General features: G+C 70.6%; 44 protein-coding genes and 1 pseudogene (1 of these 45 running past the window's edge). 25 read left to right on the top strand and 20 right to left on the bottom strand.

Annotated elements, in window-relative coordinates:
- Positions 1–165: 165 nt before the first annotated feature.
- From ACWCWD_RS21290 to mmsB, 4 genes are all read left to right on the top strand, one after another.
- Complete coding sequence (locus ACWCWD_RS21290) at positions 166–339, top strand: hypothetical protein (protein ID WP_450774509.1); 174 nt, start codon at positions 166–168, stop codon at positions 337–339.
- A 660-nt stretch (positions 340–999) separates the two neighbouring features.
- Positions 1000–2109 carry a multiple monosaccharide ABC transporter substrate-binding protein gene (gene chvE / locus ACWCWD_RS21285; protein ID WP_450774507.1) on the top strand — a complete coding sequence of 370 codons (1110 nt, stop codon included), beginning with the start codon at positions 1000–1002 and terminating at the stop codon, positions 2107–2109.
- Between the two features lie 68 nt (positions 2110–2177).
- On the top strand, positions 2178–3749 hold the full coding sequence (mmsA, locus tag ACWCWD_RS21280; protein WP_450774532.1) for a multiple monosaccharide ABC transporter ATP-binding protein: 1572 nt from the start codon (positions 2178–2180) through the stop codon (positions 3747–3749).
- Positions 3746–4990: a multiple monosaccharide ABC transporter permease gene (gene mmsB, locus ACWCWD_RS21275; protein WP_450774505.1), complete on the top strand. Its 1245-nt coding sequence runs from the start codon at positions 3746–3748 to the stop codon at positions 4988–4990. The genes mmsA and mmsB overlap by 4 nt, the downstream gene beginning before the upstream one ends.
- A 135-nt stretch (positions 4991–5125) precedes the next feature.
- On the opposite strand, the gene ACWCWD_RS21270 is transcribed toward mmsB, so the two are convergent.
- Together ACWCWD_RS21270 and ACWCWD_RS21265 are read right to left on the bottom strand one after the other, a co-directional pair.
- Positions 5126–6208, bottom strand: coding sequence for a response regulator (locus tag ACWCWD_RS21270; protein ID WP_450774503.1), 1083 nt, complete (start codon positions 6206–6208; stop codon positions 5126–5128).
- A complete protein-coding gene (locus ACWCWD_RS21265) occupies positions 6201–6422 on the bottom strand; it encodes a hypothetical protein (protein WP_450774501.1) in 222 nt (73 codons plus the stop codon). The genes ACWCWD_RS21270 and ACWCWD_RS21265 overlap by 8 nt, the downstream gene beginning before the upstream one ends.
- A gap of 605 nt (positions 6423–7027) precedes the next feature.
- On the opposite strand from ACWCWD_RS21265, the gene ACWCWD_RS21260 reads away from it, so the two are divergent.
- Positions 7028–8245: an oxygenase MpaB family protein gene (locus ACWCWD_RS21260; protein WP_450774499.1), complete on the top strand. Its 1218-nt coding sequence runs from the start codon at positions 7028–7030 to the stop codon at positions 8243–8245.
- A gap of 55 nt (positions 8246–8300) precedes the next feature.
- Here the strand turns inward: ACWCWD_RS21260 and ACWCWD_RS21255 are convergent, their stop codons facing one another.
- From ACWCWD_RS21255 to ACWCWD_RS21240, 4 genes and pseudogenes are all read right to left on the bottom strand, one after another.
- Positions 8301–9500 (bottom strand): TetR/AcrR family transcriptional regulator, encoded by a 1200-nt coding sequence (locus ACWCWD_RS21255; RefSeq protein ID WP_450774497.1) that lies wholly within the window; start codon positions 9498–9500, stop codon positions 8301–8303.
- Positions 9501–9622: 122 nt separating this feature from the next.
- Positions 9623–10714: an NAD(P)-dependent alcohol dehydrogenase gene (locus tag ACWCWD_RS21250; protein WP_450774495.1), complete on the bottom strand. Its 1092-nt coding sequence runs from the start codon at positions 10712–10714 to the stop codon at positions 9623–9625.
- A 137-nt stretch (positions 10715–10851) separates the two neighbouring features.
- Positions 10852–11316 (bottom strand): annotated as a pseudogene (locus ACWCWD_RS21245) (DUF4334 domain-containing protein); the annotation flags it as partial.
- A 67-nt stretch (positions 11317–11383) separates the two neighbouring features.
- Positions 11384–12121: a TetR/AcrR family transcriptional regulator gene (locus ACWCWD_RS21240; protein WP_450774493.1), complete on the bottom strand. Its 738-nt coding sequence runs from the start codon at positions 12119–12121 to the stop codon at positions 11384–11386.
- A 417-nt stretch (positions 12122–12538) separates the two neighbouring features.
- On the opposite strand from ACWCWD_RS21240, the gene ACWCWD_RS21235 reads away from it, so the two are divergent.
- The 6 genes from ACWCWD_RS21235 to ACWCWD_RS21210 all read left to right on the top strand — a co-directional run bounded on the left by ACWCWD_RS21235 (position 12539) and on the right by ACWCWD_RS21210 (position 21419).
- Positions 12539–13693: a CaiB/BaiF CoA transferase family protein gene (locus tag ACWCWD_RS21235; RefSeq protein WP_450774491.1), complete on the top strand. Its 1155-nt coding sequence runs from the start codon at positions 12539–12541 to the stop codon at positions 13691–13693.
- A complete protein-coding gene (locus ACWCWD_RS21230; protein WP_450774489.1) occupies positions 13693–14718 on the top strand; it encodes an LLM class F420-dependent oxidoreductase in 1026 nt (341 codons plus the stop codon). The genes ACWCWD_RS21235 and ACWCWD_RS21230 overlap by 1 nt, the downstream gene beginning before the upstream one ends.
- Positions 14715–15863 (top strand): acyl-CoA dehydrogenase family protein, encoded by a 1149-nt coding sequence (locus tag ACWCWD_RS21225; protein ID WP_450774487.1) that lies wholly within the window; start codon positions 14715–14717, stop codon positions 15861–15863. The genes ACWCWD_RS21230 and ACWCWD_RS21225 overlap by 4 nt, the downstream gene beginning before the upstream one ends.
- Before the next feature lie 165 nt (positions 15864–16028).
- Positions 16029–17243 carry an acetyl-CoA C-acetyltransferase gene (locus ACWCWD_RS21220; RefSeq protein ID WP_450774485.1) on the top strand — a complete coding sequence of 405 codons (1215 nt, stop codon included), beginning with the start codon at positions 16029–16031 and terminating at the stop codon, positions 17241–17243.
- Between the two features lie 45 nt (positions 17244–17288).
- Positions 17289–19463: a 3-hydroxyacyl-CoA dehydrogenase NAD-binding domain-containing protein gene (locus tag ACWCWD_RS21215; protein ID WP_450774483.1), complete on the top strand. Its 2175-nt coding sequence runs from the start codon at positions 17289–17291 to the stop codon at positions 19461–19463.
- A gap of 111 nt (positions 19464–19574) precedes the next feature.
- The gene (locus ACWCWD_RS21210) at positions 19575–21419 is read left to right on the top strand and encodes an AMP-dependent synthetase/ligase (protein ID WP_450774481.1); all 1845 of its coding nucleotides are present in this window, start codon (positions 19575–19577) and stop codon (positions 21417–21419) included.
- Positions 21420–21501: 82 nt separating this feature from the next.
- On the opposite strand, the gene ACWCWD_RS21205 is transcribed toward ACWCWD_RS21210, so the two are convergent.
- Positions 21502–22641, bottom strand: coding sequence for an acyl-CoA dehydrogenase family protein (locus ACWCWD_RS21205; RefSeq protein ID WP_450774480.1), 1140 nt, complete (start codon positions 22639–22641; stop codon positions 21502–21504).
- 87 nt (positions 22642–22728) lie between these two features.
- Between ACWCWD_RS21205 and ACWCWD_RS21200 the strand changes: the two genes are divergently transcribed.
- Positions 22729–23355: a TetR/AcrR family transcriptional regulator gene (locus tag ACWCWD_RS21200; RefSeq protein ID WP_450774478.1), complete on the top strand. Its 627-nt coding sequence runs from the start codon at positions 22729–22731 to the stop codon at positions 23353–23355.
- Between the two features lie 60 nt (positions 23356–23415).
- On the opposite strand, the gene ACWCWD_RS21195 is transcribed toward ACWCWD_RS21200, so the two are convergent.
- Complete coding sequence (locus tag ACWCWD_RS21195) at positions 23416–24921, bottom strand: aldehyde dehydrogenase family protein (protein WP_450774476.1); 1506 nt, start codon at positions 24919–24921, stop codon at positions 23416–23418.
- Positions 24922–25342: 421 nt separating this feature from the next.
- Here ACWCWD_RS21195 and ACWCWD_RS21190 point away from each other — a divergent pair, with 421 nt between their 5' ends.
- Positions 25343–26587: an MFS transporter gene (locus ACWCWD_RS21190; protein WP_450774474.1), complete on the top strand. Its 1245-nt coding sequence runs from the start codon at positions 25343–25345 to the stop codon at positions 26585–26587.
- 6 nt (positions 26588–26593) lie between these two features.
- Here ACWCWD_RS21190 and ACWCWD_RS21185 read toward each other — a convergent pair whose 3' ends face one another.
- The 4 genes from ACWCWD_RS21185 to ACWCWD_RS21170 all read right to left on the bottom strand — a co-directional run bounded on the left by ACWCWD_RS21185 (position 26594) and on the right by ACWCWD_RS21170 (position 30802).
- Entirely contained in the window at positions 26594–27487 is an 894-nt protein-coding gene (locus ACWCWD_RS21185) for an ABC transporter ATP-binding protein (RefSeq protein WP_450774472.1), read from the bottom strand.
- Positions 27484–28605, bottom strand: a complete 1122-nt coding sequence (locus tag ACWCWD_RS21180) for a FecCD family ABC transporter permease (protein ID WP_450774470.1) — start codon at positions 28603–28605, stop codon at positions 27484–27486. The genes ACWCWD_RS21185 and ACWCWD_RS21180 overlap by 4 nt, the downstream gene beginning before the upstream one ends.
- A gap of 14 nt (positions 28606–28619) precedes the next feature.
- Complete coding sequence (locus tag ACWCWD_RS21175; RefSeq protein ID WP_450774468.1) at positions 28620–29624, bottom strand: FecCD family ABC transporter permease; 1005 nt, start codon at positions 29622–29624, stop codon at positions 28620–28622.
- A 119-nt stretch (positions 29625–29743) separates the two neighbouring features.
- Positions 29744–30802: an iron-siderophore ABC transporter substrate-binding protein gene (locus ACWCWD_RS21170; protein WP_450774466.1), complete on the bottom strand. Its 1059-nt coding sequence runs from the start codon at positions 30800–30802 to the stop codon at positions 29744–29746.
- Between the two features lie 400 nt (positions 30803–31202).
- On the opposite strand from ACWCWD_RS21170, the gene ACWCWD_RS21165 reads away from it, so the two are divergent.
- Both ACWCWD_RS21165 and ACWCWD_RS21160 read left to right on the top strand, forming a co-directional pair.
- Positions 31203–33962 (top strand): exo-rhamnogalacturonan lyase family protein, encoded by a 2760-nt coding sequence (locus ACWCWD_RS21165; RefSeq protein WP_450774464.1) that lies wholly within the window; start codon positions 31203–31205, stop codon positions 33960–33962.
- Positions 33963–33997: 35 nt separating this feature from the next.
- Complete coding sequence (locus ACWCWD_RS21160; RefSeq protein ID WP_450774462.1) at positions 33998–34732, top strand: DUF6250 domain-containing protein; 735 nt, start codon at positions 33998–34000, stop codon at positions 34730–34732.
- Positions 34733–34802: 70 nt separating this feature from the next.
- Here ACWCWD_RS21160 and ACWCWD_RS21155 read toward each other — a convergent pair whose 3' ends face one another.
- On the bottom strand, positions 34803–35735 hold the full coding sequence (locus tag ACWCWD_RS21155; protein WP_450774460.1) for a discoidin domain-containing protein: 933 nt from the start codon (positions 35733–35735) through the stop codon (positions 34803–34805).
- A gap of 10 nt (positions 35736–35745) precedes the next feature.
- The gene (locus tag ACWCWD_RS21150) at positions 35746–37341 is read right to left on the bottom strand and encodes an alkaline phosphatase D family protein (RefSeq protein WP_450774458.1); all 1596 of its coding nucleotides are present in this window, start codon (positions 37339–37341) and stop codon (positions 35746–35748) included.
- Positions 37342–37815: 474 nt separating this feature from the next.
- Here ACWCWD_RS21150 and ACWCWD_RS21145 point away from each other — a divergent pair, with 474 nt between their 5' ends.
- Genes ACWCWD_RS21145 through ACWCWD_RS21125 form a run of 5 tightly spaced genes read left to right on the top strand, consistent with a single transcriptional unit; the run spans position 37816 to position 43415 of the window.
- Positions 37816–39108 (top strand): helix-turn-helix domain-containing protein, encoded by a 1293-nt coding sequence (locus tag ACWCWD_RS21145; protein ID WP_450774456.1) that lies wholly within the window; start codon positions 37816–37818, stop codon positions 39106–39108.
- Between the two features lie 16 nt (positions 39109–39124).
- Positions 39125–39880 carry a toll/interleukin-1 receptor domain-containing protein gene (locus tag ACWCWD_RS21140; RefSeq protein WP_450774454.1) on the top strand — a complete coding sequence of 252 codons (756 nt, stop codon included), beginning with the start codon at positions 39125–39127 and terminating at the stop codon, positions 39878–39880.
- Positions 39877–41844, top strand: coding sequence for a hypothetical protein (locus ACWCWD_RS21135; protein WP_450774452.1), 1968 nt, complete (start codon positions 39877–39879; stop codon positions 41842–41844). Before ACWCWD_RS21140 ends, ACWCWD_RS21135 begins: the two co-directional genes overlap by 4 nt.
- Positions 41845–41867: 23 nt before the next feature.
- Positions 41868–42935: a hypothetical protein gene (locus ACWCWD_RS21130; protein ID WP_450774450.1), complete on the top strand. Its 1068-nt coding sequence runs from the start codon at positions 41868–41870 to the stop codon at positions 42933–42935.
- 15 nt (positions 42936–42950) lie between these two features.
- On the top strand, positions 42951–43415 hold the full coding sequence (locus tag ACWCWD_RS21125) for a hypothetical protein (RefSeq protein ID WP_450774448.1): 465 nt from the start codon (positions 42951–42953) through the stop codon (positions 43413–43415).
- 129 nt (positions 43416–43544) lie between these two features.
- On the opposite strand, the gene ACWCWD_RS21120 is transcribed toward ACWCWD_RS21125, so the two are convergent.
- Positions 43545–44288, bottom strand: a complete 744-nt coding sequence (locus tag ACWCWD_RS21120; RefSeq protein WP_450774446.1) for an esterase/lipase family protein — start codon at positions 44286–44288, stop codon at positions 43545–43547.
- A 265-nt stretch (positions 44289–44553) separates the two neighbouring features.
- Between ACWCWD_RS21120 and ACWCWD_RS21115 the strand changes: the two genes are divergently transcribed.
- Together ACWCWD_RS21115 and ACWCWD_RS21110 are read left to right on the top strand one after the other, a co-directional pair.
- The gene (locus ACWCWD_RS21115) at positions 44554–45000 is read left to right on the top strand and encodes a MarR family winged helix-turn-helix transcriptional regulator (protein WP_450774444.1); all 447 of its coding nucleotides are present in this window, start codon (positions 44554–44556) and stop codon (positions 44998–45000) included.
- Positions 44993–46441: an MFS transporter gene (locus ACWCWD_RS21110; RefSeq protein ID WP_450774442.1), complete on the top strand. Its 1449-nt coding sequence runs from the start codon at positions 44993–44995 to the stop codon at positions 46439–46441. Before ACWCWD_RS21115 ends, ACWCWD_RS21110 begins: the two co-directional genes overlap by 8 nt.
- Positions 46442–46490: 49 nt before the next feature.
- Here ACWCWD_RS21110 and ACWCWD_RS21105 read toward each other — a convergent pair whose 3' ends face one another.
- Positions 46491–47498, bottom strand: coding sequence for a LuxR family transcriptional regulator (locus ACWCWD_RS21105; protein WP_450774440.1), 1008 nt, complete (start codon positions 47496–47498; stop codon positions 46491–46493).
- Between the two features lie 402 nt (positions 47499–47900).
- Here ACWCWD_RS21105 and ACWCWD_RS21100 point away from each other — a divergent pair, with 402 nt between their 5' ends.
- Positions 47901–50768 carry a M4 family metallopeptidase gene (locus ACWCWD_RS21100; protein ID WP_450774438.1) on the top strand — a complete coding sequence of 956 codons (2868 nt, stop codon included), beginning with the start codon at positions 47901–47903 and terminating at the stop codon, positions 50766–50768.
- A gap of 102 nt (positions 50769–50870) precedes the next feature.
- On the opposite strand, the gene ACWCWD_RS21095 is transcribed toward ACWCWD_RS21100, so the two are convergent.
- Together ACWCWD_RS21095 and ACWCWD_RS21090 are read right to left on the bottom strand one after the other, a co-directional pair.
- Complete coding sequence (locus ACWCWD_RS21095; protein ID WP_450774436.1) at positions 50871–51935, bottom strand: S-methyl thiohydantoin desulfurase domain-containing protein; 1065 nt, start codon at positions 51933–51935, stop codon at positions 50871–50873.
- 56 nt (positions 51936–51991) lie between these two features.
- On the bottom strand, positions 51992–53668 hold the full coding sequence (locus ACWCWD_RS21090; protein ID WP_450774434.1) for an OPT/YSL family transporter: 1677 nt from the start codon (positions 53666–53668) through the stop codon (positions 51992–51994).
- Positions 53669–53918: 250 nt separating this feature from the next.
- Here ACWCWD_RS21090 and ACWCWD_RS21085 point away from each other — a divergent pair, with 250 nt between their 5' ends.
- Positions 53919–54701, top strand: coding sequence for an IclR family transcriptional regulator (locus ACWCWD_RS21085; RefSeq protein ID WP_450774432.1), 783 nt, complete (start codon positions 53919–53921; stop codon positions 54699–54701).
- A gap of 14 nt (positions 54702–54715) precedes the next feature.
- On the opposite strand, the gene ACWCWD_RS21080 is transcribed toward ACWCWD_RS21085, so the two are convergent.
- The gene (locus ACWCWD_RS21080; RefSeq protein ID WP_450774430.1) at positions 54716–55396 is read right to left on the bottom strand and encodes an AroM family protein; all 681 of its coding nucleotides are present in this window, start codon (positions 55394–55396) and stop codon (positions 54716–54718) included.
- A 279-nt stretch (positions 55397–55675) separates the two neighbouring features.
- Here ACWCWD_RS21080 and ACWCWD_RS21075 point away from each other — a divergent pair, with 279 nt between their 5' ends.
- Positions 55676–56302 (top strand): class I SAM-dependent methyltransferase, encoded by a 627-nt coding sequence (locus ACWCWD_RS21075; RefSeq protein WP_450774428.1) that lies wholly within the window; start codon positions 55676–55678, stop codon positions 56300–56302.
- A gap of 79 nt (positions 56303–56381) precedes the next feature.
- Here the strand turns inward: ACWCWD_RS21075 and ACWCWD_RS21070 are convergent, their stop codons facing one another.
- Positions 56382–56495, bottom strand: partial view of a ScbR family autoregulator-binding transcription factor gene (locus ACWCWD_RS21070; RefSeq protein ID WP_450774426.1) — the end only. Its footprint extends 573 nt past the window's final position; 114 of the gene's 687 nt are visible here — the last part of the coding sequence; the start codon falls outside the window, past its right edge — the gene reads right to left on this strand; it ends in the stop codon at positions 56382–56384.

Here is a 56495-nt window from a genome sequence, read left to right as displayed (position 1 = left end):
GGCGCCCGCGGTCACCGCGGGCGCCGCCCGGAGCCGTTTCACGCCTGTTCCCACGGGTACTGCCGTCCGACCTGCTCGGCACCCGACCCCTGGTCCGGCCTCCTCCGTGCGCGCTCCCCGATGCTGGGGGAGGATGGAAGGGAGCCGAGCCAAGGAGGAAGGACCGTGGGAAACACAGAAAAGGGAATGAGCGATCAGCACGGTCTCTACGAAGACACCCCTTCCCAGGCGGAGGGGGAGCGCGACGAGTCCGCGGACGTGGCCCGTTCCGGTGACGCCGTTCACCCGATGGCGGCCAGGACCGAACCTTCGCAGGCCGAGGGTGAGCGTACGGACTGATCGCGGACTGATCGCCGTCGGCGCGGCAGGAGAGACGGGCGAGGCCAGGGGGCCGGGCGAGGTCAGGAGGGCCGGGTTCCCGGCGGGCCGGGGTGCAGGCCGCTCGTCGAGTCCCACTGCGGAAATCGTCGGCTACGGAGCGGCCGATGACACACACGCTCCCGCATACGCTCGCGCGCGGCTGATCCTGGACCACGGCTGCGAACACGCCTCCGGGTATGCCTGCTTGGTCTTCGGCCCCCCGGATGGCCACCGTGACATGCGAAGTCGCCCCTGCGGACCAGGTGTTCGTGGGGTTGTCGTTCATCTCCCGGGTTTCTGAGTCTACTTCGCGGCGCAGCTGCCTGTTCGCCGGCGGTCCACCCGAGGTGTGCCGCCACCCCGTGCGCCCGTCGACCGTCGTCGACGGGCGCACGCTTTCTGCGGGATGCGCCGGTTTGCCTCCCCACTCCCTGCTTACGGCTGTGTATCGACGCGAGAAAAACTCCAACGCCTCTTGTACGACCCTGTTGTGAGCGCTAACAATCGAGCTCTGCCGGGGACTTCTGGACCTCGGCCGCCAAGCCGGGACGACGCCGTCCAGTGGCGCGAGCACGCTTGCTGTCGCCGAGGCCGTTCCGGACCGAGCCGCCTCGACGACGGGAATGCCAGGTAACGCCCATGACGAAACTCCGATCCGCATACGCCCTGCTGGCCGTGACCACCGGTTGTGCCCTGCTCCTGACCGCTTGCGGGCAGAGCAGCGAGGGAGGCAGCGAGGAGTCGAAGGACAAGAAGGAACTGACCATCGGCATCGCCATGCCCACCAAGTCCTCCGAGAGGTGGATCGCCGATGGCAAGAACATGACCACGAGTCTGAAGAAGGCCGGCTTCGCCACGACGCTGCAGTACGGCGAGGACGACCCCGACCAGCAGGTCGCCCAGATCGAGAACATGATCACCCAGGGCGTCGACGCCCTCGTCGTGGCCGCCATCAACGGCGAGGCGCTCTCCAACGTCCTGCAGCAGGCGGCCGACGCCGATATTCCGGTCATCTCCTACGACCGGCTCATCCTGGGCTCCGACCACGTCGACTACTACGCCTCCTTCGACAACGAGAAGGTCGGCGAGCTCCAGGCCACGTACATCGTCGACAAGCTGGGTCTGAAGGACGGCGCGAAGAAGGGCCCCTTCAACATCGAGCTGTTCGCCGGGTCCAACGACGACAACAACACCAAGTACTTCTTCAACGGCGCCATGAAGGTGCTCAAGCCCTACTTCGACAAGAAGCAGTTGGTCGTCCGTTCCAAGCAGACGCAGCTCAACCAGGTCACCACCCTGCGCTGGGACGGAGGAACGGCGCAGAAGCGCATGGACGACCTGCTGACCTCCGCCTACTCCACCGCCCGGGTGGACGCCGTGCTCTCCCCGTACGACGGCATCTCCATCGGCATCCTGTCCGCCCTGAAGTCCGACGACTACGGAAGCACCGCCAAGCCGCTGCCGATCGTCACCGGCCAGGACGCGGAGGTCGCCTCCGTGAAGTCGATCATCGCGGGCGAGCAGACCCAGACCGTCTACAAGGACACCCGCGCCCTCGCCAAGGTCGCCGCGGACATGGTGTCCGCCGTCCTCGACGGGAAGAAGCCCGAGACCAACGACGACACCACGTACGACAACGGCAAGAAGGTCGTCCCGGCCTACCTGCTCGACCCGATCAGCGTCGACAAGTCGAACTACCAGAAGGTCCTGGTCGACTCCGGCTACATCGACGCCAAGGAGCTGGGGTGACCCCCGCCGCTGCCCACCCCTCCGAGGTGCCCGCCCCGGCCCCGCCCCCGGGCGGACCCGTCCTGGAGATGCGGTCCATCGTCAAGACCTTCCCCGGGGTCAGAGCACTGTCGGAGGTGACCCTCTCCGTGGCGCACGGAGAGGTGCACGCCCTGTGCGGCGAGAACGGCGCCGGCAAGTCGACGCTCATGAAGGTGCTGTCCGGTGTCCACCCGCACGGCACCTACGAGGGCGAGATCGTCTTCGACGGCGAGCCGTGCCGCTTCAAGGACATCCGGGCCAGCGAACGGCGCGGCATCGTCATCATCCACCAGGAACTCGCCCTGGTTCCCCACCTGTCGATCGCCGAGAACATCTTCCTCGGCAACGAACCGTCCCGGCGGGGCATCATCGACTGGCGTGAGGCGCTGCGCCGTGCCTCCGCCCTGCTCAAGCGGGTCGGACTCGACGAACACCCCGAGACCCGGGTCGCCGACATCGGGGTCGGCAAGCAGCAGCTCGTGGAGATCGCGAAGGCCCTGGCGAAGGACGTACGGCTGCTCATCCTCGACGAGCCCACCGCCGCGCTCAACGACGAGGACAGCGCCAAACTGCTGCGACTGATGGGGGAGTTGAAGGGGCAGGGCATCACCTCGATCATCATTTCGCACAAGCTGAACGAGATCGCCAGGATCGCCGACTCCGTCACCATCCTGCGCGACGGGCGCTCCATCGAGACCCTGGACGTCAGGGACCCGGCCACCACCGAGGAACGCATCATCCGCGGCATGGTGGGACGGGACCTCGACAGCCGTTTCCCCGACCGCACGCCGTACGAGGGTGCGGCCGACACGGAACCGGCCCTGGAGATCCGCGACTGGACCGTGCGTCACCCCCTCGACCGCAGCCGCAAGGTGGTCGACGGGGTCTCCCTCAAGGTCCGCCGCGGGGAGATCGTCGGCATCGCCGGGCTCATGGGCGCGGGCCGGACCGAGCTCGCGATGAGCGTGTTCGGCCGCTCCTACGGCCACTACGAGCACGGCTCCGTCCTGAGGGACGGCCGCGAGGTGCGGACGCGGACGGTTCCCGAGGCGGTCGCGGGCGGCATCGCGTACGTCACCGAGGACCGCAAGCACTACGGCCTCGACCTCGGGGACACGGTGAGCCGGAACATCTCGCTCGCCTCCCTCGGCTCCCTCGCCCGGCGGGGCGTCGTGGACGCCCACGAGGAGCGCAAGGTCGCCGAGCGCTACCGGCGGACCATGAACATCAAGGCCCCGAACGTCCTCGAACCGGTCGGGCGGCTCTCCGGCGGCAACCAGCAGAAGGTCGTCCTGAGCAAGTGGATCCTTGCCGGGCCGGACGTGCTGATCCTCGACGAGCCCACCCGAGGGGTCGACGTCGGAGCCAAGTTCGAGATCTACACCGTGATCAACCGGCTCGCCGCCGAGGGCAAGGCGATCCTCTTCATCTCCTCCGAGCTGCCCGAACTGCTCGGCATGTGCGACCGCATCTACACCATGGCCGCCGGGCGGCTCACCGGCGAGGTGTCCCGCGAGGACGCCACCCAGGAAGTGCTGATGCGGCACATGACCCGGGACACCCCCGCACCACCGGCAGTCACCGCAGGTGCCACCCCCAGCGAAGGACACCAGGCATGAGCACCGACGTCAGCACGAACACGACCACGCAGGCGCCACCGGGCGGCGGCAACGGGTCCACCGCGGGATCGACGGGCCGGGTCCTCCTGGACGGCGTACGGCGCAACATGCGCCAGTACGGGATGCTCTTCGCCCTCGGCCTGATCGTGCTCCTGTTCGAGATCTGGACGGGCGGCGACCTCCTGCTGCCGCGCAACGTCTCCAACCTGGTGCTGCAGAACAGCTACATCCTCATCCTGGCCATCGGCATGATGATCGTCATCATCGCCGGGCACATCGACCTGTCGGTGGGCTCCCTGATGGCCCTGGTGGGCGGCATAGGGGCCGTGCTCATGGTCGAGCACCACGTCTCCTGGCCCGTCGCGGTGGTGCTCACCCTGCTGCTGGGGGCCGCCGCCGGCGCGCTCCAGGGCTTCTTCATCGCCTACGTCGGCATCCCGTCGTTCATCGTGACCCTCGCGGGCATGCTGCTGTTCCGCGGACTCACGGAGATCTTCCTCAAGGGACAGACGCTCGGCCCGTTCCCCGAGGGGCTGCAGAAGGCCGCCAACGGGTTCCTGCCCGAGGTGGGCCCGGAGACCAACTACCACAACATCACCCTGCTGCTGGGGCTGGGACTGGCCGCGTACGTGGTGCTCCAGGAGGTACGCGACCGCCGGCGCCAGCGCGAGTTCACCCTGGAGACGCTCCCCACGGGCCTGTTCGTGCTGAAGACGACGGCGCTGGTCGCCGCGGTCCTGGTCACGACCCTGCTGCTCGCCAGCTACAAGGGCGCGCCCGTGGTGCTGCTGATCCTGGCCGTGCTGCTGGTCGGCTTCGGATACGTGATGCGCAACGCCGTGATCGGACGCCATGTGTACGCGATCGGCGGGAACCTGCCGGCCGCGAAGCTGTCCGGAGTGAGGGACAAGAAGGTGACCTTCGCGGTCTTCCTCAACATGGGGATGCTCGCGGCGCTCGCCGGCCTCGTCTTCGCGGCGCGCTTCAACGCGGCCTCGCCGAAGGCGGGCGTGAACTTCGAACTCGAGGCCATCGCGGCCGCGTTCATCGGTGGTGCGTCGATGAGCGGTGGTGTCGGAACCGTACTGGGAGCCATCATCGGCGGCCTGGTCCTCGGCGTGCTCAACAACGGCATGAACCTGGTCGGAGTGGGGACCGACTGGCAGCAGGTCATCAAGGGCCTCGTGCTGCTGGCGGCGGTCGGCTTCGACGTGTGGAACAAGCGGAGGGCGGGAGCCTGATCCCGCCGTGACACGGCTGTGCCCGCCGGTTCGTCCACCGGCGGGCACAGCCGTGTAGTCCCCCTTCGACGCGTCGGTCGTTCTCGGCCGTGATGCGCCGGGTACCGGACCCGGAGAGCCCGGTACCCGTACGCGTCAGGCGGGGTGCCCCACCCTCCGTTCGAGGTGGATCTCGGTGAAGACGGCGACCTTGGCGCGCAGGGCCCACGGATCGAAGGGCTTGCTGATGTAGTCGACCGCACCGGCCGCGTACCCACGTGCGGTGTGCTCGGGATCAATGCCCATCGCGGTGAGGAAGATGATCGGCACGTCCCTGTTCCGCGGCCGGCGCTTGATGTGGGCGGCGGTCTCGTAACCGTCCATCTCGGGCATCTGGACGTCCATGATGATGACCGCGAAATCGTCGTGGTGGAGCAGCGCCTTGAGCGCCTCCCGCCCCGAGGAGACGGTGACGAGCTCCTGGTCCAGCGTCTCCAGCACCGCCGTCATGGCCATCAGATTGTCGGGCTGGTCGTCCACCACGAGAACCTTCGGCAGGGGCTTGGGCTGCGCCTTGGCCAGAGCCGCTGGGCGCTCGACTGCCTCCAACTGGCGCTCCAGCAGGTCACAACGGGCATCCGCCGCGGCCTGCTGCTCCTGCGCCGCGTGGAGCTGGGACCGGAGCCGTGCCACCTCCTTCCGCAGGGCGTCCCGTTCCTCCAGCAACTCCGAGGCGTGGGAGTGCGCGGAGAGCAACTGACCCGCGCGCTCGCGCTCGGCGACGAGAGTCGCCTCCATCTGGTTCAGCCGCACCTCCAGGTCGGCGATGCGTGTCACGCGGTCCAGCAGCGCGTCCTCGATCACGTCGCCGCGCACGCTGGAGCGCCGGGAATCCCGGTCGGCATCGGCCAGCTGCTGCTCGATGATCTCCGCCGCGTGTTTGGGGGAGGGCCCCGCATCGACCGCCGACCCGTAGAGGTCGCGTACGAGGTCGATGGTCGCCGCGGTGGCGGTGGTTCCGCGGTGCTCGGCGAGGTCGGTGAACAGATCCATGATCACCACCCAGGGGGGTAAGCGGGTTCCGTTGAGGTAACGGGAGAACGTTCCCGGATCGCGTTGGCGCCTCGCCGCGTATCTGCGTACCGAGACCTCCAGCCCTTGGAAGAGCTCTCTCAGGGCCTCGGCGAGTGCCCGCGACTCCTGCGTCAGGTCCTGGCCGAGAGGCCGCAGTTCACCCATGGTTGTGGTCCTCCGTACGAGCGTCGGTGGATTCGGCGGATGCGATCAGCCGGTCGAAGAAGGGGATGGCGAGCCCGGCGACGCCGAGACCGGCCAGCACGCTGCGCGGGGAGCCTTCCCCCGCCAGCCAGGAGAGCGTCCCGGCCACCAGGCCGCTGAGCGCGGCCAGGAGAAAGATCAGTGCCGTTCTGAGCGGCAACAGTGAGCGATTCACACGAACCTCCATGGTTTGCCCCGCCGTTGCGGGGTGTCCATCCCACTCCAACTCGCGTCGGGGGGTGACGAACAGAATGGAGTGTCGCCGAACTGTTGCGTTACCTGATCAAGTTGAGGGCAACGGGAAGGGCTGTTGCACAGCAGGTGGATTCCTGAGCGACCGGCGGTTCTCGCAGCTCAGGGCATGGGCCATGACCGGTGTTGCCAGTTGTGAGCCGCGCAACGTTGGCGACCGCGTGCCGCGAGCGGCCAGGCCCCCCGAACGCCGCCCGGCGTACCCGCGCGCCGGGACGGACAGGGCGAGGAGGAGCGCCACCGCGCCGAGGCCCACGGCCCGCTCTCGGAGGCCCCCGCCGTCCGCAACGTCCCGTCGACGCCGGGAAAGCAGCGCTTCCCGAGTCGCTGCGAAGGCCAACCGGCCCACTGCGGAACGACATTGGCGAAGAGCCCCTCCGTCACCACCATTGCCGACGGCAACGCACCTCGCTATGTTAATCGGAAATCACATCGGTGTGACACGGTCCATCAGGTGTTGACCACTCAACTTGCAAGTCTGCGAAGCGACTCGAAGCCAACTGACCCATCAGGGGAGCAGGTAAGTCAATGGATAATCTCAGCAGGCGAAAGATGCTGTCGCTCGGCGTGGCCCTAGGTCTCGTGGGGGTGGCCAACCCCGCCCAGGCGTGGGCGGCGGCGGGCTCGACGACCGGAACCGCGGGGACGACCGGAACCGCGGCGGGTACCGGTCCGGCGTGGATCTGGGACGACCTGGCGGATCCGCTGATAGCCTCGATGGTCGACAACGGCCATGTGCCGGCGATCAACAGCGCGTGGGCGTCCTGGGTGAACAACGGCGACCCGCTGCCCACCGGCGTGCCGGCCGAGTTCACCTCGTACCTGCAGCAGGTCAACCGGCTGCCCTCCTGGGCCGACCCCGTCAAACTGGCCCGCGCCGCCGACTTCAACCGGCGCAGGGACACGTACCTCTTCATGCTGTACGGACTGGGCGGCGGGATCATGAGTACGGTGATCCCGCGCGAGGCCAAGAGCGTCTACTGGTCCGCCGGCGGCGCCAACATGCAGGACAGGGCGGCCAAGACGTTCACCTTCGGCTACGACCTCTCCCAGCTGGGGGCCTTCGAGCCGACGGGACAGTTCGTCGTCACCGCCAACAAGACACGCGTGGTGCACGCCGCGGTACGCCACCTGCTGCCGCAGTCACCGCACTGGCGGGCGGTCTCCGACGAGACCGTACCGATCAGCGCTGCCGACATCCTGGTGACCTTCCACAGTCTCGGCACCTACGTGCACCGGAAGTTGCTGGAGTGGAAGGTCCCGTTCCCGGCCGCGGACCAGGAGGCGTTCCTGCACTCGTGGCAGGTCGCCGTCCACCTGCTCGGCGTGCCGGACGAGTACATTCCGCAGACCTGGGCGGCCGCCGAGGCCCAGTCGGCACAGGTACTCACCCCGATCCTCACCCCGTCGACCGAAGGCATCGCCCTGGCCGAGGAGTTGCTCGGTCTGACCGCACAGATCGACCTCGGCGTCACACGCGGATTCCTGAACGAGTTCGTGCGCTACGTTCTCAGCGACCAGGTCGGCGACTGGCTGGGGCTGAAACGCGACTACGTGTCGGCGGCCCTCGTCCGCACCGCGTGGCCGGCGTACATCCTCTTCCGTGAGGGGCTGTCGCCCATCATGCCCGGCAGTTTCTACGTGTTCGACCAGTTCGTACGCGCCCTGGCCATGCTCTTCCTCAACAAGGGCACCTCAGGCAACACCACGCCCATCACGATCCCCACCGGAAACAGGCCGGGCTGAGCCGTCTCTCGCACCACGCTGCCGCTGGGTCTGTGAACTCGCTGGGTCCGTGAGCTCACAGGCCCAGGGCGCTCACGACCAGGGTGGTCACGGCCTCACGGTGGTCGGGGGTGTCCTGCCAGCGGAACTTCCGTCCGGCCTCCACCGCCACACCGAATCCGGCGTGCACCAGCACCCGCGCCTGACGCGGGTCCAACTCCGGCCGGGCCAGCCGCAACTGCTGCTCCCAGACGGCGATGTGTTCCCGCTGCGCGAGGACCAGAGGCCGCCGAAGTCCCGTCGGCAGGCCGGCGACTTCGGCCTCCGCGACGCTGTTGAGCTCGGTGTACTCGAAGCTGTAGGCCACGTACGTCGCCGCCAGCGCGACGATGGCATCGAACGGGCCCGCCACCTCGCGCAGGCTCCGCTCCACTCCCTGGGCCAGCAGCCCCGCCGCCTGGAGGCAGGCCGCCGCCAGGATGTCGATCTTGCCCGGGTAGTGGCGGTAGAGCGCGGACGGGGTCAGCCCCACCGCCTCCGCGATCTGCCCGTTCGTGACGCTGACGAACCCGTCCCGGGCGAACAGCGGGATGGCGGCCGCGAGGATCTCCGCGCGCCGGGTGCGCGGCACCGGCTGGGCGGGCAGCTCCACCACGAGGTGCGCACCCGGCGGCCCCGCCGCCGGACCGCTCGCCGCCACCCGCAGCGCGGACGTCAACAGGAGCTCCTCCGCCCGGCGTTGGGCGATGGACGTGTGATGCATCGTGATGGACCCGATCGCACCGAGAGCCGCCATGGCCCGCAGCCGCTCGTCGGGCCGCGGATGCTCGCGCTGCACCGCTTCGTCCACCCGCTCGGCGAGACGGTCGAACTTCGCCGCGAGTCGCCGACGGTCCTCGCGGCTGAGGTAGCGGGCCTCCCACCGGTAGACGCCGCCCGACGCGCGATGGGCGACGGTGACCCGGGTGACGGCGGCGAGCACATCCGCCAACGCCGCCCCCGGCGGCACCGCGTCGAGTGCGGTGACCAGCCCGTCCACCATGACGTCGGCGCACGCCGCGAACAGCGCGTACTTGTTCGGAAAATGCCGGTACAGGGCAGCCGCGGTGATACCCACGCCGGCCGCGACCTCCTCCATGGACGCCGCGTGGTAGCCGCGCTCGCTGAAGACCCGCCCGGCCGCCTCGACGATGAGCTGCCGGCGGTTGCGGGGCCGGGTGGCCCCGGTCGGATCGGTGGTCGCGGCCGAACGGGCGGACGGGGAGGCGGAGGCCATGCGGAGCAGTCAATCACACGCCGTCAGCGGGCCGGACCCCCCGAGGCGGTGTCCGCGGGGGGTGACTTCCGGATCACTTCCGGCGGTGGTCCACGTTCCGCCGGGGGCATTCGTAACGGCCGTCAGGCGAAGGTGAGGACCGGCTTGACCACGCTGCCGTCCCGCATGGCGGCCACCGCCGCCTCGATCTCCTCGAACGGGAACGTGGTGACCAGCCGGTCGATCGGGAACAGGCCGCGCCGGTACAGGCCGATCAGCTCGGGGACGAAGCGACCGGGGTCGGAGTCGCCCTCGATCACCCCGTGGACGCGGACGCCCTTGGCGAGCAGGCCCATCACGTCGAACGTCACCTCGCCGCCGAGGCCGAGGAGGGCGAGTTCACCGCGCGGGCGCAGTGCGCCGACGGCCAGGCGGGCCATCTCCGGACGGCCGGTGGTCTCCACGACGTAGTGCGCACCGCCGCCGGTGAGTTCGCGCAACGCAGCCACCAGGCCGCCCCCGGGCGCCACGGCTGCCTTCGCGCCGAGCTCCACCGCGAGGGCGCGCCGGGAGGCGACCGGGTCGACGGCCACCACCGGATCGCAGCCCACGGCCACCGCCGCCATCAGCGCGCTCATGCCGACCCCGCCTGCGCCCAGGACGACCAGCGAGGAGCCCGGTCCGGGGCGCAGCCGGTTGAGCACGGTGCCCGCGCCCGTCTGGCCGCCGCAGCCCAGCGGCGCGGCGACCTCGGCCGGCAGATCGGGGGGAACCCCGACCATGCCGCGCTCGTGGACGACGGCGTACGTCGCGAAGCTGGACTGGCCGAAGAAGCCCGCCCGGAGCGGCCGGCCGTCGAGGGTGAGCGGAGTGGTGCCGTTGGCGCGTCCGCCGGAGAAGTTCAGGGCACGCGCGGCGTGGCAGTACGCCGGGTGGCCCGCCGCGCACTCCCCGCAGGCTCCGCAGCTGGCGAAGGTGAGGCAGACGCGGTCGCCCGGCGCGACGCCGGTCACCTCCCCGCCGACCGCCTCGACCAGCCCGGTGCCCTCGTGGCCGAAGACCATCGGGGTGAGCTGCCGGGGCCAGGCGTCCCGCATCCCCAGGTCGGTGTGGCACACGCCCACCGCGGTCATCCTCACCAGCGCCTCACGCGGCCCGGGGCCCCCGAGCTCCGCGTCCCGGACGACGAACGGTGCGCCCGGCGCCTCCACGACCGCGGCACGGACGCGCCTCACGATCCCTCGGCGGTGAGCGGGACCTCGGCGTTACGCGGTGCGTCCGCGACGAGCGGGACCTCGGCGTCACGCGGTGCGTCCGGGGCGAGCGGGACCTCGGGAGCGAGCGGGGGGTCCGCGACGAGCCGCACCTCGGGGGCGCGCTCCAGGTAGAAGTAGTAGAAGGGGCCCTCGGCCGGGACGCCCTTGGCGTTCATGATCCCCATCAGAGTGGTGTCGTCCACCTGCTTGAAGTGGTCGAAGACCGGCCGGCCGTCGTAGACCATGGTGGCCGTCGCCTCACCCCGGAACTCGACGGTCCACAAGCTGGCCTCGCCCTGGCCGAGTTCGAGGTTGGAGTACAGCTCGCCCGCCGCGTTGCGGCAGACCAGCGGCTTGGCGTCGTGCACGGAGACGAACGACTTGCCGTACCAGCCGGCCTTGGCCAGCATGCCGTCGAGGTGGTGGCCGGTGCGGAACTCGCCGCCCTTCCAGCCGCCGAGGATCTCCTCGGGGCGGACGGTGTCCAGCACCGCCCAGACGGAGTCGAGTTCGAGCGGGTCGACCAGACCGTCCCGCTCCCGGAGTTCCTGGAAACGGGCGCGGGCTTCGAGCGTGTTCATGCGGGTGTCCTCTCGTCGGTACCGGGCCGTGGAGGTGCGGCCATGGTGTCGGGCGGGTGCCACCGGATCATCGGGAAGAGCGCGGAGACGAGCCCCCGGCTCCGGCGGCCCGCGCGGGGGAAGGGGGCCGGATCGCAGTACGCCGGGGGAACGCGAGCGAGGGGTCGCCGGTGACGGCCCCGGGGTGGCCCAGGGTGCCGAGGCACAGCAGTACGTGGCGCTCGGCGACCTCTTCCGCGGTGAGCGGGCCGTCCTCGCGGAACCAGTTGGCGACCCCCTGGCACATGACGAGGACCGAACGCACCGCGTCGGCCGGGAACGGCGTGGTGAACACGCCCTTCGCCCGGCCCGTCTCGACCGTGTCCAGCAGCATGTGCTCCAGGTAGTCGCGCAGGGCCACGTAACGGGCCCTGTTCTCCGGCTCCAGGCTGCGTATCTCGGTGTCCAGGAAGGCCAGCCGCCGGCGGTGGGCCATGGAGAGCACGATCGACTCCACCATGCCGCAGATGCGCGCCAGCGGATCGTCCCCGGCCTCCCCGGCGGCGGCCCGGCAGCGGTCCAGGACGTCCTTGATGGACGCCTCCAGGAGGGTGGTCAGCAGGGCCTGCTTGTTCGCGTAGTGGTAGTAGAGCGCGGGCACGGTGACACCGACCCGGCCGGCGATGTCCCGGACCGAAGTCCCGTGGTAGCCGTGCTCGTTGAAGGCTTCCATGGCGTGCCGCAGGATCGGGTGCAGTTCGAGCGGCCCGTAGGAGCGCCAGTGCTCCACCGGTGGCGCGGTGTCCTGGCTCGGCTCGGTGTTCAACGGCTCTCCCGGGGTCTTTCGGTCGCATCGTGCTGGGCTCGCGTTCCCCGGTGCCGCGCCTCGCGGCGTCGCCGTCGGTCGCCGACGCTCCGCGTCGGCTCCCGCCCCACGGCGCGCGGCACCGGACCCCGCTCCCCGGTCCGGCGTGATCCGGACGAAAGGCCGGGGCGGGGAGGCGATCGGCGACATCGTACGGCCGTGGCACCGAAACGGCTCCTCTCCGTTGCTTAGCGATCGATCAGGGAGACCTGGCGACCGATGTCCGGTCTGCTCTCACTTCCCCGGTATCGATCCACAAAAACTCGTGCTGCGCGAGGAGTTGACCGACCGACGTTGCCCTCCTACGTTTTAGCGAACGCTCAGTAAGGTCCCGGTCGGGTGGCGACGAGAACGCCGTACCCGCCGAGAAAGGAACCCATGAGCCCTCACCCCTCGGACCAACCCGGCCGTGCCGCGACAGGCCCGCTGGACGGCGTGCGCGTGGTCGAACTGGCGGGGATCGGTCCCGGTCCGTTCGCCGCGATGCTCCTCGCCGACCTCGGCGCCGACGTGGTGCGTGTGGACCGCCCCGGCCCTTCGCCGCTCGGCGGCGATCCCGCCCGCGACCTGACCAACCGCAACAAACGCTCCGTCCTGATCGACCTCAAGTCCCCCGAAGGCCCGGAAACCGTAAGGGCGTTGGCGGCACGCGCCGATATCCTCGTGGAGGGGTACCGGCCCGGCGTCGCGGAGCGGCTCGGCGTCGGCCCCGAGGCGTGCATGGCCGCCAACCCCGCGCTGGTGTACGGCCGGATGACCGGCTGGGGCCAGCGGGGCCCCCTCGCGCCCATGGCCGGCCACGACATCGGCTACCTCGCCACCGCCGGCCCCCTGGCCATGATCGGCGCCCCAGACGGACCGCCGGTCCTCCCCGCCAACCTGCTCGGCGACTACGCGGGCGGCTCCCTCTATCTGGCCACCGGCGTCCTCGCCGCGCTGCTCACCGCCCGCGCCACCGGTCGCGGCCAGGTGGTGGACGCCGCCATCGTGGACGGCGCCGCACACCTCACCACCCTGTTCTGGGGGATGCTCGCCGAAGGAACCTGGCAGGACACCCGGGGCCGTAACCTCCTCGACGGCGGCTGCCCCTTCTACGGTGTGTACGAGACCGCCGACGGCGGCTGGATGGCGGTCGGCGCCCTGGAGCCCCCGTTCTACGCGGAGTTCGTCGCCCTGCTCGGCCTGGACGGCGCGGCCCTCCCGGACCGTGCCGACCCCCACAACTGGCCCGCGTTGCGGGCCGAGTTCACCGCCCGGTTCAAGACCGCCGGCCGTGAGGAGTGGACGGCCGTGTTCGAAGGCACCGACGCCTGCGTCGCACCGGTCCTCTCGCTGCGCGAGGCGGCCCGTCACCCGCACCTCGCCGGACGGGGCACCTACACCGAGTCGTACGGCATCACCCAGCCCGCTCCAGCCCCCCGCTTCTCCGACACCCCCGGCACCCTCCGGCTCCCGCCCGCCGTCCCCGGCGCGCACACCCCGGACGTGGCCCGCGACTGGGGCGTACCCGAACTGCTGAAGGAGAACCGCTGATGGAACTCTCCTCGCCCCTGGCATACGCCGGCGATCCGCGCGCCGCGGCCGACAGCGCCGCCGCCCTGGAGTCCGCGGGCCTCGACGCCGTCTGGGTGGCCGAGGCGTACGGCTTCGACTCCCCGACGGTCATGGGGTACCTCGCCGCGAAGACCGAGCGGATGCGGATCGGCTCGGCCATCCTCAACGTCTATTCGCGCACCCCCGCACTGATCGCCCAGACCGCGGCCGGCCTCGATGCCATCAGCGGGGGCCGCGCCCTCCTCGGCGTCGGCGCCTCCGGGCCGCAGGTCGTCGAGGGCTGGCACGGCCGCCGGTACGACCGCCCGCTGGGCCGCACCCGCGAGGTGATCGAACTGTCCCGGCGGATCTGGCGGCGCGAGGTGATCGAACACCGCGGCATCACCGAGCTGCCCCTGCCACCGGAGAAGGGACGCACCCCCGGCAAGCCGCTGAAGCTGCTGAACCACCCGGTCCGCGACACCATCCCGGTCTACCTCGCGGCGCTCGGCCCGGCCAACGTCAAGTTGGCCGCCGAGATCGCCGACGGCTGGCTGCCGTTCCTCTACGTCCCCGAGCGCGCCGCCGAGGTCTGGGGCCGGTCGCTGGCCGAGGGCGCCGCCGCGCGCGACCCCGCTCTCGGCCCGCTCTCGGTCGTGGCGGGCGGCCTGCTGGCCATCGGCGACGACGCGGAGGCGGTCCGCGACCTGATGCGTCCCACCGTCGCCCTCTACGTCGGCGGGATGGGCGCGCCCGGCCGCAACTTCTACCACGACCTGGTCTGCTCCTACGGCTACGAGTCCGCCGCGGCCGCCATCCAGGAGCACTACCTCGCGGGCCGCAAGAAGGACGCGGAGGCGGCCGTACCGGCGCGACTGCTGGAGCAACTCTGCCTGGCCGGCCCCGAGGGGCACGTACGCGACCGGGTCGAGGCCTTCCGCGAGGCCGGCGTGACCATGCTCAACGTCACGCCCGTCGGACCCGATCCCGCCCGGCTGATCGAGCATGTGAGGAACTGGCTGTGACACTCGTACGCGACCTGTACGGACCCGAACACGAGGCGTTCCGCGAGACGGTGCGGACCTTCCTCGCCAAGGAGTCGGCACCGCACCACGAACGCTGGGAGAAGAACGGCGTCGTGGACCGCGAGGTATGGCGCTCGGCGGGCCGCCAGGGCCTGCTGGGCATGGCCGTCGCCGAGGAGTACGGCGGCGGAGGGACCGACGACTTCCGCTACAGCGCAGTCCTCATCGAGGAGCTGGCCCGCGCGGGCGCCTCCGGACCTGCGCTGAGCCTGCACAACGACATCGTCGGGCCGTACCTGACCGGGCTCGCCGACGAGGAGCAGAAGCGCCGCTGGCTGCCCGGGTTCGTCTCCGGGGACCTCGTCACCGCCATCGCCATGACGGAACCCGGCGCCGGTTCCGACCTCCAGGGCATCCGCACCACCGCCACCGACCAGGGCGACCACTACCTGCTCAACGGGGCGAAGACCTTCATCTCCAACGGCATCCTCGCCGACCTCGTGATCGTCGTCGCCCGTACCACCCCGGAGGGCGGAAGCAGCGGACAGAGCCTGCTCGTCGTGGAGCGCGGCGCGCCCGGCTTCGAACGAGGCCGCAACCTCGACAAGATCGGCCAGAAGGCCCAGGACACCGCCGAGTTGTTCTTCGACGACGTGCGCGTCCCCAAGGAGAACCTGCTGGGCGAGGAGAACCGGGCCTTCGCCCACCTCATGGCCAACCTCGCCCAGGAGCGGCTGGCCATCGCGATCGGCGCCGCCGCCGGGGCCGAGCAGATCCTGGAGGTGACCACCCGGTACGTCAAGGAGCGCGAGGCGTTCGGCAGACCACTGGCGAAGCTCCAGCACATCCGCTTCGAGATCGCCGAAATGGCCACCGAGGCGGCGGTCACCCGCACCTTCCTGGACCGCTGCGTCCTGGACCACAGCCAGGGCCGGCTCGACGCGGTGCACGCGTCGATGGCCAAGTGGTGGGCCACCGAGCTGCAGAAGCGGATCGCCGACCGCTGCCTGCAACTCCACGGCGGTTACGGATACATGAGTGAGTTCCCGGTGGCCCGGGCGTTCCTCGACAGCCGCGTCCAGACCATCTACGGCGGCACCACCGAGATCATGAAGGAGATCATCGGCCGCTCGCTGCTCGGCTGAGCAGCGGCCGCCCCCCGGTACCGCCCTGCGCGCTCTCGGCTGAGCACGGGCAGCCCCCGGTACCGCCCTCCGCCCCGCCGCTCGACCGGGCACGGGCCGTCTCCCCCCGGTACCGCCCGTGCTCCGCGAGAGAACTCCTCCAGACCCGACAGGGAAGGCATCAAGGTGAGCACCGAAGCGTACGTGTACGACGCGATCCGCACTCCGCGCGGTCGCGGCAAGGCCGACGGGGCCCTGCACGGCACCAAACCGATCGACCTGGTCGTCGGCCTGATCCACGAGACCCTCCGCCGCTTTCCCGGGCTCGACCCGGCGGCGATCGACGACATCGTGCTCGGCGTGGTCAGCCCGGTCGGTGACCAGGGCGCCGACATCGCCCGTACCGCGGCCCTCCTCGCCGGCCTGCCGGAAACGGTGGCCGGCGTGCAACAGAACCGCTTCTGCGCCTCGGGTCTCGAAGCCGTCAACATGGCTGCGGCAAAAGTCCGTTCGGGGTGGGAGGATCTGGTGCTGGCGGGCGGCGTGGAATCCATGTCGCGCGTCCCGATGGGCAGTGACGGCGGCGCCTGGGCACTGGACCCGCGTACCAGCCACGAAACCGGCTTCGTCCCGCAGGGCATCGGCGCCGATCTGATCGCCACCCTGGAGGGCTTCACCCGGCGCGACGTGGACTCCTACGCGGCGCTGTCGCAGGAGCGGGCGGCCGCCGCGTGGAAGGACGGGCGCTTCGACCGCTCGGTCGTCCCCGTGCGGGACCGCAACGGACTGCCGGTCCTCGACCGGGACGAGCACCTCCGGCCCGGCACCACCGCCGACTCGCTCGCCGCCCTCACGCCCTCCTTCGCCGCCATCGGCGAGACGGGCGGCTTCGACGCGGTGGCGCTGCAGAAGTACCACCGGGTGGAGAGGATCGACCACGTCCACCACGCCGGAAACTCCTCCGGCATCGTCGACGGCGCGGCCCTGGTCGCCATCGGCAGCAAGGAGGCCGGTGAGCGCCACGGCCTGACCCCGCGCGCCCGGATCGTCTCCGCCGCGGTGTCCGGAGCCGAGCCCACCATCATGCTGACCGGCCCCGCCCCCGCCTCCCGCAAGGCGCTCGCCAAGGCCGGCCTGACCATCGACGACATCGACCTGGTCGAGATCAACGAGGCGTTCGCCGCCGTCGTCCTGCGCTACGTCCGGGACATGGGGCTGAGCCTGGACAGGGTCAACGTCAACGGCGGCGCCATTGCCCTGGGGCACCCCCTGGGCGCCACCGGCGCGATGATCCTCGGCACCCTCGTGGACGAACTGGAGCGCCGCGACCTCCGGTACGGGCTGGCCACCCTCTGCGTCGGCGGCGGCATGGGCATCGCCACCGTCGTCGAACGCCTCTGACCCGGCCGTCCCCCTCGCCCGCTCCCGCCTACGGAGAAGACACCCATGACCGAGAGCACGACCATCCGCTGGGAAGAGTCAGACGACCACGTCGTCACCCTCGTCCTGGACGATCCCGACCAGTCCGCCAACACCATGAACGCCGCGTTCATCGACTCGCTGGACGCCGTCGCGGCGCGGCTCTCGGCCGCCCGCGAAACCCTCCGCGGCGTCATCGTGACCTCCGCCAAGAAGAGCTTCTTCGCCGGAGGCGACCTGCACGACCTGATGTCCGTCACCCCGGAGACCGCCGGCGCCTCCTTCGAGGCCGGAATGCGCGTCAAGCGATCCCTGCGGATCCTGGAGACCCTGGGCAGGCCGGTCGTCGCCGCGATCAACGGCGCCGCCCTGGGCGGAGGTTACGAGATCGCCCTCGCCTGCCACCACCGCGTGGTGCTGGACGCGCCATCCGCCCGCGTCGGGCTCCCCGAAGTCACCCTGGGCCTGCTGCCGGGCGGCGGCGGAGTGACCCGCACGGTCCGCATGTTCGGGGTGGCCGACGCCTTGCGGAAGGTGCTCCTGGAAGGCACCCAGTACGGACCGGCGCGCGCCCTGGAAGCCGGACTGGTCGACGAGATCGCCGCCGACACCGGCGAACTCCTCAGCAGGGCACGGGCGTTCATCGACAGCCACCCCGCGTCCGCGCAGCCCTGGGACGCCCCCGGATACCGCATCCCCGGCGGCATCCCCACGGACCCCGCCTTCGCCGCCCAACTCCCCGCCCTCACAGCGCTACTGAAGAGCAGGACGAACGGCGCACCCAGCCCGGCCCCGCGCAACATCCTCGCCGCGGCCGTGGAGAGCTCCCAGGTCGACGTGGACACCTCCTTCGTGGTCGAAGCCCGGTACCTGACCGAACTGGTCACCGGGCAGATCACCAAGAACATGATCCAGGCGTTCTTCTTCGACCTGCAGGCGGTCAACCACGGCGCCCGCCGCCCGAAGGGCGTCGAGCCGCGCGAGGTGACCAGGGTGGCCGTACTCGGCGCGGGCATGATGGGCGCCGGCATCGCCTACTCCTGCGCCGCGGCGGGCATCGACGTCGTCCTCAAGGACGTCTCCGTCCAGGCGGCGGCGAAGGGAAGGAGCTACTCCGAGAAGCTCTGCGCCAAGGCCGTCGCGCGCGCCACGTCCACGCCGCAGAAGGCGCAGGCCCTGCTGGCCCGCATCACACCGACCGCCGACGTCCGGGACCTGGCCGGCTGCGACGTGGTGATCGAAGCGGTCTTCGAGGACACCGGCCTCAAGCACAAGGTGTTCCAGGAGATCAGGGACGTCGTCGCCCCCGACGCGCTGCTCTGCTCCAACACCTCCACCCTGCCGATCACCGTCCTCGCCGAGGGGGTGGAGCGGCCCCAGGACTTCATCGGCCTGCACTTCTTCTCGCCGGTCGACAGGATGCCGCTGGTCGAGATCATCAAGGGCGGGAAGACGGGGGACGAGGCCCTGGCGCGCGCCTTCGACCTGGTGCGCAGGATCAGGAAGACCCCGATCGTGGTCAACGACTCGCGCGGCTTCTTCACCTCCCGGGTCATCGGCCACTTCATCGACGAGGGCGTCGCCATGGTCGGCGAGGGCATCGACCCGGCCTCCGTCGAGCAGGCCGCGGCCCAGGCCGGCTACCCCGCCAAGGTCCTCAACCTGATGGACGAACTCACCCTCACCCTCCCGCGCAGGATCCGCGAGGAGACCCGGCGGGCGATCGAGGCATCGGGCCGCAGCTGGGAGCCGCACCCGGCGGACACGGTGGTGGACCGCATGATCGACGAGTTCGGCCGCCCGGGCCGGTCCGGCGGCGCGGGCTTCTACGACTACGTGGACGGCAGGCGCACCGGGCTCTGGCCGGGGCTGCGCGAGCACTTCACCGATCCCGCGAAGCAGCCCGCCGACCTGACCGGGATGAAGGAGCGGATGCTCTTCGTCGAGGCGCTGGACGCGGTGCGCTGCCTGGAGGAGGGCGTGCTGGTCTCGGTCGCGGACGCCAACATCGGCTCGCTGCTCGGCATCGGCTTCCCGCCGTGGACCGGCGGCGTACTCCAGTACATCAACGGCTACGAGGGCGGCCTGCCCGGCTTCGTGGCCCGGGCGCGGGAGCTGGCCGAGCAGCACGGCGAACGCTTCGCCCCGCCCGAGCTGCTGCTGCGCAAGGCCGAACAGGGCGAGACCTTCACCGACTCCTGACCGTTGCGGGACCGGCGGCGCGCCCATTCCGCCCGGAACGCCCGGCGGGGATGCCCGCGCCCCGCCACCCCCGGACTCTCCCCCTCACCCTTCCGACCCGCGGAGGCCCCGATGACATCAGCCCCCCGATCAGCACCCCGCACCACCGGAGACCTGCCCGACGCAGCGGCCGACCGGGCCCTGCCGCAACTGCTGGCCCGCAACGCACGTGAGTACCCCGACCTGCCGGGTATCTCCTGGCAGCCGGCGGAGAAGGACGGCGCCTGGACGACGTTCAGCTGGGCGGAGATCGAGGAACACACCCGGAGCCTCGCCGCAGGCTACGGCGCCCTCGGCGTCCGCCGGGGCGACCGCGTCCTGCTGATGATGTCCAACCGGCCCGAACACTGGCTGTCCGACCTGGCGCTGGTCCGTCTCGGCGCGGTCCCGGTCAGCGTCTACGGCACCGCGGCCCCCGAGCAGATCACCCACATCGCCCGCAACTGCCGGGCCCGCCTCGCCGTGGTGGAGGGGGCGGCCCAAGTGGCCCTGTGGGAACCGCTGCTGACCGACGCGGACACCCCGCTGGAGCGCCTGGCAGTGGCCGAGGAAGGTGCGGAGGGCGGCCACTTCCCGTACGCCGCCCTGCTGCGCGAACCGGTGCCGGAGGGGTTCGCGGGGGTGCTGGACGCCGCCCGCCCCGACGACCCGCTGACCGTCGTCTACACCTCCGGCACCAGCGGCGAGCCCAAGGGCGTCGTGCTGACGCATCGTCAAGTTTTTTCCAACGCGCTGGCGTTGGATGCCGTGGTGGAGCTTCCCCCGCACGTCGAGCACATCTGCTACCTGCCCTTCGCGCACATCGCCGAGCGGATGCTGGGCATCTACCTGCCCTGCCACCGGGCCTCGCACGTCTACCTCTGCGCCGATCCCGCGGGCGTCGCCGCCGTGGTGCGCGAGGTGCGCCCCGCGCAGTTCTTCGGGGTGCCGAGGATCTGGGAGAAGCTCTCCGCCACCGTGCGGGGGCTCCTCTCGCTGATGCCGCCCGAGCAACTGTCCGTCATCGAGCGGGCGTTCGAGGTCGCCCGTGCGCACGTCGGTTACCGCGAGCGGGGCGAGACACCACCCGCGGAGCTCGAAGAACGGTACGGCCGCGTCCGTGAGGAGGTACTGCTGCCGATGCTGGCCGCGGGCGGTCTGGACCGGGTGACCTGGGCGGCCAGCGCCTCGGCGCCGATGTCGGTCGACGTGGTGAAGTTCTGGGCCGGCTTCGGCATCGTCATCATGGACGCCTGGGGGCTGACCGAGACCACCGGCGTGGCCACCAGCAACAGCCCCCGGGCCGGTTTCCGGCTCGGCTCGGTGGGGCGCCCGGTGGAGTCCGTGGAGATCCGCCTCGCCGAGGACGGCGAGATCCTGGTGCGGGGTGCCTCCGTCTTCTCCGGTTACCTCCAGCCTGACGGGTCGGTCCGGTCCGCCCTGGACCCCGACGGCTGGCTGGCCACCGGCGACATCGGCCGGACGGACGAGGACGGCTACCTCTGGCTCACCGACCGGAAGAAGGAGATGATCGTCACCTCCACCGGCAAGAACGTCTCGCCCGCGCTGGTGGAGAACGCGCTCAAGGAACACCCCCTGATCGGCCAGGCGATGGTGCACGGCGACAACCGCTCCTACCTGGTCGCCCTGCTGGTGCTCGACGCGGAGGCCGCCCCCGTCTGGGCCGCCGCCCACGGCGTCGGGACGGCTGGGGGACTGGCCGAACTGGCCGAGCACCCCGCCGTCCGGGCCGAGGTGGACCGGGCGGTCGAGGCCGCCAACTCCCGGCTCAACCGCAGCGAACAGGTCAAGCGGTACGAGCTGCTCGCCGAGGAGTGGGGGCCGGGGACCGGGGAGCTGACCCCCTCGCTGAAGATGCGGCGCAGGGTCATCCGGGACAAGTACGCGGACTCGCTCTCCGGGCTCTACCAGGGCTGAGCCGAGCCTCAGGGCGGCCCACCCATCCCGACCGGGGACGGGTGGGCCGCCCTGGGTTGTGTCCCGCCGCGTGCCGGTCCGCTCAGAGGCCGTAGGTCTTGCCGATGACGTCCCGCTGGATCTCGCTGGTCCCGCCGTAGACCGTGGAGACCACCGCGGCCCGCAGATGGCGCTCCATGTCGAACTCCGTGGTGTAGCCGTAGCCGCCCATCATCTGCATGCCCTCCAGCGCGGCCCGCTTGGCGAGTTCGGTCGCCTTCAGCTTGGCCATCGACGCCTCGCGCGGGAACAGCTTCTCCGGCTGCGCGTCGCAGTCCAGGGCCGTTTCGCGCACCAGCAGTCTGGTGCACTCGATCTCGGTGGCGAGGTCGGCGATCCGGTGCCGCAGCGCCTGGAAGGAACCGACCGGCCGGCCGAACTGCTCGCGTTCGCGGACGTACGCCACCGTGTCGTCGAACGCGCGGCGCGCCAGGCCCAGCATGTTCGCGGCCAGGAAGAGCCGTTCGTGGTTGAGCCCTGCCATCAACTGCCGCCAGCCGGAGTCCACCTGGCCCACGACCGCGTCGGCGGGCAGCCGAACGCCGGTGAGGAAGACATCGTTGACCTCCCGGCCGCCCATGGTGTCGATGCGTCGCACCTCCACGCCCGCGGTGCCGGCGGGCAGGTGGAACATGGTCAGGCCGCCGTGCTTGTCCTCGCCGGTACGGGCCACCAGCAGGATGTGCGTGGCGCAGTGGGCGTTGGAGATCCAGGTCTTCTGACCGTCGATCACCCACGTGCCGTCCGTCTGCCGCCGGGCCCGGCAACGCAGCGCGCCGACGTCCGACCCGGCCCCCGGCTCCGACATGGCGATCGAGAGCACGTCCCCGCGCACCACGCCGGAGAGCACCTCCCGCCGCTGCCGCTCGGTGCCGAACTTCTCGTACGCCTTCGCGGCGATGACGGTGGTGATGAAACCCCCGGCCGGAACCATCCCGTACGAGGTCTCCTCCAGCAGGAGACAGGCATCGGCGAGCCCGCCGCCTGAACCGCCGTACTCCTCGGGCAGGCACACCCCGAGCCACCCCAGGCCGGCGAGCCTGCCGTACAGCTCGGGGTTGTGGGCCTCGTGGCCGCCCGAGGTCAGTGCGGAGCGCTGCTCGCGGGTTCCGCACTCCCGTTTGGCGAAATCACGGATGGCCGCGACGAAATCGGCCCGTTCTTCGGTGAGGCGACTGCCCATCAGGTCCTCCGGGATTCGTGATGATACTCATTGACGATAGTCGTTTCATCGTCTCCGGGGGAGGGGTGCGCCGGTATCGTGAGCGCCATGAGAACCGACACGAACGACCCGGAGCTCGCCCGGGCCACCGCGCGGCCGGAGCCCGAGGACCCCACCGCGCGGCGGATCCTGGACGGAGCGCTGGAGCAGTTCACCCTCCTGGGCCTGCGCCGCTCCTCCGTCGACGACGTCGCGAAGCGGGCCGGAGTCTCCCGCGTCACCGTCTTCCGGCGCTTCCAGACCAAGGACAAGCTGGTCGAAGCCACCCTGCTGCGCGAACTCGGGCGGTTCTTCCAGCGGCTGGACTCGGCGGTCGCGGCGCTGCCGACGATGGAGGAGCGGGTCGTCGAGGGCTTCGTGGTCGCCCTTCGCCACACCCGCGCCCATCCGCTCTTCGGCGGCCTGCTCCGCCTCGAACCCGAGCTCGTACTGCCCTACTTGACCGTGCAGGGCGCCTTCACGCTCTCCGCCACCGTCACCTACCTGACGGCTCATCTGCGCCGCGCCCAGCAGGCGGAGGGGCGCCCGGACGAGGACCCGCAGCCGGTCGCCGAGCTCATGGTGCGGGTGGCCGTGTCCTTCCTGCTCAACCCCGCCAGCTGCATCGAGATGGACGACGAGGACCAGGCACGGGCTTTCGCCCGCCGCTACCTGGCCCCGCTGCTGGACGCCTGACCGCCGCGCGGACCGCCGTACCCCGTACGCCGACCCCGTCCGGCGGCGGTGTCCGACCGGTCAGCGGCGCCGGTGCAGTGCCCGGGCGAGGCGCACGGCGCGTTCCCTGGTGGCGGCCGGAACGTCGAAAGAGGTCAGGGCGATCGGCGGGGTGAACCGCTGCACCGTCGTCGACTGCACGGAGGTGAAGGCGCGCAGCCCCTCCTCGCCGTGGATCCGCCCGAAGCCGGAGTCCTGCGAACCGCCGAACGGCAGCGCCGGCACCGCGGCGAAGCCCAGCACCGAGTTCACGGACACGGCCCCCGCGCGCAGCCGGGCCGCGATCGCCGCGCCCTCGCGCCCGCCGCGGCAGAACACCGCGGCTCCCAGGGCGTAGCGCGAGGCGTTGGCGCGCTCCACCGCCTCGTCCACGTCGGCCACCGGGTTGATCGCCACGACCGGTCCAAAGGTCTCCTCCGTCATCGCCGGGGCATCCTCCGGTACGTCGGTCAGCACCACCGGCGCGACGTACGGCGCGCGGACCGACCCGGGCCCGCCGAGCAGTGCCCGCGCACCGGCCGAGACCGCACCCGTCACGTGCCGTTCCACGATCGCGACCTGTCCGGGCAGCGTCATCGGACCGTAGGCGGCGTCCTCTTCGGCGCCCGTACGCAGCGCCCCGGCCTTCTCGGCCACCCGCCGGCACAGCTCCTCGTGGATCTCCCGCACCGCGTAGACCCGCTCCACCCCCGCACAGGTCTGTCCCGAGTTGCTCAGCGCGCCCCACACGATCGCGTCGGCGGCGGCGGTGAGGTCGGCGTCCGCGGTGACGACGACGGCGTCCTTCCCGCCGCACTCGGCGAGGAACGGCGTCAGCGTCTCCGCGCACACCGCCATCACCTTGCGGGCCGTTCCCGGCGAACCGGTGAACGCCAGCTTGTCGACCCCCGCCCGGGCCAGCGCGTCCCCGGTCGCCGCCGCGCCGGTGACCGTGGTGAGCAGCCCGGCGTGCTCGGGCACGGCCGCGTCGAAGAGTCCGGCCAGCAGCACCCCGGTGGCGGGGGTCAGTTCGGACGGCTTGAACACCACGGCGTTCCCCGCGGCCAGGGCGTAGCCGATGGAGCCCATGGGGGTGTAGAGCGGGTAGTTCCAGGGGCCGATCACCCCGACCACGCCGAGCGGCCGGTGCACCAGGGACGCCCGCTGGTGGACGGTGAACAGCCCGGTCCCCACCTTCCGCCGCCGCAGCACGCGTTCCGCGTTGCGGGCGGCCCAGCTCAGGTGCTCCAGCGTGAGGACGACCTCCAGTGCCGCGTCGCCGGCCGGCTTCCCGGTCTCTTCGGCGATGGTGCGCGCCACGGCGTCCAGGTCGGTGGCGAGCGCCTTCTTCCAGCGCAGCAGATGGCCGCGCCGCCGCGAGGCGGGCAACGCCGCCCACTCCACCTGGACGGCCCGGGCCCGGGCGGTCGCGCGGGAGACTTCCTCCGGTCCGTTCACCGGGTGTTCGGCGAGCGGCTCGCCGGTCGCGGGGGAGTACGTGGTGAAGGTCGCGGCGTGAGGCGCGGCGGCCGGGGAGCTGTGGGTCATCGGGTCTCCTCAGGGGGAGTACGGGGAAGTGCGCGGCGGAGTTCCGGGGTGGACGGCTGTCCCGGAACGGAGAGCGTCCCGGTCTGTCTCGTACGCGATCGGGGACGTCGGGTCGTACCGCGTCCGGCCGGAGGTCCGAACCTCCGCCGGCTTCCCCGTGAGTCGAAGATACTCAAACTATTGAGTTGTTTCATCGGGCGTCAATACTCCGGACGGAACGGGGCAAGGGGGCGTCGGGGGGCTTCGGGTTCCGCGCCCGCGGTGGCCAACTGCCGTGCATCGCACAGGGAGTGGCGGATCGACCGAGAGCGGGCCGGGCCCTTCCCCGGCGGCCCCCGCCGAGCCCGCCGTGCGGTCGCGCGGTGCGAGTGGACGGATGTCGTACCAGGGCATTCGGAACAATTCGTCCATCATGGAGTCCATGTCTCCTCCTCCCGGCCCGGGTCCGAAACAGCGCCGCACCGCCCCGGACTCGCTCGGCATCTGGCTGGTGGCGGCGGCGTTCGCCGTGACGATGATGGGCACGACACTGCCCACCCCGCTGTACGTGCTCTACCAGGAGGAGTTCGGCTTCTCCACGCTGATGATCACTGTCATCTTCGCGACCTACGCGGTCGGTGTGGTGGTGGCCCTGCTCTGCTGCGGCCACGTCTCGGACGGGATCGGACGGCGCCGCACCCTCCTGCCGGGACTGGCACTCTCCATGGCCAGTTCGGGGATCTTCCTCGCCGCGTCCGAACTGGCCCTACTGTTCCCGGCCCGCCTGCTCTCCGGGCTGTCCGCCGGACTCTTCACGGGAACGGCGACAGCCGCGATCATCGACCTGGCGGGTGCCCGGAGCCCCGAGCGGGCGACGCTGGTGGCCACGGTCACCCAGATGGGCGGCCTCGGAAGCGGCCCGCTGATCGGCAGCCTGCTGGCGGAGTACGTCCCCGCCCCACTGCGGCTGCCCTTCGCCCTCGACCTCGGGCTCCTCGTCCTCGCGTTCGTCGCCGTGTGGATCATGCCCGAACCCGTCACCGTCACCGCGCGCCGCCCGCGTCTGCGACTGGCCCGGCCGCATGTTCCGCCGCCCATGCGCGGTGTCTTCCTGCGGGCCTCCATCGCGGGCTTCGCCGGGTTCGCGGTGCTCGGCCTGTTCACCGCCGTCGTCCCCTCGTTCCTGCGCGAGCTCCTCGGCGTACCCGGCCTGACCGTGGCCGGGGCGGTGATCTGTGCGATCTTCTGCGCCTCGGCGGTCGGGCAGGTGGTCCTGGTACCGGCCTTCGGCCCGCGTGCCCTCCCCGTGGGGTGCGCCGGCCTCATCGTCGGCATGCTGCTGCTCACCACGGGTTTCGCCACCGCGTCGTTCGGCCTTCTGCTCACCGGCGGACTCACCGCCGGGGCGGGCCAGGGCATGAGCTTCCGCGCGGGGCTCGCCGGCATCAACGCGGCCGCCCCCATCGACCGCAGGGGCGACCTGGCCTCCGTCTACTTCACCGTGCTGTACGTGGCACTCGCGCTGCCGGTCGTCGGAGTGGGCTTCGCCGCCGAGCTGTTCGGGCTGCGCACCGCGGGCATCGCCTTCGGCGTGGTCGTCGCCCTGCTCGCGGCGTGGACCCTCTTCGCGGTCCTGCGCACCGGCCGGGGGACGCGCGACCGCGTGCGGAGAAGCGAAAGGCCCTGAGGCACCTCACCGCTCCCGGGCCTCCCTGGGGGCGCGCGCCGGCCCCGGCTCCCGGTCCGCGACGGGACCCTCCTGCCCGGGTACGGAGATCTCCGGGTCGTCCGGGGCCCGCCACGGGGCGCCGGGCACCACGAGGGGGCTGCCGGTGACCGGGTCCGGCACGACGACCGACTCCAGGCCGAAGACGTCCCTGACCAGACGCGCGGTGACGATGTCACGCGGCGAGCCCTGGGCCACGAGGTGACCGTCCTTCATGGCGATGAGGTGGTCGGCGTACCGGGCGGCCTGGTTCAGGTCGTGCAGCACGGCGACGACGGTGCGGCCGCGCTCGTGGTTGAGCCGTCGTACCAGGTCGAGGACCTCCACCTGGTGGGAGATGTCGAGGTACGTCGTCGGCTCGTCCAGCAGGAGCAGTTCGGTCTCCTGCGCGAGGGCCATGGCGATCCACACCCGCTGGCGCTGTCCGCCGGAGAGTTCGTCGACCGGCCGGTCGGCGAGCGCGGCGGTGCCGGTGTGCTCCAACGCCTCGGCGACGGCGCGTTCGTCGGCCTCGGACCACTGCTGCCACCACCGCTGGTGCGGCTGGCGGCCCCGGGCCACGAGGTCGGCGACGGTGATGCCGTCCGGCGGCGTCGGGCTCTGCGGGAGCACGCCGATGGTCCGGGCCACCTGGCGGCCGGGAACGTGGTCCAGCTCGGTGCCGTCGAGCAGCACCGTGCCGCCGCGCGGCTTGAGCAGACGCCCGAGCGCACGCAGCAGCGTGGACTTGCCGCAGGCGTTGGGGCCGACGATGACGGTCACCCGCCCGTCGGGGATCTCCAGGTCCAGACCGTCGACGACGATCCGGTCCTCATACGCCAGCGTCAGGGACTGGGCGGTGAGTCGGCTGGTACGGCTCATGAGGATGTGCCTCCGGAACGGCTGCGCGTGCGGGCGATCAGCCACATCAGGTACGGGGCGCCCACCGCTGCGGTGAGGACGCCGACGGGGAGTTCGACGGGGGAGAACAGGCGCCGGGCCAGCAGATCCGCGACGACGACCACCAGCGCCCCGGCCAACGCCGAGGAGAGCAGCGGGATCTGCGCCGAGCGGGTCAGCCGGCGGGCGATCTGCGGGGCCAGCAGGGCGACGAAGTCGATCGGCCCCGCGGCGCCCGTCGCCACCGAGGCCAGCACGATGCCGAGGCCGGTCAGACCGAGGCGCACCCGGTCCAGCCGGATGCCGAGGGCCACGGCCGTGTCGTCGTCCAGGGACGCCCCGCGCTGGGCCCTGGCCGCCCACAGCGCCACCGGGACGGCGAGGAGCAGGACCGTCGCCAGCGGCGCGGCCTGGTCGTAGCCGCGGCTGTTGAGCGAGCCGGTGAGCCAGACCTTGGCCTGCTGTGCGACGAGGAAGTCGCCCTTCGTCAGGAAGAGCTGGGTCAGCGACCCCAGGGCGACGGACACCCCGATGCCGATGAGGACGAAACGCGAGGCCTGCAACCCGCCGCGCCAGGCGAAGAGATAGACCAGCACCGCCGCCGCGAGCCCGCCCGCGACCGACACGTACGGCATGGTCGCGGAGGAGGCGAACCCGAAACTCATCGCCGCGACGGTCGCCGCGCCCGCCCCGTGGGTCACGCCGATGACGTCCGGGCTGGCCAGCGGATTGCGCGCCACGGTCTGCACCAGGCCACCGGCGACACCGAAGGCGACCCCGGCCAGCAGGCCCACGACCAGACGCGGCAGTCGCAGCGTCCCGACGACGAGCTGGTCGGGGCTGGGACGGCCGAGCAGGACGCGGACGACCTCCACCGGCGGGACGAAGGACTCGCCGACGCACAGGTACGCCACGACGGACGCGAGCAGCAGCACCGCGAGTACGGCCGCCACGAGGACGGACCTGCGGTGCACCAGGAAACTGGCGGGGCCGAGACGCAGAACCGCGTGCCCGGCGGGGCGAACGGACGGCGCGACGGCGATCGACGGGGGCGCGGCGGAGGCGCCGGCCGGAGCGTACGCGGTCTTCTGCTGGTTCATGCGACTGGTGTCCTTCATGCTGCGGCCACCGTGCGGCGTCGTACCAGCGCGATGAGGAACGGCACCCCGAGCAGCGCGGTCATGACGGCCACCGGCACCTCCGAGGGCGGGAAGACGATACGGCCGAGTACGTCGGAGGCGAGGATCATCACGGGCCCGAGCAGGGCGGCCACCGGCAGCACCCACCGGTGCGCGGTGCCGACCAGGGCCCGCGCGATGTGCGGAACGGCGAGGCCGGTGAAGGCGATCGGCCCGACGGCGGCGACGGCGGCCCCGGTCAGCACGGTCGCGCCGACGGCACCCAGTACACGGATCCGTGCCACGTCGTGCCCCAGGTTCTTGGCGGCGTCGTCGCCGAGCGCGAGTGCGTCCAGGCCGCGGGCCATCGCCGCGACCAGCACCAGCCCGGCCGCCACGAACGGCCAGATCTGGCCGATGACATCACTGCCCCGGCCGCTGATCGAGCCGACCTGCCAGAACCGGAACTCGTCCAGCGCCCGGGCGTCGGTGGTGACGATCCCGGAGACCATCGCGGCGAGGAAGGCGTTCATCGCCGCCCCCGACAACGCGAGTCTGACGGGGGACGCGCCACGGCGGCCACCGGCGGCGACCGCGTAGACGGCGACCGAGGCGAGCGCCGCTCCCGCGAAGGCGAACCAGACGTAACCGGTGAGCGTGTGCACACCGAGGAACGCGATCGCGCACACCACCCCCACGGACGCACCCTGGCTGACGCCCAGGATGCCGGGTTCGGCGATCGGATTACGGGTGACGCCCTGCATCACCGTGCCCGCGACGGCGAGGGCCGCGCCGGCCAGGATCCCGATGACGGTGCGCGGCATCCTCATGGCCCGCACCACCTGGGCGTCGTCACTGGTCCCGCCGTGCAGCAGGGCCTGGAACACCTCGCCCGGGGCGATCTGACGGCTGCCCACGGCCAGGCTCAGCAGGACGGTGATCAGCAGCATCACCACACACCCCACCAGCCAGGCGATTCGGCGACGAGTCGGTCGCGCCATGCGCCGCGCTCACTTTCTCTTTCATGTTTCCGGATCGAGGTCGCCGAACGGCGGGCGCCGGACGCCGGCGGGCACAGTGGCCCGCCGGCGCCCGGCACATCGTCGTCGGCCTCGCGGCCTCAGGCGGTGAGGTGGCTCGCCAGGTCGTCGAGAACCACGTTCGCCGCGGTCACTCCGAGCCCGAGGTACCAGGTCTCGTCGGAGACGTCGAAGGCGTGGCCCTCCTTGACGGCCTTCAGGTTCTTCCAGAGCGGGTTGCCCTGGGCCTTGGTCTTGTCCGTGGCCTTCGGGTCGCCGTACACGCCGGTGAAGATGAAGTCCGCGTCGGCCTGGTCGATGTTCTCGGCGCTGATCTCCGCGGCGAGGTCCTCGATGTCCTGGTTCTTCGGCCGCGGGATGCCGACGTCCTGGAGGATCGTGCCGATGAACGAGTCGTTCGCGTAGAGGCGGATCTTGCCCTCGGCCAGGTAACGCACCATCGACACGGTCGGCTTGTCGGCGCCCAGCTTGGTGCCGAGGGCCTTCGCCTTCGTCTCGTAGGCGGCGAGATTCGCCTTGGCCTGCGCGGTCCTGTCCAGCGCGGCCGCGTTGAGGAGGTAGTTCTCCTTCCACGTGAAGCCCGGGCGGATGGAGAAGACGGTCGGCGCGATCTGCGACAGCTCGTCGTAGGAATCGGCGGCGCGCAACTGGCTGCCGAGGATCAGGTCCGGCTTCAGCGCGGCGATCGCTTCGAGGTTGAGGCTGTTGATCGTGCCGACGTTCGCAGGCTTGCCCGCATCGGCCTTGAGATAGGACGGGAGTTCCGGCGAGCCCTCGGTGAGCGCGAGGCCGACCGGCTCGACGCCGAGCGAGACGACGTTGTCCAGCTCGCCGACGTCCAGGACCACGACGCGCCGGGGCTGCGCCTTGACGACGGTGCTGCCCATGGAGTGCGTGATCGTGCGGGGCCACTCGCCGGGCTTCGCGGTGGTGCCCATCGCGGCGGTCTCCGTCGCGGCGTCGCCGAAGTCCTCGCCGCCCTGCGCGACCGACTTCGAGTCCTTGGCCCCGGCCTTGGCGTTCGCGGAGCTCGTCGCGGAGTCCTTCTCCTTGTCGTTGGACCCGCCGCACGCCGTCAGTGACAGCGCGGCCGTGAGGGCGACAACGACGGCGGCGGTGCCGCGGCGCCGAAGAGACATACGAACTCCTGAAGCTGAGGTTGAACGTTAAACACTTAGGTAAGTCATACCTTACTCACAGGTTCCGGCTTCTTGGCAACCCGGCCCCCTGGCCGTGCGGGGACGCTCCGGTGACCGGTTCGCCGGCGGTGAGGACTCCCCGCCGTCCGGCCGGGCCCGTGCGGGCGGGCGGTCGGCGCGCGCCCCGGCTGACGGGTGGTGAGCCATGTCGAATGTGCCGAGAGGCTTGGTTTGCCAGGATGGTTGTGTACGGGGCATTGCATCTTCGTGGCGGAACCCCGGATTTCGTCGACTTCCCCAGGCGCCAACCGGCAACGTGATCACCTGAAACGATCACTCGACGCTCCCGTGGCCGGCTCGGAGGAGCGGGGTGCGGGGCGCCCGCCGTACGGAGGCCTTCATGACCGCACCCGCCCGACGCACCCTGCTCAAGTCCGCCGCCCTCGCCGTGGCCGCCTCGCCGCTCACCTGGGGCGCCGCCACCTCGGCGCGGGCGTCCGCAACCGGCGCTCCGGGGGCCGTCGACGCCGACCTGCACTGGCTGGAGAACACGACCCCCGCCGTTCACGCAGGACTGACCTGGGGGGTGCCCTGGGCCAGGGGCGTGTGGACGGACAAGCGGCAGAAGTTCCGGCTCAGTACCGCCGACGGCACGGACGTCCCCGTCCAGAGCTGGGTCACGGGGTACTGGCCCGACGGATCCGTGAAGTGGACGGCACACGCCCTCGCGCCGGGCGCGAAGGCCTCGGGCGCCTACAAGCTGACGGCGGGCCGGCCCGCCGAGGCCGAGCAGCGGGTCACCGTGCGGTCCGGCGGAAGCCGGGTCGAGGTGGACACCGGTGCGCTCACCGTACGGTTCGCCGCCAAGGGGTCGGACCGGATCGTCGAGGAGATCCGACGGGGAACAACGGTGGCGGCGAGGAACGGCACGCTCGTGGCCCTGCGGCAGGGCAGCCTCGGGGCGGAGGAGCGGGGCGGGGAAGCGTACGAGGAGTTCACCGGACGCGTCACCACGATCGAAGTCGAACAGGACGGCCCGGTCCGCGCCGTGATCCGCGTCGAGGGAGAGCACCGCCGGGGCAAGCGGGGATGGCTGCCGTTCACCCTGCGGTTCGCGTTCTTCGCCGGAGCCGAGTCGTTCCGGCTGGTGCACACCTTCGTCTGGGACGGGGAACAGCAACCCGCCGAAGAGGAGGGGGACTTCCTGCGCGGACTGGGGGTGCGCTTCACGGTGCCGCTCTCCGACGCCCCGTACGACCGGCACGTCCGGCTGGCCGACGCGGCGGGCGGCCTGCTGACCGAGTCCGTCCAGGGCATCACCGGGCTGCGCCGCGATCCCGGGGCGGCGGTGCGCGCGGCCCAGGTCGCGGGGGAGAAGACCCCGGCCGTCAGCACCTGGGACACCCGGGTCGCCGAACGGCTGGCGTACATCCCGCAGTGGGGCGACTACACGCTCACCCAGCCGACCGCCGACGGCTACCAGGTCCGCAAGAGGACCGGCGCCGGCCACGGCTGGATACGCGCCGGAGCGGGCACCCGGGCGGGCGGATTCGGCTACGTCGGCGGGGCCACCGGCGGCGGACTCTCCTTCGGGCTCCGGGACTTCTGGCAGCGGCACCCCACCCAGCTGGACATCAGGAACGCCCGGAGCGAGGCCGCCGACATCACCCTGTGGCTCTACTCGCCCGAGGCCGAACCCCTCGACCTGCGCTTCTACCACGACGGCCTGGGCCAGGACACCTACGAGAAGCAGTCCGACGGCGGCCTGGAGATCACCTACGAGGACTACGAGCCCGGCTTCGGCACCCCGTACGGCATCGCCCGTACCAGCGAACTCTTCTTCTGGGCCAACGCCTCGACCCCCGACGCCGACACCCTCGCCGCCCAGGCCGCCGCGGTCGCAGCACCGCCCCTGCTCACCGCGACGCCCGAACGCCTGCACTCCGCGGGCATCTTCGGCGACTGGGCACCGGTGGACCGCACCGGCACCGCCCGCACCACGCTGGAGAACCACCTCGACCAGCTCTTCGCCTACTACCGCGACCAGCGCGAACAGCAGCGCTGGTACGGCTTCCTGGACTACGGCGACGTCCAGCACACCTACGACAACGACCGGCACGTCTGGCGGTACGATGTCGGCGGGTACGCCTGGGACAACTCCGAACTGGGCACCGACCTCTGGCTCTGGTACCACTTCCTGCGCACCGGCAGCGCCGAGGTGTTCAGGTTCGCCGAGGCGATGACCCGGCACACCGGCGAGGTGGACGTCTACCACCTCGGGAAGTGGGCGGGGCTCGGCACCCGGCACGGTGTCCAGCACTACTCGGACAGCGCGAAGCAGGCCCGTATCTCCACCGCCGCCAACCGCCGCTTCCTGTACTTCCTGACCGGTGACGAGCGGACCGGCGACCTGCTGAGCGAACTCGTCGACGTGGAACTGGCGTTCCTCGAAACCGATCCGCAGCGCAAGGTACGGACGGACGGGTACGTGCCCGGCGACCGGCACGCGCTGTCGATCGGCTTCGGGACCGACTGGGGCGGCATCTCGGCGGCCTGGCTGACCGAGTGGGAGCGCCGCGGCCCCCGCGCCGGGCAGGCGAAGCGGAAACTCCTCAACTCCCTGCGCACGATCGCGGCCCAGCCCAACGGCTTCTTCACCGGTACCGGGCTGATGGACGCCGACACCGGAAAGTTCGCCGTCGCCACGGACACCGCCGTCAGTGTCTCGCACCTCAACGCCGTCTTCGGACTCGCCGAAACCAACAGCGAGCTGGTCTCGCTGATCGGCGACGAGGTCCCGGAGTTCGCCGAAGCCTGGCTGAACTACGCCCGCTACTACAACGGGACGACGGCGGAGAAGACCGCGCTCACCGGTTCCACCTGGAAGTCCGCGCTGCCCGCCGCGCACTCCCGCCTCACCGCCTACGCCGCCGACCGCACCGGCAACGCGCAGCTCGCCACCCGGGCCTGGAACGAGTTCTTCACCGGCTCGGACACCTACTTCCCCTCCAACGACTGGAGCCCGGTGACCGTCCGCGTCCCGGCCGTGCTGCGCGGGACCACCGAGATCCCGTGGATCTCCACCAACTCCTCGGCGCAGTGGGCTCTCGCGGCCATCCAGAACCTGGCGCTGATCGGCGCCGACATCCCCTCCGCCTGATCCCCGTCCCGCACCGCCCAGAGGAGCACCCACCGATGACCACCACCCGCAGAGCCTTCGCCGCCCTGGCGGCCGGAGCCGCGCTCTCCGCCGTCCTGCCCGCCACCGCCCAGGCCCACACCGGGCCCCACGCCCGGGACCGCGCACCGAAGGGGCGCGCGGGAGCACTGCTCGCCCACGACGACTTCCGGCACGGCCTGGACCAGTGGGCCGTCGAACTGGAGAACGGCGGCAGCGTCACCGCACGCCACGGCGTCCTGGACATCGACACCCCGGCCGGTGCCACCGTCTGGTTCCGCCGGCGCCTCAGCGGTCCGTACGTGCTGACCTACACCGCCACGGCCGTCTCCGCGGGCGGGGTCAACGACCGGGTGTCCGACCTCAACAACTTCTGGAACGCCACCGACACCCGTTCCCCGCGCGACCTCTTCGCCACCCACCGCGACGGCACCCTCGCCGACTACGACCAGCTGACCACCTACTACGCGGGCTACGGCGCCAACTCCAACACGACGACCCGGCTGCGCCGTTACGTCGGCGAGGCAGGGGTCCGCCCCCTCGTGTACGACTACACCGAGCCGCTGCTCACGCCGAACCGGCCCAACCACGTGCGCATCGAGTCGGACGGCTCGAAGGTCCGCTGGTGGAACAACGGCACCCTGGTCTTCGACTACCACGACCCCGAGCCCTACACGGCGGGGTACTTCGCCTTCCGCACGACCTGGAGCCACTTCCGCATCAGCGACTTCGAGGTCCGGCGCGGTCACTGACGAAACGTCGGCGTCGGCCCGGAGCGGGACTGTCCGCTCCGGGCCGACGCGCGTTCCCGCCGGGCAGGACCTACTCCGGTGCGTACGCCTCCACTTCCAGGATCCTCGAGTAGTCGGCGCTGTTGGAGGAGTGGACGAACACCCGGACCGCGTCCGTGGAGACCGGTTCGAAGGTGGTGACGATCCGGTCGAGGGTGTTGCCCCGGTAGGACCCCACGGTCAGCCACTCGCCCCCGGACCGCACCTGGACGTCGAAGTCCTTGATGCCCTGGAGGGCCGCCGGGCGCGCCGGGGTGCCGTAGGTGACGGTCTCGATCCGCCCCAGCTCGACCGGCTGCGGCCACTCGACCGCGAGCCAGTCGGGGAAGACACCCTTGTCGGCGTCGTTCCAGCCGTATCCCGAGCCCCAGTGCAGATAGTCGCTGTCCCCGTCCACGGCGGCGCAGGTGGTGAAGTTCCCGTGGGTCGAGGAGGCGGTCACCGCCCTGCCGTAGGCCAGGTCGACGCCCGGACCGGGTGCGGGCGGGGCCTGGACCGTGAGGGGGACCACCAAGCGCTGCTTGCCCGACACCGCGGTCAGGTCGTAGGTGCCGGGCGCCGTGCCCGGCGGGACACGTACGCCCACCGAACGGGTCACCGGCCGGTCGGGGTCGGCGGCCGGCAGATAGGTCGAGAACACCTGGTCCGAGAGGGTGATCGGCGCCTCTGCGGTCAGCGTCGCGTCGGCGAACAGCGCCGTCGTACCGGTGTTGGTCATGGAGACGTTGAACTTCGTCGGCATGCAGGGGAGTTCGGAACCGGTGAGGCTCGTCGGCGAGGCCGAGAGCACCACGGGACCGGCGGACGCCCGGGCGGAGGACCGCTCGGCGACCGGAATCCCCGCCGAGGTACGGGTGGCGGCGCGGGCCTCGTGGGCCGAACCGCCGGTGGCGAGGGTGGACGCGGTGATGGCGACGAAGGCGACGGCGGTGACCGTGCGGACGCTCTTCACGGCTGTCTTCATGGCGCGCTCCTCAGGCCTGCTGGACGGCGGGGACGCCGTTCTCGACGGCGAGTACGGTCCGGCTGCTCACGGTGCCGTCCGGCACGGTGACCCGGTCGCACACGCGGTGGTCGGCCAGCCACAGGTCCGGGGTGATCTCGCAACTGACGTAACCACGCTGGAAGTTGCCGAACTTCATGTGCGGGTTCTCGGAGAGGAGCGCCTGCCCCGTGGCGTCGAGGTCCTGGCCGTCGAGCCCGGAGGCGATCGACGTGCCCACGAACTCGGTCGCCACCACGCGGGAATCCGGGTCGTGGAAGTCGAGCGCCAGATCGCTCGCGACGCTGCGGTGCAGGTCGCCGGCGAGGCTGACGACGTTGCGCACCCCCCGGTCCGCGATGCCGCCGAGCAGCCGGTCGCGGGAGGCGCTGTACCCGTCCCAGGTGTCCATCGGGACGGCGACGTCCGGTCCGTACGTGGTGTCGAGCAGGGTGATGGCGGTCTGGTGGCCGAGGATGTTCCAGCGCGCCCCCGAACCGCCGAGCCCGTCGAGCAGCCAGCGCTCCTGCGGGAAGCCGAGGATGGAACGGGCCGGGTCGGCGGTCGCCGCGTTCGGGGCCTTGGTCCCGTCCCCGTTCGCCTGGTCGTCGCGGTACTGACGGGTGTCGAGCATCGAGAACTCGGCGAGGCGCCCGTACCCGAGCCGACGGTACAACTGCATGTCCGGGCCCTGCGGGAACTGCGGCGCGCGCAGCGGCATGTTCTCCCAGTACGCCCGGAACCCATTGGCCCGGCGGATCAGGAAGTCGTCCGGCGTGGAGCCGTCGGCGGCGAGGTTCGCCCAGTTGTTGACCACCTCGTGGTCGTCGAAGACCACGATCCACGGGGCGGAGTGGTGGGCGGCCTGGAGGTCGGGGTCGAGCTTGTAATAGGCGTACCGCTGCCGGTAGTCGTCCAGGGTCACCGCCTGGCGGGTGTTGTGCTCGTCGCCGTCGCCCGGGCGGACACCCCGGTCGATGCCGAACTCGTAGATGTAGTCCCCGAGGAACAGCACCACGTCGTGGCGGCGGGCCGCGAGGTCACGGTGGGCGGTGAACCAGCCCTCCCAGATCGCCTGGCAGGAGGCGAAGGCCAGGGAGAGGCGCGGCACGAGCTGATGGGCCGCGGGCGCGGTCTTCGTACGCCCCACGGGACTGATGAACCCGCCGCAGCGGAACCGGTAGAAGTACTCGCGCCACGGCTCCAGGCCGCGGACGTCTACATGGGCGGTGTGGTTGAACTCTGGGGTCAGTTGCGCGGTTCCGCGCCGTACGATCCTGCGGAACCGTTCGTCGGAGGCGACCTCCCACTGCACCGGGTGGGTCCGCCGGTCCATTCCGCTGAACGGGGCGAGGGGATCGGGAGCCAGCCGGGTCCACAGGACGACCCCGTCGGGCAAGGGGTCTCCGGAGGCGACACCCAGGGTGAAGGGGTCGTCCTTGAGCCGGGCGGCGGGGGCGGCGGCGGCCTCACCCGCGCTGGGGAGGGTGCCGGAGAGGGCGAGGGCGGCAGCGGCGGCGGTGACGGTGACGAACCGTCGGCGTGTGGCTGCCGTGAGCGCCGGAGGTGGAGCGAGTCTGGAAGTCACCTCTTCACCACAGCGGAACGCCGTGAACACGGGACGTCCGCCGGGAGTCCGTCGACGGGCGATGAGCCGACTCCTTATTGTCAGGGACCCGACAGTGCTGTGCGGGGCGTCGAGGGGGTGGCCGGAAGGTGGCGGTCTCGGGCCATTGACCCATCGTGAACTATATGAAGCGTCGCGATTTCAGGCTCACGAACGCGCGCTCGGCGCACAACGAACTCATCCGCACGCCCGTCCGGAACCAGATGCTTTGTAGTTGATTTTCGGGCAGTGGGTCCGAAAGACGGCGGTCTGGTGTCATTCGGTGCGAGGTCGGATCCCGCCAGTCCTGATCCTTTTTGCGGGATTGGGCCTTTAGCGGACCTCGCCGAAGGAGAAGGAAACGGGAAACAGTATCGATCGCCTTGTCCATCCAGCAGGTGCTGCCGCAGAGTTTCGTGCGGGCCTTCGCCTGGATGGACGGCTAGGGAGGTTCTCATGCCCCTGCTGTCCACCGTGTTCGGTGAGGAACTGAGGAGGCGTCGCTTGGACGCTGGGCTCAGTCTCACGGCACTGTCTGCAGCTGTGCACTACAGCAAGGCGCAGCTGAGCAAGGTCGAGCGGGGGATCAAGGTGCCCAGTCGCGATCTCGTTCGTCTGTGTGATGCCGCGCTCCGAGCCGATGGGGAGTTGATTGCCTGCGGGGCGACAAGTACCGGACCACAACCCGGCGGTCCGATGCCGGGTGCGAGTGAAGAGGAGGAATGGATGATGCAACTGTCACCGGATGGCCCGAGCTGGTTTCAGCCTGTCGGACGGCGGCAGATCGTGAGCGCCGGCGCTGCCTCGCTGCTGAGAGTGCGGATGGGGGGAGAGAGCCCTGTTGGTTCCGCTGCGGGGGCCGGGATGCTGGAGGCCTCCCGTTCTCTGTTCACTCAGTACCGGCGGATGGGGCAGAGCGTCGAGCCAGGTTTTCTGCTGCCCGGTCTGATTGCGCAGACGCACACTCTGAGGGCGCTTTCCGTGCATACCGACGGGGACACGCGCCAGGAACTGCTGGCGCTGGGCTCGCGGTATGCGGAGTACGTCGGCTGGCTGGTGCAGGAGTCGGGCGACGATCAGGCGGCACTGTGGTGGACGCAGCGCGCAGTCGATCTCGCCGAGGCCAGTGGCGACCGGGATCTGGGTGGCTACGCACTGGTTCGCAGAGCTCTGGTCACGCTCTACCAGGACGACGCAGAGCAGACGGTAGCCCTGGCTCAGAAGGCGCAGAACGGTGCGCTGCCACCTCGGATCCGTGGTCTCGCCGCACAGCGTGAGGCGCAGGGACACGCACTCGCGGGTGATCGGGACGCGTGTCTGCGCGCTCTGGACCGTGCGCGTGGGTTCTTTGCGTGCCAGGAAGACAGTCCCGGCGCGCTCGTCATCGGCAGCATGCACCTGCCGGACTCGGTGGGCATGATCACCGGCTGGTGTCTGGTCGACCTCGGGCGGCCGGGTGAGGCTGCCGAGGAGTTGGATCGTCAGCTCGCTCAGGTGTCCGACGACGCGCTACGGACGAGGGTGCGGTACGGCGTGCGCCGTGCGCTTGCCTGCGCGGCGGACGGGCAGATCGACCGGGCCTGTGCGCTGACGGAGCCGCTGCTGGACGCGGTGGAGGCGGTGCGATCGGCGACTGTGACGATCGATCTGCGGCGTCTCACTCGTGTCCTGGCCCGTTATCCGGATCATCCTTTCGTGCGCCGACTGGGTCCGCGGCTGGGCACGTTGTCACGCATTCGATTTTCCTGAGAGAAGAGGAACCCTCATGACGGACGTATTCATCAACTACCGGACCGGAGACGGCGAGAGGACTGCTGCACTGATCGACCAGGAACTCTCGCGTCGATTCGGCAGGGATCGAATCTTCCGAGCCTCGAAGTCCGTCTTACCCGGACAGGCCTACCCCAACGCCCTCCTGGCCGGTCTGCGCGGCAGCGCCGTGGTGCTGGCTGTCATCGGACCGGACTGGACGAACTTCCAGGCCCGGCTGCGCGATCCGGAAGACTGGGTGCGCAGGGAGATCCTGGAGGCGTTCTCGCGCGAAATCCCCATCGTTCCTGTATTGGACGGCCGGAAGACGGATCGGTTGAACAGAGCCGACCTGCCGGACGAACTGGCCCAGCTCGCCGATCTCCAGTCCATTCCCTTCGGAACGCACGATACCGAAACAGGCCTGAAGCGCCTCGGTGACGTAGTCGTCGACATGGTCCCGGGACTGCGCGATCTGGACCGGGACGCGGTCTCTCCGGTTGTAGGAAACTCCGTGGCCAACTCCGTCGGAGACGTGAGCGGCACGGCTGTCCAGAGCCGCGACTTCACGGGTGACGTCGGCGGCACCGTCATCAAGGGCGCCCTCGGCCCGGTTCACACGGGCGGCGGCGACATCTACCAGAACTCCTCCCATGTATCGGGCGGCAGACACTTCTCCGGTGACGGAATGACGTACTTCGAGGGTGGTAACCACGGCGGCATTCAGCACCGGTTCGGTGAATCGGGCAGGCACGAGGACGACAACCGGTGAGTGTTCACAGCAGTACCCGGGTCGACAACGCGCAGGGCCCGATGCACTCCGGTAGCGGTGACATCCATTTCCACGCGGCTCCCGACCCCCGGGAGGCTGACGGGCCGTCCTTTCGGCGCATTGCCGACGACCAGCTCGCCTGGCTGAGGCGTGTCCTGGTTGCCCCGGACGGCATGGGGAAGGCCCGCTCCCGACTCGCCGACACCGGTACCGTCATTCTGGACGGAGCCCCGGGGAGCGGCCGGACCTCCGTAGCCCGTGTGCTGCTGCGGGAATATCATCAGGACGCCGGAGTCCTGCACGAACTTCTGCCCGGCGAAGACGACGAACTCTGCCTGCGGGACCCGGATCTGGTCGGAGCCGGTGACCGGCTGCTGCTGGACCTGTCCGCAGCCGATGCCGTCCGATGGGCGGCTGCTCAGGCCGATCTTCCGGCTCTCCGCAAAGCCGTCCACGAACAGAACGCGCACCTCGTCGTCGTGATGCTGCACGAAGGGGCTCTGGACGCCGATCTCCAGCACTACCGGGTGGAGATCGGCCGTCCACAAGGGAGCAGGGTCCTGCGGCGACACCTGCGCACGCACCGTGTGCCCTACGAGCAGTACAAGCGGTCCGATCCCTCCCTCACCGGTCTCCTGGAACAGGGGACGATGAGGGAGATCGCCGACTTCGCCGACTTGGTGCGACGAGCCCGTGAGACCGCCCACCCCGACGACGAATACACGCAATGGTGCGCCACGGCCCGGAAAGCGCAATCGGACCGGCGCAAGGACGTCATCGCGCTCTTCGCCCGATTGCGAGAAGGCCCCCAGAGGGCGCTCTTGATCAGCGTTTCGATGCTGCACGGCGCTCACGCCGACGTCATCCACCGCACGACCCAGCTGTTGCTGCGTACCGCGGGTTCCCCTCTCGACAACCTTCCGCCTCTCCAGCACAAGGACCTTGCCGAGCGCTTGGCGGAGGTCTCCGCCGTGGCCGGCCCGGAAGGCCACGTCCGGTTCACCGAACTCAACTACGACACCGCGGTCCGCGTCCATGTCTGGGATCACCTGCCCGACCTGCGACAGCATTTGGATACCTGGACCGCGCTCACGGTGGACGCCAGCGACCCCCGCCTTTCGAAGGAGCTCCGCGACAGGCTGGTGGCGCGACTCGCATGGGAGTACCTGCGGACCGGCCACCGGACCGGGCTGGCGTCTCTCGCGGAGAGCTGGAGCTCCAAGGGCGCCAGCCGGGCCAGACAAGAGGCCGCCGTCCACGCGCTCACCTGCGGGCTGGTGGCTCCCGGACACGGACGGGTCTTTCGCGAGAAGGTCTATCAGTGGTGTGTCCAGAAGCAGCCCGACGAGGAGTTCACCCAAGTCCTCATTCGGGTCTGTGCCGATGTCATCGCGGTCAGCCACCCCGATCAGGCCATGCTGCGGCTGTACCACCTGGCACGCCGTGAGCGGGGAACCAGCCGTGCCCGCGAAGCACTGTGCGACCTCGTGGCGACCAGCCACCGGCTGCGGAGGAGACTGCTCGACCGACTCGCACGTCAGGGGCACACACCGGCCGACCTGGGCATATTCCTGCGCGTCTGCGACCCGGAACCGCTGATCGATCCGGACGGCCGCACCCGCGCGCTGATGGACGAGCCCGGAATTCAGGACTCCCTGACAACGTGTTGGAACGCCGTGCTGAACGAACTCGCCCGCGAGACCTGGCAGCCGTTCGTGGCGGACTGGATCCATCACGCGACCCATTGCGAACGCCGAGGCGACATCCTGCTCGACCTTCTGGTGGCGGCGGCCGGCAGGTGCGACGGAAGCGGCGCCACCTTCGCCGCGCTGTACGCGAGCGCACGCGATGCCGAGCGCACCTGTCCCGCCGGGCCCTCGCGCGCCGCAGAGACCTCCGACCGGCTCCTCCAGAAGATCAGCGTTGCCCAGGGCATCGGCCCACTCACCTCACCGTCACCGTAAGAACCAGTCAGGGAGACCACGCAGTGACGACCGGATGCAAGACCACCACCATCTTTGTCACCATTCTTTTCGGGCTGTTCATGACCATCTTCGGAGTCACGCAGCAGTGGCCCGCTTGGGCTTGGCCGGCACTCGCGACGTTTGTCGTCCTGAGCCCGGCAGTGGTCTTCGAAGCAGCCCGGCGACGCAGGGGCCACACGCCGGTCCGCTTCGAGGAACAACTCACGGCAGCCCCCATCGAACGCCAGGAACAGCAGGTCAGACATGTTTCCCTGCCGAGCCTCTGGGCCGACTACGACTTTCTGATCTCCGCGACCGTCCGATGGCACCTCCTCGACACCTCCGACCGCCACCCCGTGCTCAACCCTGCCGGTCTCGCGGTCGAAGCCGTACTCTCCCGCGCTCGCGCCGTCACCGAACAACGGGAGCCCACACGCGCTTCCTTCGTCCAGCATGAACTGAACGGCTGTCTCGGCCACATGCTCCCGGACGGCAGCGGCCACCTCCGAGCGATGGCCGAGAACGTGACGCTCACCCTTCACCAGCACGATCAGGAGCGCCTGGACAGCCTCGCCGGTGTCCGCAAGGACAAGGCGGTCTGGGAGCACCAGCGCACGTACGAGCAGAGCAAGCGCAAGTACCTGGGTGAGGACGTACTCAAGGACACCGGCAGCGCCGTGGTGTGGTGGCTCGCCAAGAACGACGATCAAGTGGAGAAGACGGTCGCCGATCTCGGTCTCCTCGCACAACTCACCTCTGCTGCCAACGACACCGCTGTCCCCGAGTTGCTGCGCGACCTCATTCCCCAGCAGCGCGAAGAGGGTGATGTGCTCGGTGAGCATGACCTCGACGAAGAAGCGCCTACGGTCGCGGAACACTTCGCAGACGCCTTGGACGCCATGGACTTTCCGCCGGGAGACGTTCGGCGGAGCATGTTGGCCGAGCAATTGGCGAAGATCATTCGCACCCAGGAGCAGCACGAAGCAGCAGACGACCTCCTCCGTCGTTTTGCCCCACCTACTGCTTTCGCCCCGAACCGCACGGCTCCGTCAGGACAGACCGGCGGAGAGACCGATCTGGACCGGTTCTGACCGAACGTAAGGAAGATGATGGACACCGAACTCGCCACTCTCGCGGCGTCCGGGGCGACCACGCTGGTCTCGCTCATGGTCACCGACTCGTGGACACGGGTGCGTGAACTCTTTGTGGGGCTCTTCTCGCCCACCGCACCCGCCGTGGTCGCCGACCTGGACGATACCCGGGACAGGGTGCTCGCTGCCGACGCGGACACCAGCGCGCGGACAAGGCGGGAGGTCACCGCAGAGTGGCACGGACACCTGCACCACCTCCTGCGGACCGGCTCCGTGACCCGCGAAGACCTGCGCGACGTACTGGCCTTGCTGCGGCAATTCGACGTCTCCGCTCACCACCCTGCTGTCGTGCACAACGACATCAGCGGTGGAGTCCAGCACGGGCCGGTGATCCAGGCCGGCCGTGTGTCGGGACTCACCCTCCACACACAGGAACAGGTTCCTGCGGTCGGACCCTCTGATTCCGCGCCCGCGAGGTGAGAAGGGCGGGAGTTGCCTGGGGTCTGAGCTGAAACCCTGACGCGGTGGAGTCCCGAACGCGCTCGGCTCCCCGGCGTCGAGATGCCGGGGAGCCGAGCGCGATCGACGTGGGGTGGACGGCACTCGCCGTCAGGAGGCGACGAACCTGGCGATCTGGCCGAGCACGACCGTGTCCGTCAGGTACCCGATGTGGGTCTGGCAGGCCACGTTGTTGTTGGTCGCGCCGTCCAGCTTGGTGCTGGTGTACGGGAGGATGATGCCGTCGCACGCCGAGTACCAGGTGGCGTACTTGGTGGTGCCGGGGGTCTCGTCGCCCGAGGTGATCTGGGAGATGAACGAGGAGCCCGGGTACATCTGCTGGCAGGTCGTGTAGATCAGGCAGGCGCCGGCGTACGTCGTCCCGTGGTTCGCGCCGGCGATCGAGGCGAGGTGGCTGACGCTGGTATTGCCGCCCAGCACCTTCAGGTAGTACTGGCTGACCAGACCGCCCATCGAGTGGTTGACGATGGCGACCTTGCTCGCGCCGGTCTGCGCCTTCACGTTGTCGACGAAGGTGGCCAGGCCCTGCGCGTTGGTGATGTTGTTGCCGTACGAGTTGTACTCGTAGGCGAACAAGTTGGAACTGGACCAGCCGTTGAGCTGGAAGACGCTCTTGGCGGTCACCCAGTTGGAAGCGTTGCCGGTGTACCCGTGGACGAAGACCACCGGGGTGCTGGTCGACAGCACCTGGGCGGCGGCGGTCGACCGGCTGACGGACGCGGCCGGTGCGGACGCGGAGTCGGCCGCACCGGCCGTCGACGCGGAGGAGAACAGGGTGAGCGCGGCGGCGGCTGTCGCGAGGATGCCGAGAAGACGGCGCGAGGAACGAGGCATGGAGTGCTCCTGACAAGGATGCGGGTGGCTCGGTGACTGGCCCGACCAGAGTCTCGGAGCGGGAGCCGGCCGCCATCGGCGAAATCGCCAGCGTTCGCGGGCGGGCCGCGTTGCCGGGTGCGTGGGAGGGGCGGCGCGGGAGCGTGGGTGCGACGTGCCGCCGGTGTGCGCCTCACCGTGTCGCAGCGGTGGCGGTGGGTGATGTGGCGGCGGACTGTACAGGCGAAACTGTACAGTCCAAACTGTAGAAGCTACCGTGGACAGCATGAGTGAGAACCCGCACCCGTCACCCTCGGCGGTCCAGGCTTCGCACGCGATCCGCGCGGTCATCAGCCGGCTGCGGCGTCGCATCCTGAACGCCTCCGCCGTCGAGGACCTCACCCTCGGGCAGTCGTCGGTCCTGGCCCGACTGGCCGGTGAGGAAGGTGTCACCGCGACCGAACTCGCCGCCGCGGAAGGCGTGCGCCACCAGTCGATGACGGCCACAGTCGCGGCACTCGCCGCCAGAGAACTCGTCGTGCGGCGCCCCGACCCGGCGGACGGGCGGCGCCTGCTGATCGCGCTGACCCCCGAGGGCAGGCGCCGGGTGGAAGAAGGCCGGCAGGTCCGTACGGAGTGGCTGGCCGAACGGTTGCAGGACAGGTGCACGGAAGAGGAACGCCAGGCAGTGATCGCCGCCCTGGCCGTACTGGAGCGGCTGACCCATGACTGACGCCAAGACGGAATCCATACCCGGGACGGACAGGCCGGCGTTCGACCGGCGGCTGCTGCCGCCGATGATGCTCGGCTCCGTCCTGAACCCGATCAACTCGACGATCATCTCCGTCGCGCTCGTCCCCATCGCCAAGGCGCTGGGCGCGCCGGCCTCGCAGACGGCGTGGCTGGTCTCCGCCCTCTACCTGGCCACCGCGCTCGGGCAGCCCGTCGTGGGCCGGCTCATCGACATCTTCGGGCCGCGCAGACTCTTCCTCGTCAGCACGAGCCTCGTCGGCGTCGCCGGCGTCGTCGGCACCCTGGCGCCGAACCTGGGCGTACTGATCGCCTCCCGGGTCCTGCTCGGATTCGGTACCTGCGCCGGATACCCCGCCGCGATGGCACTGCTGCGCAGCGAGGGCAAGCGCACCGGACAGGACAACCCGGGCGGAGTACTGACCGCCCTCGCGGTCGCCAACCAGACCGTCGCCGTCATCGGACCGCTGCTCGGCGGAGTGCTGATCGGAGTGGGCGGCTGGCGTGCGACCTTCGCGCTGAACATCCCGCTGGCCGTCGCGGCCGTACTGCTGGGGCTCTGGCGGCTGCCCAAGGCCGCCGCCACGGACGAAGGGGTGAACGAGGCGGCCCCATCCCCGCAGCGGGGGAGCGTGGCCGCCCGGATCGACCTGCCCGGCATGGGACTCTTCGCCGCGACGCTGACCTCACTGCTGCTCTTCCTGATGAACCTGCACCTGCGCAACTGGTACCTGCTGCTGATCGTCGCCGCCGCCGGAGCCGCCTTCGCCGTACGCGAGCTGCGCACCACCACCCCCTTCATCGACCTGCGGGTACTCGGCGGCAATATCCCGCTGCTGACCACCTACGGGCGCGCGCTCGTCGCGTACGTCGTCGCGTACGCCTTCCTCTACGGCTTCAGCCAGTGGACCGAGGAGGGCTACGGGCTGTCGCCCTTCCACGCCGGGCTGGTGCAGATCCCCATGTTCCTGATGGCGATCGGCATCTCCGTGGTCACCGGGCGGCGCAAGAGCGTGCGCGGCAAGCTGCTCGTCGGCGCGGCCGGGCAGATCGTCGCCTGCCTGGTGATCCTGACGCTCTCCGGGACCAGCCCCGTGTGGCTGCTGCTCCTGGTCGCCCTGATCTTCGGCGTCCCGCAGGGGCTGAACAACCTGGCCCTGCAGAACTCCGTCTATTTCCAGGCCGATCCCGAGCGCACCGCCTCCTCGGCCGGTCTGCTCCGCACCTTCGCCTACGTCGGCTCGATGGTCGCCTCCTCCGCGACCGCCGCCTCCTTCGGGGAGCACGCCGACACCGGCGGCATGCACCAGCTCGCCTGGGTGATGCTCGGTGCCGGGGTGGTCTACCTCCTGCTGACCATCTGCGACCGCACCCTCGGCCGTGGGGCGGCGGCAGCCGCGGACGCCGTCGGAACCGGGAAGTAGCCCCGGAGAGCGGCCGGTAGCCTCCGAGGGGCCTTGGGTCACACGCGGATCAAGAGCTCAGACGGCCCCTGCGTGCCGCTTGGATGCCCGCCTGAAAGCGGGTCTCGGCGCTCAGGCTCGCCATCAGCCGGCTGATCCTGCGACGGACCGTGTGCACGTGCAGGTCCAGGCGTCTGGCGATGGCCTCGTCCTTCAGTCCGGCGGCCAGCATCGTCAGCAGCTCCCCGTCCTCGTCGGTGACCGCGTCCGTGCCACCGGCGCCGATCGGCAGCGCGCGTTCCCAGATCTCCTCGAACAGCGGCACCAGGGCGTTGCTCAGAAGGGAGTCGGTGGCCACCACGGCCGCCTGGGAGGGGTCGGCGGCGTCGTTCGGGGGGAGCAGAGTGACCTGGCGGTCCACGGTGATGAGCTTCGTCGGCAGATCCGTCGCCACACGTATCTCCACCCCCTGCTCCGCCAGTTCGCCCAGCCCGCGAGCGCGTCCGGGGAATTCCAGGCCCGCGCGGTCCACCACCACCCGCACCCGTACGCCTCGTCGGACGAGATCGCCGACCCCCAGCGGGGCCGGCACACCGTCCGGTGCGCTCGTGGCGTAGGGCGGCCGGTCGAGCAGGCTGACCTCGGTCTGTGCGGACGCGAGAAGGGCGGTCACCCTTTCGGATATGGCCTGTCCGCCCCTCACCGTCTCGATGCCCGCGCCCCGGGGCGGCGCCGACCGGCCCAGCACCTCGGCGGCCAGGCGGTCGACCGAAGCGGTGAGCACCTCAAGTTCCGAGGAGGCGTCGAGGAGTTGCGCGCGGCGCAGATGGATCTGGTTGCGGATGGCGGTGGTGGGGTTGACCGCGGTGGGCAGCGAGCCGTCGGCAGAGCTGGAGCGGACGAAGCCGTAGATCTTCAACTGAGACAGGGACACGTCGAGTCGACGCAGCGTCATGTCGAGGCTCCGGGCGAGCTCCACCCGGTCCTCATGCTGTGCTGCCCCCAGCAGCACCTCGTAGACGGCGAGTTCATCGTCTCCGAGGCCCAGGGACCGCCACAGGTCCCCTGTCCGCTCCATGCCTTGACAACTCCTGACTGGTCCGGCCGCGCGTGATCGGCCTGCGTGCTCCTCGTGCCGTCCGGCGCGGGCCGACGGCTCCGCCGCGTGGACCGGCGCCGCAGGTTCTGCCCCTCGACGGAGCCCGATACGGCGATCCGGGCCGCGAGGTGCCGGGATGCTCTCCCGGGAACGGCGGCGGACCCCGGACGCTAGTCCGTCGCCGTTACTCGGGCATTACACGCCAACCTGGCCCCGCAGCATGCTGGTTGGGTATGCGCCGGTTCGCCGGACAGCTCCGGCCACACATGTGGGCACGCACACAAGTGTGTACAGGGAACGCATTGTTCATCCTCCGTGCCGGTACTTGCATGGCCGCACCGGAAAGCGGTTCACACACTCGTGCCACTGGAGGGAAACACCGTGCGGAGCTCAGTACGCAGGAGAGCGGTCAAGCCGACGAGAGCGCCTGGCGGCATAGGCGTCGGCCGGGGCACGGCGGCGCTTCTCGCCGCTGCGGGGCTGCTGATGACCGGCATACCGGCCGCAGCCGCTGCCGCCACCGATGTCCCGGCCGCAGCGAGCGAGGTGGCCTCCGGCGCCGATACCGACACCCCCTCCCTGGTCGCCGACCTGCACGAGGAGGTCCCGTCCACCGGCAGCGCCGCCGACGCCGCGCGCACCCACCTCAAGGGGAAGAAGAGCCGCTACCACATCGCGGACACCTCCTCGAAGGACCTGTCGACCGTCAGCACGCAGAGCGAGGGCGGCCGGGAGACCGTACGCCTCCAGCAGAAGTACCAGGGCGTCCCGGTCCTGGGCGGCGAGTACGTCGTCCGCATGGAGAAGAAGGGCGGCAAGCGCGCCGTCACCGGGACCTCCGGCAAGTACTTCACCGACCTGAAGCTCGACACCGTCGCCCCCGAGGTCTCGGAGCAGACCGCGATCGACCGTGCTGTCGGCGCCGTCGTCCAGCAGCTGGGCCAGGCGCCGCTGAAGCGCCCCATGAAGGGGCAGGAGCCTGGAAAGACAGGGCTGACCGGGAGCACCGACGGTCTGACCATCCTCCCGCAGGGCACCGGCGTACTGGCCCGGCACGTCACCGTCACCGGCGTCAGCCCGGTCGACGGGCAGCCCGTGAAGCAGGAGGTGTACGTCGACGCGCGCTCCGGCTTCCCACTGCTGCAGTACAGCGGGATCAAGACGTTCGGTGCTACGGGTACCGGCACCGCCGCCACGGGGGCGACCGGCGAGGCACCCGAGGCGTCCACGGCCGCGGCCGACCAGCTCGTCGTCAAGGGGTCCGCCGTCCGCTACAACGGCGAGAAGACCGAGGTCAACCTGTACAAGGACGCCAAGGGCGTCTACCAGATGATCGACTACAGCAAGCGCGCCGCCGACTCCCCGTACGAGGGCCCCATGCTGGCGACCTACGACGCCCGAGGACGCGAGGTCGCCTCCGCGTCCGGCACCTGGCCCACCGGGATCAAGACCTTCCAGTCGACGACCCCAGAGCTCGGCGAGGACTTCACCGACTCCGGTGCGGTGGACGCCCACTGGGCGGCCGGCAAGGTCTACGACTACTACAAGAACCACTTCGGCCGGGAGAGCCTCGACGGCAAGGACGGCTTCATCTACTCCCTGGTCGGCGTCGTCGCGAACGGCCAGCCGTACAACAACGCCTTCTGGGACGGCACCAAGATGGTGTACGGCCAGAGCGGCGGCGACTACCGCACCTTCTCCGCGGACACCGATGTCGTCGGCCACGAGATGACCCACGGCGTCGTCGAGAACACCGCGAACCTCGTCTACGCGGGCCAGTCCGGCGCCATGAACGAGGCCCTCGCCGACTACTTCGGCAACGCCATCGACCTGGAGGCGAACGACATCTCCATGGACGACCCGGACGCAGGGCTGCTCGGCGAGGACCTGTGCACCACGCTCAGCCCCCGCGAGTGTGCCCTGCGCGACCTCAACGACGGCGCCACCACGTCGAAGGACTTCGTCGGCGTCACCTATCGCGGTGACAACGGCGGCGTGCACCTCAACTCCACGATCTTCTCCGGCGCCCTGTGGGACATGCGCCAGGACCTCGGCGGCGACCTCGCCGACAGGATCGTCTACCGCGCCCTGTCCGCGTACATGACGCCGCTCGACGGCTTCACCGAGGGCCGCGCCGCGGTCATCGCCGCCGCGCAGGAACTCGGCGTCACCAAGGCCCAGTTGAAGATCGTCAAGCGGTCCTTCGACGCGCACGGCATCGTGCCGGGCTGGGAGAAGGCGCTCGGCGTCGACACCGACACCATCCTCTCCAAGGTCAACGTCTACAACACGGGCGTCGGCGCGGGTGGCGGCAAGTACGCCCTCTCCCGCTCCAACGAGGACGGCAGCGAGCCCTATTCGGTGTGGCTCGGCAACACCTCCGGCACGGGCACACCCCAGCTGATGAGCGCCAACAACGGCGACTACAACGTCTACGCGGACACCGACGGCAGGACGGTGGTCTGGGCCGACTACAGCAGCAACGGCGTCAAGATCATGGCACGGCCGGTCAAGGGCGGCGTCGCGAAGATGGTCGACGCCATCGGCACCGACGTCTCCGGGCTCGTGGTGGACGGCGACTACGTCGCCTACACCGCGTTCAACCCGCAGTACGGCGTCACCAACGTCCGGTACGTCAACATGAAGACCGGTGCGACGGCCCTGGTCGACGGCGGCCGTCCCTACAACGTCTCGGGTCTGCCCTCCGTCGGGAACGGCAAGATCGCCTACGCCAGGGTGGCCCCGGACGCGAACGGCAACTTCACGCTCGGTGTCGAGGTCCTCGACGCGGCTACCGGCGCCAAGACGGAGATGCCCGTCGCCGACAGCGCCAACACGGTGAGCATCGGCCAGACGGCGATCACCGACGACGGCGTCTACTGGATCGAGGACAACGACGCCACCGACACCGGAAAGGCCGCGGTGCGCCGCGCCGGTACCGACGGTTCGAACCCCGTCACCGTCATCCCCGAGGGGGGCGACGACTCGCTGTACGCGTACACGCTGACGGCGTCCGACGACGCGGTCACCGTGACGTCGCTGCCGCCGGCCACGTGGTGGGCGAACGACACGCTGCCGAAGCTCTACCAGGCGACCCCCGACGGCAAGGGCGGCGCCCAGCGCGTCTCCTGCAACCGCGGCGACCAGGCCTACGCCACCGCCGACGAGGGTGGACGCGTCCTGTGGCTGGACGGCACAACCGGCTACACGAACCTCGTGAAGCGGGACCGGCCGGCGGGATCCTGCTGATCCGCGCCACCTGAGACGGCACGACGGCCGGACCCGAGGGGGGTCCGGCCGTCGTGTGTGCCGGGGGAGCCGCGCAGGAGAGATCCTGTGCGGCCGTTCGGCTCAGGCGTCGGCGAGGACCCGCGCTTCCGGGGCGAACGCGACGCCGAGCAGCGACTCCACCGGTGCGTACACGTCGGGCATGTACATCGTCGTGGAGAGGAGCAGGTTCGCGGCCGGGGCCACCAGGACGCTGACCTGCTCGCCGACCGCGACATCGGCGGAGGCGAGCGGCTGCCCCGCCTCGTCGAACGTCGTGATCAGGTCGGGGAAGGAGGCCCGGCGGCCGCCGGCCAGGTCGAGCGCCATGTACTCGTTGACGAAGTGCAGCGTGGTGCCGTCGGCGTCGTCGAGGACGGCGACCCCGACGTCCAGGCCCTCGCGCTGCTCGCAGCGGTATTCGCGCACACGCCCCTTCGCGACGATCTCGCCGCCGAGGTGCTGTGCGGCGCCGACCGGGCCGTCCGCCAGGAACCGGTGACCGAGCTCGATGGCGAAGCCGATGGCACCGGGGGCGCCGTTCTTCACCGCGTAGCCGATGCCGACCGGGTTGCGGGCGACGCCCACCCAGCCGCCGGCCTCGACGGAGGCCCGCCGGACCACGTTCGAGGTGGCCTCCAGATGCCCGGAGACCGCGCCCTCGACATAGGCGTACGGCCTGCCGCCCGCGTAACCCTGGCTGGAGCGGTAGTCGTCCACCAGGTGCAGGCCCATCGCGCCCATCACGCTCGACGGGTGGGCACGGCCGTTGCAGGCCAGGTCGATGACGGGCAGACCGGTCATCGCCGCGTGGAACCAGCCGTTGATCGTGGTCTCGGCGCCGTTCTCGTTCGTGTGGATCGCGACGAGCTCGCCCGGCAGGTCGCGGCGGAGCAGCTCCAGCGCGCGCAGCAGGTGGGTCGGCAGCACCTGCGGGTCCGGCGCGGCGGGAGCGCCGACGAGGGCGACGGTCGCGGTCAGGTCCTCGGCCCGGAACTCGTCGGCGGTCCACAGCTCGGGCGCGCCCACCTGGAGGGCCAGCTCGGCGGTGCGCAGGCCCCGCTCGACGAACCCGCCGCCGCCTCCGCCCAGTACGGCACCGCCGTACACGGCCGCGCGGATGTCGTCGTGGGTCAGCTGTCGCTTCACGGGGTCTCCCAGGGTGGTTCTGTGCGGTACGTACGAAAGGACGAGCGGATGTCCGGTTACCTGGCGGCCTTGAACAGGCCGTTGCCGAACGAGTAGAGGGCGTCGCCGGCGATGGCTCCGCCGGCGAAGACGTCGAGGTCCTCCTTGGCCTTGGGCCCGAGCACGCGCGGAGCGAGGATCCGGACCGCGATGCCGGCGGCGACCATCCAGCCGGCCATCGGTGTGGTGATCAGCAGGCCCGTCGCGAGCAGGATGCCGAGCTGGCGCCTGGAGCCGCCGACGAGCTGCACGAGCGCGCCGGGGATCGCCCACAGCGCGAGGTGCTGGGCGGTCTCCACGGACGGGCCCGCCTTGATCGCCGCGACGTACGCGGCGTCGATCGGGGCGGTCTGCCCGTTGTCGAAGAACATCCGGTAGGAGACGACGACGACCACGATGGCGACGCCGAAGCCGATCATCGCGGCGATCAGCTGCTGGCGTCGGCCCTCCAGCTCGAAGGCCGGGTCGGCGTTCTCCCCGCGCAGCAGGTGGCCCGCCTTGAGGTCGTACCCCATGTCGGCGAAGGCCGGACCGGTCGCGGCGGTGAAGCCGGACAGCACGACGAGCGCCTCGGGCGGGAAGCCGATGAGGATGCCCAGGAGCAGCGTGATCAGAGCGATCGCGAAGGCGGGGAACCAGCCGGAGTGCATGGAGGCGATTCCGACGAGCAGTTCGTGCAGGAACGCGGCGACCGTGGCGTAGAAGAGGAAGCCGATCAGCATGCCCGGACTCATGTGCGTGGCGGCACCCGTGCCGAACGCCAGCAGGACGGAGATCACCAGGTAGGCGCCGAAGCCCAGGCGCATCGAGCGGCCCAGGCGCTTCGCGCCGTCCGGGGTGTCCTCCGGAGCGTCGGCCGTCATGGCCGCGCGGGCGGTCCGGGACTCGTCCGCCGTGCTCCGCCGGGTCGTGACGATGGTGCGGCCGACCTGGACCAGGGCGACCAGACCGGCGCCGATCATCATCCCGTGCGGCAGATACATCGCGTTGAGGTCGAGGCCGAACAGCGGGTCGGCGTACTGGGTGAACAGCAGGCCGACACCGAAGGCGGCCATGGCGCCGAACCCGCCGATGAGCGCCACGCCGAAGGCCGACATCGGCAGCGCGAACGCGGCACCGGCCATCCCGGTGACCAGGCCCAGGCCGAGCACCTTGGCGCGACGGCCGCCCTCGTCGCCCGCCTTGATGGCCTCGGCGGCGGCGATCCCGGGCGGCCAGGGGTTCCTGGCGGGGAAGGCGGGGGTGTCGTACATGCGGTAGAGCAGCCAGGCGTCGACCAGCATCGCGGCGGAGACCCCGATCAGCATCGGGACGATCATGTTGTCCATCCCGAAGAGGAACGGGATCCCGATCGGCAGGAAGAGGCTGTTCGCGGCGCCGAAGGTGGCCGAGGAGATGCTGGTCTGCGCCAGGTTCTGGGCGTGCACCGAGCGGAAACCCCGGAACCAGACGAGCGGCACCCGGGCGAGCGTCATCGCGGCCAGTGCCCCGATCAGCGAGGTGCTGGGGGTGACGCCGAGCGTGGCGAGCAGCTGCACGCCCACGACGGCGCCGAACACGCTGAGCACCACGGTGAGGATCAGATTGCCGGGCGCGAGGGCGCGGGGATGGCGTCGTGCCTCGCCGGCGCTGCGCGCGTCAACCGAGGTGTGCGAAGTGTCCGTGACGGCCTGGGGAGCGGCGTCGGTACTCATGGTTCTCCCGTGCTCCTGATCGGGCGGCGGACTGTTTCGGCCACCGAAAGGTTCCATAATGTGGAACCAGGTCTTAATATGTAGATCTCTGGATCATCCATACGGCGCACTCGGCCGTCAAGGGAGCAGTCGGATTTCTCGGCATGCGGGCAGTCCGCGACAGCGGACGAGGGGCGGTCACGCAGGAGGTCCGGCGCCCCTTACGATCGGACGACACGACTCGGGGGAGCTCGGGGGAGGCGGAAAACCGGTGAGCACACTCGCCAACGCGCGCGACGTCCTGCGCCTGATGGCGCGCCTGCAGCGCGACCTGACGGTGACGGATGTCGCAGGAGCGCTGGACCTGCCCAAGAGCTCGGTGTCACGGACGCTGAGCATGATGGCCGAGTACGGCTTCCTCGACCGCGATCCGATGAGCCGCGCCTACCGCCCCGGTGAACTCGTCATGGAGGCCTCGTACCACTTCCGGGTCTCACGCAGCACGGCCTCCCTCCTGGAGGAAGAGCTGGCCAGGCTGGTCGCCGACATCGGATACACCGGGTACGTCGACGTGCTCGACGGCGCCGAGTCGCTCGTACTCCACATGCGGATCGGTACCGTCGGCGCCCTCCAGGCGTACACGCCCGCCGGTACGAGGGCGCCCGCCTACGCCAGCTCCATGGGCCGCGCGCTGCTCTCCCGCCTCGACGACGCGCGGGTGCTGCGGCTCGTCGACCCCCGCCTCGAACAGAGCACGGGTACGGCCCCCCGCACCCCGGGTGAGCTGGTCTCCTGTCTGGCCCGGGTGCGCGCCGACGGCTGGGAGTCCTCGCGTGGCGAGTACGTGCCCAACGTCGCCGGAATCTCCGCCGCCGTCCTCGACGGCGACACGGGCCAGGTCTTCGGCATAGGGATCGCGCTGCCCGCCCCCGAACTGCGCGACGAGAACGAGGCGCGCTTCGGCCGAGCCGTACGGGACGCCGCGCTGCGGGTCGGCAAGCGCATCGGCGACCCGTACTGGCTGCGCTACGAGGAGAGCGGCGCCGCCCGCTGAGGCGGGAGTGCCGTTCAGCTCAGCAGTGGTCCGAGGGCCGCGCCCACCACCGCACCCGGTGTGAGGACCGGCACGGTGACACCGGCCGCGCGGAGCGCCCGATGGTGCCGGTCCCCGTAGCCCATGCAGTCGAGCATCAGCGCGCTCGCGCCCGCGTCCAGATGGGCGCGAGCCGCCGCGCACAGGGACGAGACGCCGTCGGCGTACGGCGAGGCCGCGGCGAATCGGGGCGCCGGAGTGACGGCCCGCCACTTCTCGCGGGCCTCAGGAACCTGCTCGGGCAGCGGCACGACCATCCCGATCCGACTGCCCCGCAGTACCGTCGCCACGTACCCCGTCACCAGCACGTCCGGCTCGACGAGCCGCGCCCGGCGGGTCCGGAGTCCGGGGAACACGCCGGTGCACAGCAGCACCACGACATCGGCGCCCTCCTCCTCCATTTGATCCACGCGGGTCTGCAGACCCGTTCCTACGGCCGCGGCGTCCAGAGTCACGGGGCCACCGTCGGCCAGCCGGCTGAGCAGCGTCGCCCCGCCGTCCACCGGCCGGAAGCGGGCTTCGACCTCCGCCCGGGTCAGGCCGTCGAGCACTCCGGCGTGCCGCACGCACGTCGTCGGCGGCAGGTGTGCCTCGATGGCGCCGGACAGGTCCCGGCGTGGTGCCTGACCGATGGTGAGAAACGCCAAGGTGCGCACGATGCCTCGTTCTCCTGAGAGTTCCGGATAATGGACATGGGTTCCGGAAAACGTTAACCCGTACTCGCCGGTGTGCGGTAGGGGTGACCGGAAGGGGTTCGACTTCCGTACGCCCGCCGCGAGGGGGGCCGTTCGGGCGCCGGGCGCCGGGTTTGTTTGGCCCGGGGCGCACCCGGTCGCCGATCCTCGGACGTCCCTTGCGCCTCGGGGTACTGCGAGAATCCACGACGACGCCGTCCGCGCCCTGCTGGACGGGCCGACCGGAAGGCACACCTGAACATGACTGGGCAACAAGACCGCTGGGCGGAACTGACCGGCGGACAGGCCGGAGAGGAGTACGCCCGGCGCTTCGCACGGCTCGCCGAATCGGGCCACGACATCCACGGCGAAGCCGCCTTCTGCGACGCGCTGCTGAAGCCCGCGGCCCGCGTGCTCGACGCGGGCTGCGGAACCGGCCGGATCGCGATCCGGCTCGCCGAACTGGGTCATCACTGCACCGGTGTGGACGTCGATCCCTCGATGCTCGCCGTCGCCCGCCACGACGCCCCCGCGCAGGAATGGCTCCTCGGTGACCTGGCCCGCCTGAGCGGCCTCGGGCTGAAGGCGGGCTTCGACCTGGTACTCGCCGCCGGAAACGTCATCCCCCTGCTGGCCCCTGGCACCGAATCGGCCGTAGTTCGCCAGCTGGCCGCCGCGCTGCGCCCCGGCGGCCTGCTGGTGACGGGGATGGGACTGGACGCGGCGCACTTGCCGCTGCCGGAACCGCCGGTGACCATCGAGGAGTTCGACCACTGGTGTGTGGAGGCAGGATTGGCCCTGCGGCAGCGCTACGCCACGTGGAGCGGCGACACCTATGTCCCGGGCTGCGGATATGCGGTCAGCGTGCACTCCCGTCCCGCCATGTGAGTCCGCGCCGTTCCGGCACCGGCACAGAGGCCGCGCCCGCGACGCGGACCGGGGTTCCCCGGGCGAGCGGACAACCGGGTCACGGGGCCGTGTCCGACGGTTCCCGCAGGTGCGTCCTCGCCGGGGTGCGAACGCCGGTCGCGGCGAGGCGCGAGCGCACCCGGGCGAGCAGGGCGGCCGGATCGGGCCGGGC

The organism is Streptomyces sp. NPDC001493 (genome assembly GCF_053597235.1).
Note: the sequence above shows the minus strand (reverse complement) of the source record. Positions and strands in the feature narration are given on the sequence as shown.

Coding starts and splice junctions, on each gene's coding strand:
- ACWCWD_RS21180 (WP_450774470.1), bottom strand. CDS start 28,605: ATGAACCAGCAGAAGACCGCGTACGCTCCGGCCGGCGCCTCCGCCGCG.
- ACWCWD_RS21230 (WP_450774489.1), top strand. CDS start 13,693: ATGGAACTCTCCTCGCCCCTGGCATACGCCGGCGATCCGCGCGCCGCG.
- ACWCWD_RS21115 (WP_450774444.1), top strand. CDS start 44,554: ATGAGTGAGAACCCGCACCCGTCACCCTCGGCGGTCCAGGCTTCGCAC.
- ACWCWD_RS21205 (WP_450774480.1), bottom strand. CDS start 22,641: ATGGGCAGTCGCCTCACCGAAGAACGGGCCGATTTCGTCGCGGCCATC.
- ACWCWD_RS21170 (WP_450774466.1), bottom strand. CDS start 30,802: ATGTCTCTTCGGCGCCGCGGCACCGCCGCCGTCGTTGTCGCCCTCACG.
- ACWCWD_RS21255 (WP_450774497.1), bottom strand. CDS start 9,500: ATGGCCTCCGCCTCCCCGTCCGCCCGTTCGGCCGCGACCACCGATCCG.
- ACWCWD_RS21215 (WP_450774483.1), top strand. CDS start 17,289: ATGACCGAGAGCACGACCATCCGCTGGGAAGAGTCAGACGACCACGTC.
- ACWCWD_RS21145 (WP_450774456.1), top strand. CDS start 37,816: ATGCCCCTGCTGTCCACCGTGTTCGGTGAGGAACTGAGGAGGCGTCGC.
- ACWCWD_RS21110 (WP_450774442.1), top strand. CDS start 44,993: ATGACTGACGCCAAGACGGAATCCATACCCGGGACGGACAGGCCGGCG.
- chvE (WP_450774507.1), top strand. CDS start 1,000: ATGACGAAACTCCGATCCGCATACGCCCTGCTGGCCGTGACCACCGGT.
- mmsB (WP_450774505.1), top strand. CDS start 3,746: ATGAGCACCGACGTCAGCACGAACACGACCACGCAGGCGCCACCGGGC.
- ACWCWD_RS21120 (WP_450774446.1), bottom strand. CDS start 44,288: ATGCCTCGTTCCTCGCGCCGTCTTCTCGGCATCCTCGCGACAGCCGCC.
- ACWCWD_RS21200 (WP_450774478.1), top strand. CDS start 22,729: ATGAGAACCGACACGAACGACCCGGAGCTCGCCCGGGCCACCGCGCGG.
- ACWCWD_RS21075 (WP_450774428.1), top strand. CDS start 55,676: ATGACTGGGCAACAAGACCGCTGGGCGGAACTGACCGGCGGACAGGCC.
- mmsA (WP_450774532.1), top strand. CDS start 2,178: ATGCGGTCCATCGTCAAGACCTTCCCCGGGGTCAGAGCACTGTCGGAG.
- ACWCWD_RS21125 (WP_450774448.1), top strand. CDS start 42,951: ATGATGGACACCGAACTCGCCACTCTCGCGGCGTCCGGGGCGACCACG.
- ACWCWD_RS21140 (WP_450774454.1), top strand. CDS start 39,125: ATGACGGACGTATTCATCAACTACCGGACCGGAGACGGCGAGAGGACT.
- ACWCWD_RS21235 (WP_450774491.1), top strand. CDS start 12,539: ATGAGCCCTCACCCCTCGGACCAACCCGGCCGTGCCGCGACAGGCCCG.
- ACWCWD_RS21210 (WP_450774481.1), top strand. CDS start 19,575: ATGACATCAGCCCCCCGATCAGCACCCCGCACCACCGGAGACCTGCCC.
- ACWCWD_RS21190 (WP_450774474.1), top strand. CDS start 25,343: ATGTCTCCTCCTCCCGGCCCGGGTCCGAAACAGCGCCGCACCGCCCCG.
- ACWCWD_RS21260 (WP_450774499.1), top strand. CDS start 7,028: ATGGATAATCTCAGCAGGCGAAAGATGCTGTCGCTCGGCGTGGCCCTA.
- ACWCWD_RS21165 (WP_450774464.1), top strand. CDS start 31,203: ATGACCGCACCCGCCCGACGCACCCTGCTCAAGTCCGCCGCCCTCGCC.
- ACWCWD_RS21160 (WP_450774462.1), top strand. CDS start 33,998: ATGACCACCACCCGCAGAGCCTTCGCCGCCCTGGCGGCCGGAGCCGCG.
- ACWCWD_RS21185 (WP_450774472.1), bottom strand. CDS start 27,487: ATGAGCCGTACCAGCCGACTCACCGCCCAGTCCCTGACGCTGGCGTAT.
- ACWCWD_RS21195 (WP_450774476.1), bottom strand. CDS start 24,921: ATGACCCACAGCTCCCCGGCCGCCGCGCCTCACGCCGCGACCTTCACC.
- ACWCWD_RS21105 (WP_450774440.1), bottom strand. CDS start 47,498: ATGGAGCGGACAGGGGACCTGTGGCGGTCCCTGGGCCTCGGAGACGAT.
- ACWCWD_RS21090 (WP_450774434.1), bottom strand. CDS start 53,668: ATGAGTACCGACGCCGCTCCCCAGGCCGTCACGGACACTTCGCACACC.
- ACWCWD_RS21270 (WP_450774503.1), bottom strand. CDS start 6,208: ATGGGTGAACTGCGGCCTCTCGGCCAGGACCTGACGCAGGAGTCGCGG.
- ACWCWD_RS21175 (WP_450774468.1), bottom strand. CDS start 29,624: ATGGCGCGACCGACTCGTCGCCGAATCGCCTGGCTGGTGGGGTGTGTG.
- ACWCWD_RS21155 (WP_450774460.1), bottom strand. CDS start 35,735: ATGAAGACAGCCGTGAAGAGCGTCCGCACGGTCACCGCCGTCGCCTTC.